The following is a 56812-nucleotide window of genomic DNA, read 5'->3' on the forward strand; positions in this document are numbered from 1 at the left end:
GGATCAACGCGAAAGAGCCTTCCGGCAGTGCTTTCAGCACATCCGCATGACGCGCGGGAGGCGTTGCCAGATCGAAGATCGCATTCTCCACCGCCGCCGCCTCGGCAAGAGATGTATAGGCTTTCACATTCCATTCCGAGGCGATTTTTCCAGCCTTGGCCTGATCGGGGTCAAACAGACCAGCAATGGGAAAGCCACCCTTCCGATAAGCAGGATAATGCGCATCACCAACAATACTGCCCGCCCCGAATGTCACGATCGGGCGAGGCTTTGCAGGTAGTTGCCAGCTTTGTTGCAAAGTAATTGGATTGAAATGTTCGGTGAGAGGGGTTGGCACCTTAGACACCCCCCTCTGTCCTGTCGGACATCTCCCCCACAAGGGGGGAGATCACATTGACATGAACGCTTTCCCACAACAGGAAACGTTGCAGATTGTGCAAAGGCAGTACTGACAGCTGATCTCCCCCCTTGTGGGGGAGATGTCCGACAGGACAGAGGGGGGTGCGAACGCTCATCATCATCCTCAATCCAAATGGAAAACTTCGTCCATCATCGCCCACCATTCGCCCGGCGCGCGGGTTGCAAGCGGCACCTGACAGGGCATACAGACAGCCCACCATTCCCCGTTTTTTGGATCGGCAGCCATCTTCGCCATATCTTCGGCAAAATCCGTGCCGTGATATTCCCATGTGCCGAACAGGATGTTCTCCGGCTCACGCAAAAAGATCGTGTAGTTGCGGATATTGCAGTTGGAGATCAGCGCGAGAATCTCGGGCCAGACAGCCGCGTGCAGACGCTTGTACTCGGCAACCTTTTCACCGTTGAGCCCGATCATCATTCCCATGCGCTGCATGATCTAGCTCCGGATTTCCGTGGTAAACTCACCAACGCTGCGAGCCTTCACCGCATCCCAGTCCCAGTCGATCCCGATGCCGGGTTCCGACGGCGCAATGGCATAGCCGTTCTCGATGCGCATCTGTGTTTGGGTGAGGTCATCCAGTTGCGGGATATATTCGACATATCTGCCATTCTGCACCGCACAGGTCAGGCTCACATGCAGCTCCATCAGGAAATGCGGGCAGACGGGCATGTCAAAAGTCTCGGCCGTATGCGCCACCTTCAGCCAAGGCGTGATGCCACCGATCCGCCCCACATCCACCTGCACGATGGAGCAGGCGCGCTTTTGCATATACTCGCGGAAATGCCGGATGGAATAGAGTGACTCGCCGACCGCGACAGGTGTCTGGGTTGCCGATGACAGCCGCACATGGCCATCAATATCATCGGCAGGCAGCGGCTCTTCCAGCCAGGCCAGATCGATATCGCGCAGCACCTGCGAGCGCCTGATAGCTTCATCCAGCGTAAAGCCCTGATTGGCATCGGTCATGATTTCAAAACCTGAGCCCACCGCATCGCGCACTGCCGACAGCCGGTCAAGATCCTCCGATCCATGCGGGCGGCCGATCTTCACTTTGGCACCCTTGAAACCTTTGGCCTTCGCCTGCAACGCATCATCCACCAGCGCCTGCTTTTCGATATGCAGCCAGCCACCTTCAGTTGTGTAGAGCGGACAGCGATCTTTCGCGCCGCCAGCCAGTTTCCACAGCGGCAGATTCTGCTTCTTCGCCCGCAAATCCCACAGGGCAATATCGATGGCAGCAAGCGCAATCGCGGTAATCGCACCAATGGTCGTGGCGTGCGTGGCAAATTCCAAGTCGCGCCAGATTGCCTCGATTTGATCTGCATCCTTGCCGAGCAGACGCGGTGCCAAATGATCCGAGAGCAGCCGCATCACCGACGAACCACCAGTGCCGATTGTATAGCTGTATCCTGTGCCGACAGCGCCATCGCTATCGGTGATCGTGACAATTGGTGTTTCCTGCGAAACAAAGCTCTGGATGGCATCGGTCCGCAGCACCTTTGGCGGCAGATCAACCATGCGCAATTCAACCCGTTCGATTTTGGCCATGGTCAGCTCCGCAAGGTTTTGCCGGTTTCAGGCGAGAAGAGATGCGCCTGCGACAGGTCAAAGCTCAGCTTGATGGTTTCGCCTGATCCGAGCGGGCGCGGATTGAGCATGCGCGACACCCATTCGCGCTCGCCCAGCGTGATGAACACCAGCGTTTCGTTGCCGAGCGGCTCGGTGATCGACACCGGCAATGACAGTTCATGCACGTCAGTCGCATCGCCGGAACTCAGGCCGTGACCGGTCGGATAGATATCATCCGGGCGCAGGCCGAAAACGACCTTCTGCCCGGCAACCACCTTGTTGCGAAATTCGATGGGCAGCGGCAGGCTCTGGCCACCCTGCAACACGAGTTTGCCGCCATCGACGGTGGCTTCATTCAGGTTCATCGGCGGCGAGCCGATAAAGCCCGCGACGAAACGCGTCGCCGGACGCTTGAACACTTCCTCCGGCGTGCCAACCTGCTCGATATACCCATCGCGCATGATGACAATGCGGTCGGAAAGCGTCATCGCCTCCACCTGATCATGGGTCACATAAATCATTGTCGCCTGCACCTTGGCATGCAGACGCTTGATTTCGGTGCGTACCTGCGTGCGCAATTTCGCATCGAGATTGGAGAGCGGCTCATCGAACAGAAACACTTCAGGCTTGCGCACAATGGCACGACCCATGGCCACGCGCTGGCGCTGTCCACCTGATAGTTGCGACGGACGCCGGTCCATCAGCTTGCTCAGATCGAGAATGGCAGCCGCTTCATTGACTCGCTGATCGATCTCGGATTGTGCGATTTTGCCGATCTTCAGCGAAAACCCCATGTTTTCTCGCACGGTCATATGCGGATAAAGCGCATAGGACTGGAACACCATCGAGATATTGCGGGCACGCGGCGGCAGATCGTTAACAGGCTTGCCGCCGATTTCGATCACGCCATCGCTGATTTCCTCAAGCCCGGCAATCATGCGCAGTGTCGTCGACTTGCCGCAGCCAGATGGTCCGACCAGTGCGATAAACTCGCGATCCTTCACTTCAAGATCAATGCCATGCACGACATCGACACTGCCATAGCGCTTGACCAGCTTTTTCAGGGTTACGGGTGCCATTACAACTTAACCTTTCACCGCGCCGAACGTCAGTCCGGACACCAGATGCTTTTGAATGATGAATGTGAGGGTCAGCGCCGGAACAATCATGACCACGGCGAGCGCGCACATGCCGCGCCAGTCAATGGTGAATTCCGACGTGTAATCGAGAAGACCGACAGGCAGCGTCTTCGAATTGACCGATCGGGTGATCTGGGCTGCCAGCGCATATTCATTCCACGACGTAAGGAAGGCGAAAATACCCGCCGACGCAATGCCGGGGCCAGCCAGCGGAAATTCCACCTGCCAGAATGCCTGCCAGCGCGTGCAACCATCGATCTGTGCCGCTTCCGCCAGATCCTTCGGCACCTGACGGAAGAACCCGTCAATCAGCCAGATCGTGAAGGGCACATTCAAGGCCACATAGACAAGGATCATGGAAAAATGCGTATCGATAATCCCGAGCCGGGCAAAAACCATGAACAACGGCAGTGACAGCGCAATGCCGGGGACAGCGCGGGTCAGCATGAAGCCGAGGAAGATCGCCGATTTGCCCTTGAACTTGTACCGGGCAAAAGCATAGCCGCCAGCCATGCCAATGATCAACGCGATGACAGTCGAGGTAATCGAGATGATCAGCGAGTTGCGGAAATATTCCCAGACCGGAATACCGCCCTGCCCGGCACCGCCAAACATGGAACGATAGGCATCAAGCGAAATATCCTGCGGAATCCACACGGGCGGCTTTGCCATGATTTCCACCGTCGGGCGGAGTGAATTGAGCACGATCCACAGACCCGGCAGGCAGATAACCAGCATGGCGAGGAACAGTCCGACGAAATGCAGGACTTTCAGGCCGCGGCGCTTGAGACGGTGTGCGTTGTTCTGGTCCATCTTACCACTCCGCTCCGATTTGCTGGCGCGCAGCGGCGAGCTTTCTGAAGAAATACACGGTGAACAGGATGGAAAGCAGGATCGAGATATAGGCCATGGCATTGGCCAGCCCCATGCGCGCATCGCTATAGGCAGTGCGGCCAACCAGCGTCCACAACAGTTCTGTCCGTTTTGCCGGACCGCCATCGGTCATGATCTTCACAATGTCATAGGCCCGCGCCACGTCGAGCGAGCGAATGGTCATGGCAATGAAGGCAAACGGCATGAGGTACGGCCATGTGACATAGCGAAATGTCTGCCACGGCGTGCAGCCATCGACCCGCGCAGCTTCAACCGGCTCCTGCGGCATGGCGAGAAGGCCAGCGAGAATGAGAATGGCGAAAACCGATGTCGACGACCAGACTTCGGCGACAATGATTGAGAACAGCGCCAGATTGCCATCGATCAGCCACGGTATGGCCGATGTGGTTATTCCGAGCGACTGCAAGACATTGTTGACGAAGCCGATATTGTCGTTGAACAGGAATTTGAACTGAAAGCCGACGAGCACAGGCGAAAACATCATCGGGAACATCATCAGCGTGCGCAAAAGCCGCTGGCCGCGCGTCGCCTTGTTGACCAGCATGGCAAGCCCGAGACCGAGGAACATTTCGGCATTCAGCGCAATGGTCAAAAGCAGGACAGTGCGCCCGAATGCTGCCCAGAATTCTACACTGGTCAGCGCGCTCACATAATTGCGAAAGCCAATGAAAATCCACAGCGTCTCCGGCTTGGTCAGCCGGAACGGTGTGAAGCTCGAATAGAGCGAAAACAGCAGCGGCAGGACAATCACCGCCGCCAGAACAATAATGGCAGGCAGCAGCAGAAGCGTCGGCGCTGAGAGTTTGGGAAATTTCATCTGGTCTATTGGCCTTCTGATCTCTGCTCTGCGGGATGAATGCTACCCACCCCCTCCGACCAAAAGGTCAAAGGGGGTAAGCAGCGTTTTCATTCCACTCAGATCCCGTTAAAGCTTGCCGGCATCCTTCAGGATGTCGGTTGCCTTCTGGGCAGCGGTGTCGAGTGCTTCCTTCGAGGTCTTGTCCCCAAGGATGGCAGCCTGCAACTCCGGATAAACAGCGTTGGAAATCTCGATCCATTCGGCCAATGGTGGAACCGGGAATGCGTTCTTGGCAGCTTCCTGGAAAGCAGCCAGAACCTCGGTCTTGTAAGCATCGCCCTTGGCCTGTTCGATATCCCAGGCCCATACCGCAGTACGTGTTGGCAACGGCCCGGCCTTGGCTTCAAGCTTCTGGCTGTCTTCATTGGTCAGCCACCAGACGAGCGAAGCCGCAGCTTCCTTGTTGGCGCAGGCATTGGTTACCGAGAAACCATGGCTTCCCGACCAGCCGGTGCGCTTGCCCGACGAACCAGCAGGTTGCACCTTGACGCCGACATTGCCCGCAACCTTCGAGGATTTCGGATCGTTGAAGAAGCTGGCCCAACCCGGCCAATCCAGATTGATGGCAATTGAACCCGAAGCAAAACCCTGACCGAGATCATCCCAAAGGTAATTGGTTGTTCCGGCAGGCACAGCCTTGGCCTTGTAAAGATTGACGAACCAGTCGAGCGCCTTGACACCGGCGGCTGAATTGAAGGCGGGCTTGCCGTCCTTGTCGATATATTCGCCGCCTTCCGCCACCAGCATTTCATAGAAGCGACCGTTGATCGCCTCTTCCTTGCCCGCAAACTGCGTGCCGTAGAAATCCGGCGCCTTGGTGAAGAAGATCGCCTGATCGGTGACCTGCTGCCAGGTATCGGGCGGGGTCAGCTCATAGCCATATTTGGCTTTGAACGCCGTCTTGTTGGCTTCGTCCGCATAGATGCTCTTCTGATAATAGAGCGCCGAAACATCGAACTGCGCACGCGGCAGCATCACCAGCTTGCCGTCAAGCGTCGAAGCTTTGATATTGGCAGGGACGAAGGCTGCAATTTCTTCGGCAGGAATAAGCTTCGTCAAATCCGTATAAATATCAGGATATTGCGGCGCAAAGGATGAGTGGTTCGAACCCACGCACCACTTCAGGCTGCCTGAAGCGATATCCGACTTGATCTCCTTGTCGAGCTCGAAGTGATTCTTCTTCGACAGGATGTTGACCTTGGCACCGGTGAGTTTTTCCCACTCGCCGATGCGCTCATAGAGCGGCTCATATTGCTGGCCGCCAATAAGCTTGGCGTCGATGGTCACGCCTGCAAACTTGCCCGGCAACTCGGCGCCGATGGCAAAGCTTGTGCTCAAAAGCGCGATGGCGCCAGCCGAAACACTGGCCAAAAGCTTCTTCATGCAATTCCTCCCAATCCCAGAGTGCCGCCTCCCGGCACTTTTCTTCACCCATATATGGGCGTGTCATTCATATACAAACATTATGCGGCTTGACCGTCAAGCGTGGAAACGCTTTCCTATGAAGATAATCTTCGTATATGCATTGAGTGAAATGAGGGGATTGCCATGATTGAAGAAGACGACAGCGACCGGTATCGCGCCCCGGCACTCGACAAGGGACTGGATATTCTCGAACTGCTTTCGGGGATCGATGGCGGCCTGACGCAGGCCGAAATTGCCAAACATCTTGGCCGCAGTCCCAATGAATTTTACCGCATGCTCGACCGGCTGGTCCGGCGCGGTTATGTCACCCGGCTTGAAGGTGATCGCTATTCATTGACATTGAAACTGTTCGGCCTCGCACAACTCCATGCGCCGGTCAGGCGGCTGGCATCCTATGCCACACCGCTGATGCGCGATCTTGCGGTCATATCAAAACAGGCCAACCAGTTGAGTGTCTTTGACCGCGGTGCAGCCGTTGTCATTGCCCAGCAGGAAGCTCCTGATTATTGGGGCATTTCAATCCGCGTCGGCTCGCATATCAGCCTGTTCAACACCGGCTCCGGCCATGTGCTTCTGGCGTTCCGCTCCGATGAGGAACGGGCAATGATGATCGCCGAATATGAAAAACATGCTGACGATATCGCCCAGCCGTCAGATTTCCGCGAACGCCTCGACCATATTCGCGAGCGCGGTTACGAAATCATGGCAAGTGAACAGACCGCAGGCGTATTCAACATATCCGCGCCGATTCTCGGGCCTGACGGGCGGTCCATCGCCGCTTTGACCTGTCCCTATATCAAGCTCCTGAACATTGCCGACGCGCCCGATGTGGATCAGGCTCGCGAAATGCTGGTAGCAACAGCGCAAAAACTGTCGGAACTGGCGGGCGCTGACGTGATCCATTCCAGTGTCATCCGTCACGCCTGAACTGGAGCCAAGCATGTTGATTGATACGCACCTTCATCTCATTGACCAGTCGGCCCTGCACTACCCTTGGCTATCGGGCGTCGAGGCGCTCAACCGTGATTTTCTTTACGAGGAATATGCGCTTCAGGCCCGCCGCGCCGGGATAACGCAGGCGCTGCACATGGAAGTGGATGTTGTACCATCGCAAATCCAGACGGAAATTGACTATGTGGCTGATCTGTCAAAGCGGAATGATAATCTGATTGCCGGGGCAATTGCCGCCTGCCGTCCGGAGGAAGACGGGTTTGCTGCCTATTTCGAACACCAGAAAGCCAACCCATTCGTCAAAGGCTTCCGCCGCATTCTGCACACCATGCCGGATGAACTGTCAGAAAATCCCCTCTTCCGCGAGAACATCAGGCGTATTGGCGGATCGGGCCTGACTTTCGACCTCTGCGTCCTGCCGCGTCAGATGGACAAGGCAATCGCCCTGGTCGACCTTGCCCCCGATGTCACTTTCATTCTCGATCATTGCGGGGTGCCAGATATCAAGGACAATGATTTCGAGACGTGGCGCGGGAAGATCACGGATGTTTCCAAACGTTCAAACGTCATCGCGAAAATCTCCGGCGTGGTCGCCTATGCGGACGGGGAATGGGTCGCCGATACGCTGAAACCCTATGTGCATCATATTATCGACAGTTTCGGCTGGGACCGTATCGTCTGGGGCAGTGACTGGCCCGTTTGCACACTGGGCGGTGGTCTGGCCACATGGATTGCAGCAACGCATGCTCTTATTGCCGGATGCAGCGAGAGCGAAAAAACCAAACTGTTTTCGGGGAATGCCCAGAGGGTGTGGGGATTGTAGTGCGTGGTTCGACAGGCTCACCATGAGGCAGAGTGGCGGCTGTAATACCAGTCACCAGCGGTGCAGAATCTGGTTCCCTTTGTTCAACCCATCTCCGTCATCCTCGGGCTTGACCCGAGGACCCATAATTTAAATGCACGAGCAGCCACGTTCGTTTGATTTTTCTTGCCGTGGGTCCTCGGGTCAAGCCCGAGGATGACGGAGACAAGTGTGTCCCTCATGGTGAGCCTGTCGAACCACGAACCACGAACCGTGCACCGGCGGTTCTCACTTGACATGAACGCTTTCCCATAATCGGAAACGTTTCAGATTGTGCAAGGCAGTCCTGACAGCTGATCTCCCCCCTTGTGGGGGAGATGTCCGACAGGACAGAGGGGGTGAGCGGCACAGCTACGCCAGAAGCACTCCCCCATGCCTCAAACCACTTGCTTGCCAATCCATCCCGCTTTACCTCTGCTAGTCAGCAACACCATCAACAGCGGGAGATAAAATGGCGGCAGAGCTTCATGGACCGGATCTTCTCAGTGCCGTCGTGCTTTTGGGTGCGGGTGTCATTGCCGTACCCGTGTTCAAGCGGCTGGGGCTTGGCTCTGTCCTTGGCTATCTTGCTGCCGGTCTGGTGATTGGTCCCTTCGGCCTCAAATTCTTCTCCGATCCGCAAACCATCCTGCATGTCGCCGAACTGGGCGTGGTCATGTTTCTGTTCATCATTGGTCTGGAAATGCAGCCCTCGCGGCTCTGGGGTCTGCGCAAGGAAATTTTTGGCCTTGGCGCCCTGCAGGTGGGCGTTTGCGCGCTTCTTTTGACGGGTGTCGGCATCGCCACCGGCTTTCCCGTGGCCATATCCTTTGTTGCTGGCGCTGGTTTTGTCCTGACCTCCACCGCCATTGTCATGCAATTGCTGGAGGAACGCGGCGAAATCTCAAGCACAAAAGGCCAGCGCATGGTCTCGATCCTCCTGCTTGAAGATCTTGCCATCGTGCCGCTGCTCGCCCTCGTCGCCTTTCTCGCGCCCATTGCCGCAACGGATGCGCCACCCACCGGCCTGCGCTGGATGGATATCGGCATCGGTGTCGGCGCGGTCATTGGCATTATCGTGGCGGGCCGTTATCTCCTCAACCCCCTGTTCGGCTTTCTCGCCCAATCCCGGGCGCGCGAGGTCATGACCGCCGCCGCCCTGCTGGTTGTACTTGGCGCCGCTTTGGTCATGCAGGTCAGCGGCCTCTCCATGGCGATGGGCGCATTTCTCGCGGGCGTGCTCCTGTCCGAATCCACTTTCCGGCATCAGCTGGAAGCCGATGTGGAACCTTTCCGCGGCATCCTGCTCGGTCTGTTTTTCCTTGCGGTCGGCATGTCGCTTGACCTCAGCGTCGTCGCGGCAAACTGGCAGACTGTTCTTTTCTATGTGGTCGCCTTCATGGTCGTAAAAGCCATCGCGATCTATATCGTCGCCCGCCTGATGCAATCCAGCCATTCGGAAGCGCTGGAGCGCGCCATTGTCATGGCGCAGGGCGGCGAATTTGCCTTCGTGCTTTATTCCACCGCCACATCTGTCGGCATTCTCGATGGCCGGGCCAATGCCATGCTGACGGCGATTATCATCATTTCCATGGTGCTCACACCCATCGCCATCATCGGACTGCGCTATATTCTGCCGCGTGAAAAACAGTCGCTTGATGGTGTGGACGTCGCTGATGGCCTTTCGGGCAGCGTGCTCATAATCGGCTTCGGCCGGTTCGGCCAGATCGCCTGCCAGCCCTTGCTGATACGCGGTGTCGATGTCTCCATCATCGACAATGATGTTGAAATGATCCAGGCCGCGTCGGAATTCGGCTTCAAAGTCTATTATGGCGACGGCACGCGGCTCGACATTCTGCATGCCGCAGGTGCAGGCCGCGCTCAGGCTGTCCTGATCTGCGTCGACAAGGCAGACACCATTCTTGCCATCGCCCAGAATATCAAGGCTGAGTATCCACTCGTGCAGGTCTATGCGCGCTCCTTTGATCGCGGCAATACATTGTCGCTCATCAAGGCCGGGGTAGAGTACCAGATCCGCGAAACCTTCGAGTCGGCGCTTTCCTTCGGCGAAAACACACTCGTTGGCCTTGGCGTTTCACCTGAGGAAGCCGCCGAGATCATCGATGACGTACGCCGCCGCGATGCGGAACGCCTTGACCTGCAGCTTGCTGGCGGCATACGCGCTGGCAACGATCTTATGCGCGGCAATGCACCTGTTCCCGGCCCCCTGGTCAAACCACGCCAATCGGGCCGCGCTCTGAATCAGGAAACCGCCCTCGTACTGCCCGCGCCGCAACCGGCCAACGGCGAAAACTGACAGACTGAATATGGGAGAAAACACAATGGCTGAAACCGATCAGGCGATTATCGATGATATCGTCGGTTTCTGGCGCAAGGCCGGTCCCGATGCGTGGTTCAAGAAGGATGCGGCCTTTGATGAAACGTTTCATCGGACCTTTCTCGACAGGCATTTTGCCGCCGCTCGCCGCGAACATGACAGCTGGGTTGAAACTGCCGAAGGCGCATTGGCGCTGATGATCCTGCTCGATCAGTTTCCGCGTAATTGCTTTCGTGGAACAGGGCATATGTATGCGACGGATTCGCTCGCCCGCCATTATGCCGGTCAGGCGCTCGAAAAAGGCCACGATCTCGCGCTCGAACCATCGATACGCGGCTTTCTCTATCTGCCCTTTATGCACTCGGAAAATATTGACGAGCAACTGCGCTGTGTAGAACTCTACACGGCGTCGGCACCAAGCCAATTGGCATGGGCCACCGAACATTACGATATTATACAGCGATTTGGCCGTTTCCCTCATCGCAATGCCTTGCTGGGACGCAAATCAACACCGGAAGAACAGGCGTTTCTCGATGCGGGCGGATTTGCCGGATAGACAGATTTTCACCGTACCGGTCTGAATTTTGCCATATCCTCTTGAACGTGACGGCACAGACTGCCATTATATCGGCATCTGGCACCCGTAAATTTCACCAATGACGCCAGTCAAACAGGGACTGACCGCGCATCGATGCCGGACGAACAATCTGAAGAGCCTCCAAGTCCGGACTTGCGAAGCAAGCTGACTCTGCACCCGCAGCGTCAGCAACAACTCCCGTTTTTCTCCCCAACTTTCGATTTGGCCTGCATCGCGGGTGGATTTGCGCTGTCCTTTTCAGCCGCATCCATACGCCGTGCCGCGCTCTGACTGTATCTCTTAGAAGGAACTGACTTCCCAATGGAATGGATTGCCGACCCCAATGCCTGGATTGGTCTCGCCACGCTAATCGTGCTCGAGATCGTACTCGGGATCGACAACCTCGTCTTTATCGCCATCCTTGCGGACAAGCTGCCGCCGAGCCAGCGCAACCGCGCGCGCCTCGTCGGCCTGTCGTTGGCGCTGGTCATGCGTCTGGCGCTGCTTGCCTCCATTTCATGGGTGGTAACACTGACCACACCGCTCTTCAGCGTGGCAGGTTTCGGCTTCTCGGGGCGCGATATCATTCTTATTGTCGGCGGCCTGTTCCTGCTGTTCAAAGGCACGATGGAATTGCATGAGCGCCTTGAAGGACATATGTCCGCCAAGGAGTCCAATGCCGCGCATGCTGTGTTCTGGCAGGTTATCGCCCAGATCGTTGTACTGGATGCAGTCTTTTCGCTCGATAGCGTTATTACCGCCGTCGGCATGGTCAAATATCTTGAAGTCATGATGATCGCCGTTGTCATTGCGGTGGGCGTTATGATGCTTGCGTCGAAACCGCTGATGAGCTTCGTCAGCCGCCACCCCACTGTGGTGATCCTTTGCCTTGGCTTCCTCATGATGATCGGTTTCAGCCTGATTGTCGAAGGCTTTGGCTTCCATATTCCAAAGGGCTACCTCTACGCGGCAATCGGCTTCTCGGTTCTCATCGAGGCAGCCAACCAGCTTGGGCGGCGTAACCGCGACAAGCGCATCACATCGATGGATTTGCGTGATCGCACAGCCGGCGCAGTCCTTCGTCTGCTGGGTGGTGGTCGTAATGGCGACAGCGTCCATTCCGATACAATCGACGTGATCGCCGAACAGTCAGCCGCAGGCGACGTTTTCCACAGGGAAGAAAAGGAAATGATCCGCGGCGTGCTCGATCTGGTCGAGCGGCCAGTGCGTTCCATCATGTCGCCGCGCAATGAGGTCGAATGGCTTGATCTTGACGAAACCAACGAGGAATTGCTGGCGGAGATCAGAACACTCACCCACAGCCGGGTAGTTCTGGCCCATGGACGGGTCGATGAATTCGTCGGCGTTGCCCTGACAAAAGATCTGCTGTTCGCCATTCTCGATGGCGGCAAGATCGATTGGGATAAAGTCACGCGCCAGCCGCTGATCCTGCATGAGAATGCCAATGTCCTGCGCGTCATGGAGCAGTTGCGCGGAACGACAGTGCAGATGGCCGTTGTGCTGGATGAGCACGGCTCGTTTGAAGGCGTTGTCACCCCGACTGACATCCTTGAGGCGATTGCCGGTGATTTCCCCGATGAGGGGGATGAAAGCCCGGTTCTCGAACGTTCGGACGATGGCAGCATGGTTGTGGATGCCTATATCGATATCCGCCGTCTCGGCGGCCTGATCGAGCGCGATCTGGTTGATGACGGCGACCGCTATACGACACTTGCCGGCTATATCCTGTGGAATCTCGGCCATATCCCCGCGCAGGGCGAAAAGCTCAAGGTGGATGATTATGAATATGAGATCGTCGAAATGGATGGCCGCAACATCGGCAAGGTGAAGATTTCACCCACCGAGACAGCCGCTTTTATCTAGGCCCCTACCTCCGGCACTCAAAAAGGTGTTCCCGCCCCGTCTGACCACGGAGCGGGAACATGAGGGCATCGAACAATAGCAGGACCCGATGGATTTGGCCGGTGTCCCATCGGCGAAGGAACGTCCTGTTTCCCGATCAATGCTCCCGTGGCTTAAACTTATTAATCCGGCCGAAATCAGGCAGCCTGCCTGATCCAGCTTGGGAAAGGATCAAACAAGTCTTCCCACATACCAGGCGTAAACTCGTCTGCATCGACAAGGCAGGCATCCAGTTGCGCCCGCAGATGCACCTCGTTCATCGGGTCAACACCGATGAAGACGATCTCCTGCCGCCGGTCACCCCAGATTTTATGCAGGTAAGGCTTCATCGATTGCAGCCATTCCGGATGCTCCGGCCAGCGGTTGCGCGGAATGGATGACCACCACAGCCCGCGCTTTTCCGCACGCACCAGCGCCCCGGCTTGGCTAAGTTCACCGACATAATCAGGCCGTGTCGCCAGCCAGAAGAAGCCCTTTGACCTGATGACACCCGGCCAGCTCTTGTCGAGAAAGGCATGCAGTTTCTGCGGATCGAACGGACGGCGCTCGCGATAAACGAAGGAGTGGACACCATATTCCTCGGTCTCCGGCACATGATCGGCAAAACCGTTCAATTCCTTGAACCACAGCGGATGTTCCTGCGCCTTGTCGAAATCGAACAGGCCTGTATTGAGCACCGTATCGAGCGGCACTTCGGCAAAATCTGTCTCGATGAGCTTCGCATCAGGGTTAAGCGCGCGGATGATCTTGCGTGCCAGATCACGGTCATAGAGGGATGAATCGGAAATCTTGTTGAGAATGATCACATCGGCAAACTCGATCTGATCCACCAGCAGATCGACCAGTGTCCGGTTATCCGCATCGCCCAGCGACTCGCCGCGATCCCTCAGAAAATCCGCCGAGGCATAGTCCTTTAAAAGATTGGCCGCATCGACGACTGTCACCATCGTGTCGAGCTTTGCCACATCGGCAAGGCTGCGACCGTTTTCATCGCGAAAGTCAAACGTGGAGGCCACCGGTAGCGGCTCGGAAATGCCCGTGGACTCGATCAGCAGATAGTCAAAGCGGCCCTGCTTGGCCAGTTTCTCCACCTCCTGCAGAAGATCATCGCGCAAGGTGCAGCAGATGCAGCCATTGGTCATTTCAACCAGTTGCTCATCCGTACGCGAAAGGTTCGCGCCGCCGTCGCGGATGAGCGCGGCATCGATATTCACCTCGCTCATATCATTGACGATAACGGCAACCCGCCGCCCCTCACGATTGTTGAGAATGTGATTGAGCAGCGTGGTTTTACCGGCGCCGAGAAATCCGGAAAGAACCGTGACTGGCAGGCGTTTGGGATTGGCTGTGTTTTGCATGGCTATTGCCCTTTAATGAATGGCCTGCTTCCCCGCAGAAAAGCAGGCCAGATGAGATCAATCGTGAACTTCGCCGGAACCACCGACGGCCACGACATTGAAAGGTTTGCCTTCGAGCGCGATTTCGCGATCTTTTTCGAATGCAGCCGCCTTGATCACATGCAGACGGCTCTTCAACGGATCGCTGACAATGATGGCATCCCCGGCGACGGCAATGCGCGGGCGTGGCAGGTTCCAATGCCCATCCATGCTGTAGGGCTCCGTCAGCTTTAGCGATTTATCGATCTTGGCTGTCACCACATTCAACCGGTGAAGCTGGCCGTCCTCGGTAAAGATATAGGCAAATTGCGGACGCGAAGAATCCACGGCAAAATGGACGCGGCGCGCCGGAAGTTCGATCCGGCGGAACGGATCGACATTGCCGGGTTCAACCAGCACCACCGCCTGCGGACCGTAATTGCCGAGGAAATATTGCAGGCCTTTACCACCCAGCAGCGTGCTGACTTTTCCATCCGGAAGCGATTTCGAATAGGGCTGATGCTCGATTTCGGGCGCGCCATCACCCGATTTGACCAGAAGCAACCCAGTCTTGCAGGCAATAGCCAGAATATTGCCCGATGATGCTTCGCCGTGCAGATCAGGGCATTCATGTAGCGACCCGATGGGAAACCCGTCACCGCCGAGAACCTTGATGCCAACGGGCAGTTCATCAACAGGTTTTTCGGGGTGCGGCTCGGTTACCAGAACCGTGTTTCCATAGGAAATGGCGACACCATGATGCGGCGAAGCGAGCTTGATGCTGCGAACCTCATTCTTACCTGCGAGAATATCCTTCTCCTTGACGACCTTGACCACGCCATCACCGTCGAAGAACTGCGCGATGTTGCCATTGTGATCGACGAAATGCGAAGGACGCTGTCCTTCCAGCTTCAGATCGAGCAGTTTCGGTGCTTCAACTTTGAGATCGCCATGGGCACCGTGATCTTCCACGGCAATCCCCGTCGACAGGATTGCGACCTCTGCCCCATCCCGCTCAACGGCAAAAATGGTTTTCCCACTATCGGAAAGCGATAGGCCAGCCGGCGCTTTCACCTTGAACGTGTCGATGATTTTGCCGGTCTGCGGGTCAAGCGCACGAATAGTCGGCTCCGCATGGTCAGAGACAAACAGTCTCCAGGCGGTCTGTTCCTCAGCCTGGGCAGGCAATGCAACACAACCAAATGCCATGGCGAGAGGCAGAACTGTTTTCAGATGTCGTGACATGCTTCTTCCTTTATGCGTCGTGGGAGTCCTGAATATATAATGTAATAACATTACATCAATGCCAACGAAAAAAGCGGAGTCATCCCCGCTTTTTTCAATTCAATTCATCAACTGCCGATAATGGCCTTTTTGAACGCACTGATATTGTGATGCATCATGTCAATATAGGTGCTGGCACCTTCGCCCGGCTCCGACAATGCATCGGAAAACAGCGTACCGCCCACTTTCAGCTTTGTCTCGCTGGCGATCTGCTCGATCAGGCGCGGATTGGTGATGTTTTCCACGAAGATCGCCGAAGCCTTGTCTTCCTTGACCTGCTTGATCAGCGCCACAACATCAGCCGCCGAAGGCTCTGCATCGGTTGAAAGACCCTCCGGAGCAAGGAACTTGAGGCCATATGCATGTTCGAAATAGCCAAAGGCATCGTGCGACGTAATGATCAGGCGCTTTGATTCCGGAATGGAAGCAATGCCGGCCTTCACATCAACCTCGGTTTGATCCAGCTTCTTTGTATAATCAGCACCATTCTTCTTAAAGGTGTCGCAGTTGGCCTTATCCGCATTGCAAAAGGCATCGACGATGTTCTTGACGTAGATCTTGGCATTGGCGATCGATTGGAAGGCGTGCGGGTCGAAAGCGCCGTGATCATGGTGATGTTCGGCACCGGCTTCCGCATGACCTTCTTCTTCCTGTGCCTTCAAAGGCTCAACACCTTTTGTCAACTCGACAATCGTCGCCTTGGTGCCACTGGCTTCCACCAGACGCGGCAGGAAACCTTCAAATCCCAGACCATTGACCAGAACCACATCGGCTCCAGCCAGTGCAGCCGCATCCGATGGCTTTGGCTCATACACATGGCTGTCGCCATTCGGGCCAACCAGATTGACCAGCGAAATCTTATCGCCGCCGACATTTTTGGCGAAATCTTCAATGATGGAAAAGCTGGAAACAACTTTCAGGTTTGCAGCAAACGCCGAAGACGAACCCGCTCCCAGTAATAGTATAACACTCAAAGACGTAGCTAATTGAAGAGCTTTGCGCATGGATAGTCTCCTTGTTGTGATTAAGCGGTTCTGTGGCGATGCGAGCGCATGCGGCTATTCACAATGCCGCGCGAGCCGATGAGGATGGAGACGATATAGATCGCCCCCGAGGAAAGAATAATCGCCGGGCCGGATGGCAGGGCAAAGTGATAGGAAATCAAAAGGCCCGCGACGCAGGACGCCATGCCGATCAGAATGGCCACGGCGCACATGGGACCAACGCGAACAGTCCAGAAACGCGCTCCTGCAGCAGGCAGCATCATCAGGCCAACCGACAGGAGCGTGCCAAGTGCCTGAAAGCCACCGACGAGATTGAGAACAACCAGCGCCAGAAAGATGAAATGGACGGGCGTGCCGATACGACTGACCGAGCGCAGGAACAGCGGGTCGAGACATTCGGCCACAAGACCACGCCAGAAAATGGCAAGCGTCACGATACTCACACCGCAGATCAGGCTGATAAGGCTTAAAGCATCATTGTTGAGCGCCAGCACGGTGCCAAACAACACATGCATCAGATCGACATTCGAGCCGCGCAGCGAAACGATCATCACACCCAGCGCAAGCGATATCAGATAGAAGGCAGCCATGGAGGCATCTTCCTTCTGGATCGTGAAGCGCGAAACCGCACCTGCTCCCAGCGCCACGATCACACCGGCGATCAGCCCGCCAATGGTCATCGGCACGATCTGCAACCCGTAGAGCAGAAACCCGGCAGCAGCACCCGGCAAAATGGCATGGGACATGGCATCGCCAGTCAGGCTCATGCGACGCAGCATCAGGAACACGCCAACCGGACATGAACTCAATGACAGGGCAAGTGAGCCCAGCAGTGCGCGCTGCATGAAACTGTATTCGACAAAGGGCGCAATCAGGAAATCATACATTGTCTGGATCATGCCCCGTTCACGCGGCCACGGTCATGATCATCATTATGCGCATGGTGCTTGTGGTCATGCCCATGCGCATGATCGTGACCATGATGTTCCACCGGCGACGATGTCTCGTCATCCTCGCACCAGGGCGCGCCCTCCGCCCATGCCTCGTGGAATTGCCGCGCATGCAACAGATTCTCAGGACGAAGCGTCTCCTTGGAAGCACCCCATGCGATAGGCTTGCGCGCCAGCAGCAGTGTCTCGGGAAAATGTTCCCGCACCAGATCAAGATCATGCACCACGACCATGATGGTGCGCTTCTCGCCATGCCAGCGCTTGATCAGGGCGATGAGATCGCCGACCGTCTTGGCATCAATGGCGTTGAATGGCTCATCCAGCAGGATCAGGTCTGCATCCTGCACCAGCACCCGGGCAAACAGAGCACGCTGCAATTGCCCGCCCGACAGACTGTCGATAGGGCGCTTTTCAAAGCCGCCCAGCCCAACCCCCATCAGAGCCTTGGAAACCTGCTCACGATCATCTGATGTAAAGCGGCCAAGCAGACCGCGCTTGGGCCAAAGCCCGAGCGAAACAAGATCAATGACACGCGCCGGAAAAGACCGGTCAAGTTCCGACTGCTGCGGCAGGTAAGCGACCCGGACGCCCTTCTCCACCACAACCGAACCGGACATCGGCTTGAGAACGCCGACAATGCCCTTCATGAGCGTCGACTTGCCCGAACCATTGGCACCAACGACAGCCGTGAGCGAACCGCGCTCAACCACCCCGTTCAGGTGGTGGACCGCCGGGTGACTGCGATACCCAAGGGTAAGGTCACGAAAGGTCAGGCATTGGTCAGTCATTCTTTATCCGCATACACAGGGGTGCTGAAATTCAACCGGTTGCAATCTTTGGCACCCTTCTTGACGTCTCGATATGTGATGTTATTACATTAGTCAACAATGGCGAATTTGAGAACACACGAAATTTACTTATCCACTGGCAGTCACAGAAAGCATTCCCTATCTCTTGGACAAGAACTTTTTACGAAAAGAGACTTGTTTGCGGCCATTTCACGCGGTAGCTGCATTGAAGTGTACTTTCAGGAGGCCTGACAGAATGACAACCGCCCATACGCATGAGCTGACAAAGAACCAGACGCTGGTTTTCAACGCGTTGTCTCGTGCGGACGGTCCATTGAGCGCCTACACAATTCTCGACCAGTTGCGCGGCGATGGTTTCCGCGCGCCGCTGCAGGTTTATCGCGCGCTGGAAAAACTGCTCGACTATGGCATGGTTCATCGTCTCGAAAGCATCAATGCCTTTGTCGCCTGCGCCCATCCCCATAGCCACAGCCATGGTCACACTCATGGCATGATTGCTTTTGCCATTTGCGAGAAATGCGGTCAGGTTTCAGAGTTTTCCGATGACGTCATCACCCAGCGCGTCCGGCAATGGACGACGGATAACGCTTTCAAGCCCAGCAAGACAACCATCGAAATTCGCGGCGTCTGCGCCAGTTGCGGCACGGCCTGATCTCCAGAGCCTTTCCGGCTTAAATAGAACCGTTCGACCGGAAAGACTCTTGAATCAAGCTTTGTAGGCGCGCAGAAACATATCCACGCCTGCGGTCACGGTCTTGCGGATTTGCTCTGGCTCGGGTTCCTGCACCATATGTCCGAACAGGCGCCGGCGCAGCAGACCCGAGTGAAAAAGATCCGAAAGCTGGTAGGCCGCGATTTCCGTATCATCAATGGCAAGAAGTCCCGCAGCAACATGTTTGTCGAGCAGCGCGCGCATAAGCGCCAGGCCTTTTTTCGGACCCTTTTCGTAAAAACTGCAGCTCATGGACGGCATGCGCTCAGCCACGCCGATAACAACGCGCTGCGCCTGAATACCAACATTTGATGTAATCAGCGTTGACAGCGATATACCAAACTGGATCAGCGCTTCGCGCAGATTGGGATTGGTTTCCAGTGCATGATAAATGCCCTCGAACAGCGCATTCTTGTACTGGTTGCACAGTTCTATGAATAGCTCTTCCTTATTGTCGAAGTAAACATAGATCGTGCCCTTGGAGACACCGGCTTCACGGGTAATGTCGTTCATGCTGGCCGCATCGAAACCCATCTGCGAAAAAACGCGATTGGCCCCATCAAGAATCTGTTGCCGCTTGACCGGGTCCTGTCCGGCCGCCATACGGCCGGGGCGCTCTAAAGTGGTCATGCCTGGGTCAACAACGGATGCCTTGGTAGACGACATATTAGTCACATTTCCTCATTTTCGATTCTTTTTCGAACCAACCGGTTCGATCCACTTGATATGCACTTAGATTTGCGCTATGTCAACGATCGAACCGATTGGTTCAATCAATTTTCCGAGTGACCATCTCTAGAAAGAGCGTCCCATGTCCGCGCCGAAATCCACCAATGAGGCTGAAATCCGTCAGTTCCCCACATCCGCTCCTGCTTCCAAGGTGGAAGTACCGGTAACGGATGAAGCCCCGCAACACGATGTTGTGACCGCGGCCCCGGCTCCGACCAAGCCAAAGCGCTCTGTAAAGAGCTTTGTGCTCCCTGTCATCATCATTGCCGCAGTTGGCGCCGGTGCATGGTATGGCCATGAATGGTGGACAACAGGCCGCTTCATGGTCTCGACCGATGATGCCTATATTCAGGGCGATATCACGGCGATTGCACCAAAAATCACCGGCTATATCGATACGATCAATGTCGTTGCCAACCAGCGCGTCAAGGCGGGTGATCCATTGGTCACACTTGATAATGGCGATTACACGATTGCCGAAAAGCAGGCCGAAGCCCAGATCGCCACGCAGCGCCTGACGCTTCAGCGTATTGAGGCGCAGACCGAAGCGGCGAAAGCCTCTGTCCAGCAGGTTCAGGCCGGTAAAGTTGCCGCACAGGCCGTTCTGACCAATGCGGAAGCCGCGTCCACCCGCGCCAGCCAGCTGCATGCCACACGTTTTGCCTCCCAGTCACAGCTTGACGATGCAACGGCTGCACTTGATCAGGCCAAGGCCAACCTCGTTTCCGCCGATGCCCAGATTGCAGCAGCGGTTGCCAATGTCGGCGTGCTTGAGGCCCAGTACAAGGAAGCAGAAGGCTCTATCGCCTCGCTGCAGCTTGCCAAGGACAAGGCCGCCCGCGATCTCGGCTTCACGGTGATCCGCGCCCCGCTTGACGGTGTCGTTGGCAACCTTTCCGCCAAGAAGGGTGATCTAGTCAGCCCCGGCCAGCGTCTGGCAGCCCTTGTTCCTGTTGATGCGCTTTATATCGACGCGAACTACAAGGAAACGCAGCTGCGCGACATCGTACCGGGCGAAAAGGTTCGCGTGCGGGTTGATGCACTATCGGGCGATACGTTTGAGGGCACGGTTGCTTCCATCGCGCCTGCATCCGGCGCCGTGTTCTCGCTGCTTCCAGCCGAAAACGCCACGGGCAATTTCACCAAGGTTGTTCAACGCGTACCGGTTCGCATCGCCCTGCCTGCCGACGTTCTGGCAAGCGGCAAACTACAGGCGGGTCTCAGCGTCATCGTTGACGTCGACACGCGCACAGCGCCGACCAAGTAAACAAACCCAGCACCGGGCCAAAGATCATGTCGAGCACCACAGCAGGCGGAAAGCCAATGGCACCCGCCGTACCGTCCGACCATATTGATCCGAAAAAAGCCATCGCCTTCGTGGCGATGGTGTTCGGCATGTTCATGGCCATTCTCGATATTCAGATCGTCTCGGCGTCGCTTGCGGAAATTCAGGCGGGTCTGAGCGCCAGTTCCGACGAGATTTCCTGGGTTCAGACTTCCTATCTCATCGCCGAAGTCATTATGATCCCGCTCTCAGGCTTTCTCGGACGGCTTCTGTCGACGCGGGTTCTGTTCACTTTTTCCGCTGCCGGGTTCACCTTGGCCAGTATTCTTTGCGCAACGGCGACAAACATCGACCAGATGATCGTCTACCGCGCCATTCAGGGCTTTATCGGCGGTGGCATGATCCCCAGCGTGTTCGCCGCGGCCTTTACCATCTTCCCGCCATCCAAGCGCTCGATTGTCTCGCCGATCATCGGCCTTGTGGCAACGCTGGCACCAACAATCGGACCGACTGTCGGCGGCTATCTCAGCCACGCCTTCTCCTGGCATTGGCTGTTCCTCGTCAACGTCATTCCCGGCATTATCGTTGCGTTTGCCGCCTGGAACCTCATCGACTTCGACAAGGGCGACAAGTCCCTTTTCAGCAAGTTCGACTGGTGGGGCCTTGCCGGTATGGCAGCCTTCCTTGGCTCGCTTGAATATGTGCTCGAAGAAGGCCCTCGCAATGACTGGTTGCAGGACAACTCGATCTTCTTCTTTGCCATTGTTCTGGTTGTCGGTGCTGTCCTTTTCTTTTATCGGGCCTTTACCGCGGAGGAGCCAATTGTCGATCTGCGCGCCTTCAAGAACCTGAATTTCGCTTTTGGATCGGTGTTTTCCTTCATCATGGGTGTCGGCCTTTACGGCCTGACCTATCTCTATCCGGTCTATCTCGGCCGGATCAGGGGATATGACGCGCTGATGATCGGCGAAGCACTGTTTGTCAGCGGCCTTGCCATGTTCATGACCGCACCGGTTGCAGGTTTCCTGTCCACCCGGATGGACCCGCGTCTGATGATGATGATCGGCTTCCTCGGCTTTGCCGCAGGTACATGGACCATGACTGGCCTCACCGCCGACTGGGACTTCTATGAGTTGCTGGTGCCGCAGATTCTGCGCGGCTGCTCGCTGATGCTGTGCATGGTGCCGATCAACAATCTGGCACTTGGCACCTTGCCGCTCTCCCGGCTCAAGAACGCATCAGGGCTGTTCAACCTCACCCGCAACCTCGGCGGTGCCGTTGGCCTTGCGGTGATCAACACGGTTCTGACCGATCGCGGCATCCTGCATTATGCGCAGCTTTCGGAAAATGTCCGCTGGGGCAATCCGGAAGCCGAAGACCTGATGGCCAGCATGACCAAGAATTTCCAGTCCCACGGGATCGATGGCCAGACTGCAGCACTTAGCCGGATTTCCGCAATGGTGCACCAGCAGGCAACGCTGATGTCGTTCATGGATGTTTTCTACATCCTGACAATGTTGTTTGCCACGCTCGCACTTTTTGCCGTGATGATGCGCAAACCTGTAGCGGCTGGCGGCGGCGGTGGTGGCGGGCATTAGGGCGCAGCCCTATGTGGCCTGTTCACCGGTAAGGCGGCTCGACCAGTCCTCTACCCTGCCACTCGCCAAGCGCCGCTCCGCATAGCGGCGCCATCCATCGGGAAGCCGCTCCAGCGCCGCCATCTGCGCCAGCTCTTCCCGGTTCATGGTATCAATGTAAAGCGTGCGCCACAGCCGGTGAATGGTCCATTCAGGTGATGTCCTGTCGACGAGCGTGAGCGTATCTTCAGGCGCAACATAGCCGGTTTCAACAACCCGGTAGTACCAGCCTGTCCTGCCTGTCTTCTGGACACGCATGGACATATCGGCAATGCCAAAACGGCTGTTGAGTTTCCAGCATGGCTGGCGTCCCTGCGAGACTTCAACCCTTGCGCCACCAAGTTGGAAAACATCGCCAAGGGCGACATTTGTCTCATCGAGACCGATGGTCGATATGTTCTCGCCGAATGCTCCGGCCCCTTCAAGAAGAGATACCGCGCCGATATCCGAGACCCATTTTTCATAATGATCGAAGGGGTAATGGTGCACGGCCTTGTCAACGCCGCCATGGCGTTTCAGATCGCCCTGTGCATCGCCTTCAAGACCGGTATTGCTCAACCAGAGATGTTTTCTGACCGGCTTTTTGGCGATACCGCTTGGCACTTTCTTCTCACCGAGTGGAGCAAGCGTGCCGACAAGGACTTCAATCGTACAATCTTTGATGGTCATGATGCCGGTTTCCGTAGCAGGGTTTGCCAGAAAATGCGACCCCGCCCGCAATGACAACGCGGTGAACAGCACGGAAGAATGGTCTTCTCCTGCTCCCGCCAATACCCGGATTCTTGAAAAATAATGTTAGTCTACTAACAGGAATTTTCGCAACTTGAACCGACCCTGTGGATGGCAATGTCGCAGGAAATCAAATGCGACATTATTTATTCGGCTAACTGACGCACCCACCAATCTTTCTGTCGTTATTGGAGCAATTCAACGGCCAACGCAACCGGCACTAGAATTCCGCCCGCTGCGAATTGCTAAGCCGCCAAAAAAATGTTTCACTTCCCGTTACTGCTCAGGGAAAGACGTTCGCGGGCCTGTCATCTAACTGACATGAGAGCCCTATATCGGGAGGCAGGAACGTCGAAAAAAGAGCCAATGACGTTTGTCGCTTAAACAGGGGTGTTAAAATGGTTGCTACAACAAAACGCTTGCTCTCTCTATCCACAGCTCTGCTGTTCGCAAGCACCACGCTTTCGTTCGCGGACGCACCGGCTGAGCTGGTTGCGGCTGCAAAGAAGGAAGGCGCGCTGACCACGATTGCTTTGCCACATGACTGGTGCGGCTATGGTGACATCATTGCCGGCTTCAAGGCAAAGTATGGTTTGACAGTCAACGAACTCAATCCGGATGCCGGCTCGAAAGACGAAGTCGAAGCCATCAAGGCAAACAAGGACAATAAGGGCCCTCAGGCTCCAGACGTCATCGACGTCGGTCTTTCCTTCGGCCCAGATGCCAAGGCAGCCGGTCTGACACAGCCCTACAAGGTTTCCACATGGGATTCGATCCCGGCTGAACTGAAGGATGCCGACGGTCATTGGTACGGCGACTATTATGGCGTTATGTCGCTCGAAGTGAACACAGACATCGTCAAGAATGTACCAAAGGATTGGGCTGACCTGCTCAAGCCTGAATATGCCAATTCCGTTGCGCTTGCCGGTGATCCGCGCGCTTCGAACCAGGCAATCCTCGCCGTTCAGGCAGCTGGTGCGTCAACAGGTGCAAAGCCCGGTGCTGCTGCTGCCGAAGCTGGCCTGAAGTATTTTGCCGATCTCAACAAGGCAGGCAATTTCGTACCGGTTATCGGCAAGTCGGGCACATTGGCCCAGGGCGCAACCCCAATCATCATCAACTGGGATTATAACGCTCTGACCGGTCGTGACACACTCAAGGGCAACCCGCCTGTTGAAGTTGTTGTTCCCACAACGGGCGTTCTTGCCGGTGTTTATGTTCAGGCAATCAGTGCCTATGCACCGCATCCGAATGCAGCCAAGCTCTGGATGGAATATCTCTATTCCGACGAAGGTCAGGTTGGTTACCTCAAGGGTTATTGCCATCCGTCGCGTTTCCAGGATCTGGTAAAGAACAACAAGGTACCAAAGGAAGTCCTCGACAAGCTTCCCCCAGCAGCAGCCTATGAAAAGGCATTCTTCCCGACGCTTGATGAACAGGCTGCCGCCAAGGAAGTCATCACCAAGGGCTGGGACAAGGTTGTTGGCGCAAACGTCAAGTAATCTCTGAACATGGAATCCCCGTGGAAACATCCGCGGGGATTCCGTTTTTCAGAACCCGGCTGTTATCGCCGGGATTGACGGTTCGTTTGTTCGCTTCGCAAAATGGGCGGCAGCGGATATATTGTAGCGAAGAAAGCGGTCTGCAAAGCATATGAGCGCGATTTCAGAAGCAAACACCCCATCTGCCCCCCCTGCCGCCGTTCAGGAGCGCAAGCGACTGTCGCTCGATTGGCTTGGCGTGATGCCGTTCATCATCTTTGCGGTGATGTTTCTGGTTCTGCCGACGATCTATCTTGTGGCTGGCGCATTTCAGGATGCGCAGGGCAATCTCACCCTTGCCAATATCGGCAACCTTTTTCAGGCGTCCATCATAGATGCCTATGTCATATCGATCAAAATCTCGCTGACCTCGGCGCTTCTGGGTGCGTTGATCGGCTTCTGCATTGCCGCGGCGATCACCCTTGGCGGTCTACCCAGCTGGATTCGCGCTCCGCTGATGACCTTTTCCGGTGTCGCATCGAATTTCGCCGGTGTTCCGCTGGCCTACGCCTTCCTGTTTACATTGGGGCGCACGGGACTGGTCACTTATCTTCTGGTCAATGTTTTTGGCTTCAACCTCTACGCCCATGGCTTCAATCTCTTGAGCTTCTGGGGTCTGACGCTGACCTATCTCTACTTCCAGATTCCCCTGATGGTTCTCATCATCACCCCGGCTCTTGATGGGTTGAAGCGGGAGTGGAAGGAAGCCGCCCTTATTCTCGGTGCCACCAGCCCGCAATATTGGCGCATGGTGGCATTTCCGATCCTTTGGCCTGCCCTGCTCGGCACTATTCTCCTGCTTTTCGCCAATTCCTTCGGCGCCATCGCAACAGCCTACGCCCTGACGGGATCATCACTCAGTATCGTTCCCATCGTTCTTTATGCGCAAATCCGCGGCGACGTCCTGCAGGACCCGCAGCTTGGTTTTGCGCTGGCTTTCGGCATGATCGTCATCACCGGTATTTCCAACGGCATTTACATCTGGATGCGCGCCCGCAGTGAACGGTGGCTGAAATGAAGAAAACCAACCGCATCTGGTCCTGGCTCGCGCTCGCCTTCGGCATTCTCTATTTTGCTTTGCCATTGATAGGATTGCTCGAATTTTCTCTGCGCATGCGGCGCGGCACCTATTCGCTCGATGCCTATTGGGTTGTGCTGGCTGACCCCGGATTTCAGGCAACCTTTGCCTATTCGGTGGTCATGGCTATCGCCACCATTATCGTTGGCGTCGTTCTGGTTGTTCCAACCGCCTATTGGGTGCGTCTGCGGTTACCCGGCTGGCGGCCGTTCATCGAGTTCATAACGCTGCTGCCGCTGGTTATCCCGGCAATCGTTATCGTCTTTGGCTATATCAGGCTCTACAATACCTCATCGATGCTGCCACTCACAGGCTCGGCGATGGGAACAAATATCCTTCTCGTTTTCGGTTATACGACGCTGGCCCTGCCCTATATGTACCGCGCCGTCGATACGGGTCTCGGTGCCATCGATATCCGTACCATGACGGAAGCCGCCGAAAGCCTTGGTGCAAGCCGGGTAACCATCATGTCGCGCATCATTCTTCCGAATGTGCTGGTGGCGGTTCTGTCGGGCGCATTCTTGACCTTTGCCATCGTCATCGGTGAATTCACCATGGCGGCACTGCTCAACCGGCCAGCTTTCGGACCGTTCCTGCAACTGATGGGTGCCAACCGGGCGTATGAGCCAGCGGCTCTATCGGTTATTTCGTTCGCCATTACCTGGGTCTGTATGGGGCTTATCCAGGTCGTCACCCGTTTCAACAAATCCCTCGCGGCAACAAAGCGATAATCGGGAAACCAGCCAATGTCATTTCTCACCATCAGCCATTTGAAAAAGAGTTTTGGAGCCACCACGGTGGTTCACGATTTCAATCTTGATATCGAAAAGGGTGAGTTCATCTCTTTCCTCGGCCCCAGTGGCTGCGGCAAGACGACGGTTCTGCGCATGGTGGCCGGCTTTGAAACGCCAAGCTCCGGCATCATCAGCATCGGCGGCAAGGACGTCGTCAACCTCAAGCCGAACCAGCGCAATATCGGCATGGTGTTTCAGGCCTATGCCCTCTTCCCCAACATGACAGTGGCGCAGAATGTCGCCTTTGGTCTGAAGGTCGCCAAGAAGCCGCAAGCCGAAATCAACGCGACGGTGCATGAGATGTTGTCGCTGATCAAACTCGATCATCTTGCCGAACGTTTCCCCTATCAACTGTCAGGCGGTCAGCAGCAGCGCGTTGCGCTTGCCCGCGCGCTTGCCACCAAGCCGCAGGTTCTGTTGCTTGACGAGCCGCTGTCGGCGCTCGATGCAAAAATCCGTGTTTCCCTGCGCGAAGAAATCCGCGCGATCCAGCGCAAGCTCGGCATCACCACGATTTTCGTCACCCACGATCAGGAAGAAGCCCTGTCGATCTCCGACCGCATCGTCGTTATGTATGAAGGCCGCGCCGAACAGGTCGGTACACCATTCGAGATTTATAACCAGCCGGCGACACGCTTCGTCGCTTCCTTCGTTGGCACGTTAAACACGCTGGATGCTGTCGTGCGCGATGCGGCAACAGGCGTTATTACCGTCGACGGCAAGGACGTCTCGATTGGCTTGAAGCGCCTCAATGGCCACAAAACGGGCGATAAGATTTCCCTCGCCGTGCGCCCGGAAGCCGTCAGTCTTGGCGAAGCAACCGACAAGCGTGAAACAACACTGGACGGCCGCATCAACAGCGTGCACTTCCTCGGCTCGGTCATCCGTATCCGCGCATCGCTTGGCGAAAACATCGTCTCGTTCGACACGTTCAACAACCCAAGCGCCCCCCCACCCACACCGGGCGAAGACGTCAAGGTCAGCCTCGCCGCCAAGGATTTGCTGGTTCTGGAGCATTAGGAATTTCCAGCGATTAGCACACGGTTCCAGCTGTGAATCTCGCGATGTACATAACCGATTTGGTGCTCGGCTAAACGGATTTCATCATGGTTGCAATCGACGTCGTTGAAGCTGTGGCCCAATTATCAACTCTGGTGGAAAGCTTGGAGCTTGGCCGCGAGAGCGAAATCATTCTGACGCGTAATGGGATGCCCGTTGCCAAACTGATGCCATTTCCGGCTCCCAAGCGTGTTGGAGCAGCACGGCACATTCTTGCTGGTCTCAACCTGCCAAAAACTGTCGACGAATTTAATGCCGGTGATGAAGATCTTGCGGATTTATTCCGCTGAATGCTTGCGTGGCGGAATTGCCATGAGCAGCATGACACCGAGGTTAATTGCGAAGAAAATGCCAAAGGTCTCGAGGGTTTCATCAATCGGTAAACCGGGTTTCCAAGCATAGACGGTAAACCACGCTGGAAACGCCAGCGCCTCGAAAAAGCGGTATATGAACAGTCTTGGCCAGGATTCGGTATCGGACTTCGAAAAGCTCTTACCGGTTCGCCCCCAACCCATCGTAACAACCACGTAGAGACCAGAAGCAAGGGTTTTTATCAGAGCAAGACCGGCTGAATCACCCTGCAAATAGGTTGCGCCTCCCATGACGGCCATGAATGTTATGCACAGCAGCAGCTTTCCCCATATAGGCGGAATTTTGCGTATCCCGATCATCAGTCTCGATAGACCCTCTGTCACTTCTTTTCATCAAAAATAATATCAGATGCGTCGACAAAAACTATACGACTCTAGTCGCATATGGCGGCTTCATCCTTGTACAAAAAAGGGCGCCTCCCGGCGCCCTTTCGCTTGTTCTTCCGCGTGGCTTCAATCAGCCTTCAATCGCTTCATCCAGCAGTTTCAGCGCTGCTTTCTTTGTCAGTTTGACCGGGTTACCGCCCGCAGTCGGATCGACTATGGCCATGTCGGCAATCAGCTCTTTCTGCTTCTTGCTCATGCTCAGATCCTTGATCAGGCCGGGCAATGTGTGCGGCACTTTCAGCTCCTTGCGCAGCTTGATAATCGACTTGGCAAAGCCATCGAACCCACCCTTGATGCCGATATAGTTGGCGAGCCGTCCAACGCGCTCCTCCACCGCATCGCGGTTGAACGCCAGTACATAGGGCATGAACACCGCATTGGTCATGCCGTGATGGGTATCATAAAGCGCGCCGATCGGATGCGACAGGGAATGGATCGCGCCGAGACCTTTCTGGAAGGCCGTAGCACCCATCGCAGCGGCACTCATCATATGCGCCCGCGCCGTCAAATCTTTGCCATTGGCATAGGCTTTCGGCAGATTTTCAAAGACAAGCCGAATGCCTTCAACGGCGATACCATCGGCCATCGGATGATAGCCCGGTGCGCAATAAGACTCCAGGCAATGCGCCAGCGCATCCATGCCAGTGCCTGCCGTAATGAAGGCTGGCATACCGACAGAGAGTTCCGGATCGGCGATAACAATCGCTGGTAGAAGTTTTGGATGGAAGATGACCTTCTTGGTGTGGGTCTCTTCATTGGTGATGACACCGGCGCGGCCAACCTCGGAGCCAGTTCCCGCCGTTGTCGGCACCGCGATGATCGGCGCAATCACGTTGCTATTGGCGCGCGTCCACCAGTCATCGACATCCTCGAAATCCCAGACCGGCCGGGTCTGGCCCGCCTGAAAGGCAATGAGCTTGCCAAGGTCAAGCGCCGAGCCGCCGCCAAAGGCGATAACGCCGTCATGCTTGCCCTTTTTGAACACGGCAATACCGGCGGTCAGGTTGGATTCAACCGGGTTTGGCTTCACCTCGGAGAAAACACCATAGGGGATTTTCGCATCATCGAGGATTTTCAGCGTGCTTGCCACAACGGGAAGTTTGGCAAGTCCGGGATCGGTGACGAAAAGCGGCTTCTTGATGCCGGTTGCTTCGAGAACTTCAGGCAGTTCCTTGATGCGGCCCGCACCGAAGCGAACGGTGGTTGGATAGTTCCATTTGGAAATCAGTTTGCTCATTGTGTGTCTCTTTCAGAAAGTCAGATCGCTTCGCGCAGGTGGAAGGATTTTGGTCGGGTCAGATTGCCATAACCGATTGCAGACATGGCACCGCCCTTGCCGGTTTCCTTGACGCCGGTCCACACCAGCGCGGGATCGATATAATCGCAGCGGTTCATGAAGACTGTGCCGGTTTCGATCTTGTCGCCGATATCAGCAGCCCGGTCCGTGTCGGTGGTCCAGAGCGAAGCCGTCAGGCCGTATTGGCTGTCATTCATCAGCGCCAAGGCTTCCTCGTCATTGCGCACCTTCATAATGCCGACAATGGGGCCAAAGCTTTCCTCACGCATCACACTCATCTGGTGATCAACACCGGTGAGCACTTCGGGCGCAAGATAGGGCGATCCCGCCTTGTCATTGGCAACGCTCATATTGACATGCGCCTTTGCACCCTTGCGCAAGGCTTCCGCCTTCTGCTCGCGGATCAGTTCGGCAAAGCGTGTCTGCGCCATCGGTCCCATAGTCGTTGCCGCATCCAGCGGATTGCCGACCACATACTGCTTGGTGAGGTCAATAAACCCGTCAACAAAACGGTCATAGACATCCGCATGCACATAGATGCGCTCGATGCCGCAGCAGCATTGGCCGGAGTTGAAGAAAGCGCCATCGACCAGATTGGCAACGGCGTGATCCAGATTGACATCCGGCAACACATAAGCCGGGTCCTTGCCGCCAAGCTCAAGCCCGAGCGTCATGAATGTCCCCGCAGCCGCCTTCTCGATGGCGCGCCCACCACCGACGGAGCCGGTGAAATTGACATGATCAATGCGGCCCGAACCCAAAAGCTTTTCGGTCTGCGCATGGCCAAGCACGATGTTCTGGAAAACACCCTTCGGCAATCCGGCCTTTTCGAAAGCCTGCGCAAAGCGCTCACCCACAAGCAACGTCTGCGCCGCGTGTTTGAGGATGACGGTGTTGCCAGCCATCAGCGCCGGGATGATCGTGTTGACGGCTGTGAGGTATGGATAATTCCATGGCGCAATGACCATGACCACGCCAAGCGGCACATGCTTGATGTAGCGCCGAAAGCCCGGTCTGTCGTTTTCAATGATAGGCGCAAGCGCCTGTTCAGCAATCTTGACCATATAACGCGTGCGCTCTTCAACGCCGCCCTTTTCCCCGCCGTAACGCACAGGACGGCCCATCTGCCATGCGATTTCAGGCACGATCTCGTCGTTCATAGCAAGCAGTGCATCCAGTGCCGCAAGGCAGAGCTGGCCGCGCTCGGCAATGCTCGTTTGCAACCAACTTACCTGCGCCAGCTTCGCCGCTTCCACAGCGGCATCAATCGCCTTATCAGTTGCAATGGGGCGTTCCGCATAAATGGAACCGTCAATGGGGGTGATCAGTTTGACCGTCTCGGTCATGGGGAAACCTCTAGTCTGTGTTTTTTTAAAACTGGACCTGTCCCGCAACTTGAAATCGCGGGACAGGCTTTTGGTGTGATCTTCAATACCGTTCGAAACCGCGATGCAACTCCCAATCGGTGACGCGGCGGTCATATTCGAACTGTTCCCACTTGGCCGTATGCACATAGTGCTCGACCACATCTTCGCCGAGTGCCGTTTTGAGCATTTTGGATTTCGCCAATGTGTCGGTGGCTTCGCGCAAAGTTTTTGGAATTTCGCGCAGCTTTGCGCCACCATAGGCGTCGCCCTGGAACGGCTTGTCCAATTCCAGCTTCTCGTCGATACCGGCAAGACCCGAGGCGATCAAACCGGCAAAGGCGAGATAGGGATTAAGGTCTGCACCGCCGATACGGCATTCAATGCGGATGCCCTTGGTGCCCTCACCGCACAGGCGGAAACCCGCTGTCCGGTTATCAAGACTCCACACATTCTTCGTCGGCGCGAAGGTGCCCGCCTGAAAGCGCTTGTAGGAGTTGATGTAGGGCGCGAGGAAGAAGGTGAAATCATCGGCATATTTCAGCTGACCCGCCACCCATTGCCGCATTAGCGGCGACATGGTGTGTTCGGCATTCTTGTCGAAGAACAACGGCGTCTTGCCATCGGCACTCCACAGGGAATTGTGGACATGGCTGGAGCTACCGGCCAGCGAATAATCATATTTTGCCATGAAGGTGATCGCCTTGCCCATCTGGGTGGCAATTTCCTTGCAGCCGTTTTTCATGACGACATGACGATCCGCCATTTCAAGCGCTTCGGCATAGCGCACATTGATTTCTTCCTGACCCGGACCCCACTCGCCCTTGGAATTTTCGACAGGAATACCCGCATCAAACAGACCATTGCGGATGGCGCGCATAACGGCGTCTTCCTTGGTGGTCATCTGGATCACATAATCCTGAATGTAGGGGGAAGCAGTGCTCATGCCCTTCCAGTGTTTGGCCCGGGCGCTCTCATAGGTTTCGTCAAAGAGATAGAATTCCAGCTCCGACGCAAAATAGGCGAGATAGCCACGCTCTTTCAGTCGTGCGAGCTGACGCTTCAGGATTGCGCGCGGCGAATGGGCGAGGTCCTCATGATGGTGATGATCGAGAATATCGCACAGGACCAGCGCACATTTTTCCAGCCATGGAATATGGCGGATGGTGGAAAGGTCAGGCTTGATGACAAAGTCGCCATAGCCCTGTTTCCAGCTGGCAGCCTTGTAGCCGGGCACCGGCTCCATATCGATATCATTGGCCAAAAGATAGTTGCAGCCATGGGTCTCGTCATGGGCAGATTCGACAAAAAAGCTCGCATGAAAGCGCTTGCCGATCAGGCGGCCCTGCATATCGACGAAGCAGGCCAGCACCGTGTCTATTTCGCCATTGGTAACGTGGCGCTTTAATTCGTCGAAACTCCAATGTCCGGGCATTATCATCTATCCTCAAGCAGAAATGTGATCAGGGTCAAAAGTCAGGGCAACCGGCGCAAGCCGGTCGCCCCATCTTGCAATCAGCTTCTTTCACCCACAGCCTTTTCGGCAGCAGCGATTTCCGCGGCGCGCTTGGCCACGGCATCGCCAATGGGCGGCCCCTGAAAGCGGCGGCGTTCAAAGCCGAACCAGACAATGGCCGTCACGATAAGGAAGCCCACGGTGATATAGAGCGCCCATTCATTCGGTGGCTGGATGCCAAGAACGAAGATCAGTGCCATGGCAAGGATCGATAGGACAGCGAACAGCTTGAACAGGCCTTCACCCAGATTCCATGGTCCCATCTTGTTCCATTTCGGTGTGCCCCAGGCAAAAAGTCCCAAGGCAATCGGAATAGCGAAGGAGAAGAACAGGAAGATGACCGTGCAGGAAACGACGATCGTATACACAGGCGTATCGCCAATCGTCACAAGCGAAGAACCCCAGACAAACAGCACGGAGAGCGTTGCGCCCGTCCATGTGGCGGCGACCGGCGTGCGGTATTTCGGGCTGACCTTGGAGAGGACGCTCGAAGCCGGAAGCCCCTTGTCACGGGCAAAGGCGAAGATCATGCGCGAGACGGACGTCACCGTCGCAAGACCGCACAGGAACTGGCAGATGAAGATCAGGAAGTAGAGAATATCCTTCACCAGCGGATTGACCTGTTCATTCATCGCCCAGAAGAAAACGTTCCAGCCCTGAGATGCAGCAGCGTCCATGCTTGGCAGCATCAGCACGAACGAGCACAGCATGATGTAGCCGAAAACAGCAGACCAGAGCACCGAGGAGATCATGCCGCGCGGCACTGAATGGGCGGCCTTGACGGTTTCTTCCGACGTATGAGCCGAAGCATCATAACCGGTGATCGTATAGATCGGCAGCAACAGGCCAAGCAGGAATACCCAGCTTTGCGAAAGGGTTGGCCAGACGGATGCGCCGGTCAATGTCCCATCCGCTGCCATTGTTGGTTGGCCCGAATAATTTCCGAATGTGAAGAGCCGCGCAAAATCATAGGTATCAGCGACGGAGAGGCACACCACGGAAAGCGCAATTGCGGTTACAAAGATCAGGTAACCGGAAAAGTCCGTGAGCTTGGCAGTGAGACCGATGCCCATATGGTTGATCAGGGCTTGAATACCGGTCAGGACGACAAGGAAAAGGATACGAACCGTTGTCGTATCTTCCATGCCGAGATAACCGCCGAATGCACCGACAAAGAAGTAGTAGGTGCCGACATTGATGGCACCCAAAACCGTGATGAGACCGAGGAGGTTGAACCATGCGGTCAGCCAGCCCGTGCCGCGATTGCCGAGGATTGAGCCCCAGTGGTAAAGCCCGCCCGCTGTCGGATAGGCCGAGCTGATCTGCGCCATGGCAATGGCGAAAACCGCCGAGACAAGACAGCCGAGCGGCCAGCCGATGCCGATAGCAGCACCACCGGCACCGGAGGTTGCCTGCGCCAGCGAATTGATGCCGCCGGACAGAATGCAGATAATCGAAAATGAAATGGCAAAGTTCGAGAAACGGCTCATGCGCCGTTCCAGTTCCTGGGCATATCCCATGCCGTGGAGGACTTTGGTGTCCTCCGACTTATCAACATCAGTATAATCTTGGTGTGTCATCGTACTCACGTTCCCCGTTATTTTTGAGAGATTTCTAACGTCAGATACCAGTCATTCAGCGTATGTTTGCCGCCTTCCCCATTATGGAAAGCGGCCCTTGGGCAATTTCCTTCAAAAGGACCGAGAGTATCCCGGCCCATGTTTTTTCTTCTTTTGTATTGGTGATGAGATCGTTGCGGATCTCGATCATGACCGCCGCAAGGCCATGCGCCGAGGCATGGCGTTCCAGCGTGTAATAGACCCGGTCAGCGGGCGAATAGGGCTCGTTGATACCGACACAGAATTGATCCAGTGCCTGCAAGCCCGCAATCAGCGGCGCGGCGACCTGATCATATTCGTCATGGATGATGCCGATGTGCCAGGGGCGTTCGACGCCGCGATAGACAGGCGTGAACGAATGCACCGCGACATAAACAGGCGCTGGAAAACCCTTCGTCGCGCGCGCCTTTGCCAATTGTTCAATCGCCTGATGATAGGGCTGATGCGATAGCGCTATGCGCCGCCGCTTTTCTGCCTCGTCCAAATCCACATTATCAGGAACGCTGGTGAGTTCGCTGGTAGCTGGGATCAGGTCATGCGCCTCAAGCGGCCGGTTGCAATCAATGATCAGCCGCGACACACAGGATTCGACCAGCGGCGCATCGAGCAGCGCGCTCATCACCTGACTGACACCCAGCGCACCGGGGTCCCAGGCTATATGCTTTTGTAAATCACCGGCCTCAAGTCCAAGACGACCGTATGGCGCGGGGATATGATTGGATGCATGATCGCAGAGTATGATAAACGGCGAGCTGCCATCGGGGTTGGATACCCGAACCGGCTCCCAGACACTTTGCGTGGCCTGCGATAATCCCATTTTGCCCTCTTCGGCAATTTGTACTTTACATTACATTTTGTATTTTTATTTCCACTCTCGTATGATTTGATACATAAGTCACAAAATTGTCAAATGCGAAAATCGCGATTCTGAACTCTGTTCGAAAGAAGTTTGATGGGGACCAGTATTTCCGAACTGATCAGCGAGAAAATCGATGCCATGTCGGCCTCGGAACGCAAGGCCGCGCAGACGCTCATCGCCAACTACCCGCTGATCGGCCTGCGCACAGTGGCCGAATTTTCGGCTCAGGCGGGGGTGAGTTCACCGACGATCCTGCGTTTCGTCTCACGCCTCGGCTTCCAGAGTTACCCCGAGTTTCAGCAGGCGTTGCAACAGGAACTGGCGGCGCAGATTCAGTCGCCACTCAATCGCACGACAATCGTTCAATCATCAAGGGAAGGCGCCGCCTACCCACTGATGGAAGCAGCCATCGAGAACATCCGAGAAACGTTTCATCACCTCTCCACCCAGCAATTGGATGATGTCACAGACGCACTCAGCCGAACCCGCACCCATGTCTATCTGCTTGGCGGACGCTTCACCGATCCAATCGCCATCTATATGGCGGCGCACCTGAAAATCATCCGCTCCGGCGTCACCCATCTCACGGGACAGGAAAGCAACTGGCGCGATCAGCTGATCGATATGGGCAAGAAGGATGTCCTCGTTATCTTCGACATCAGACGCTATCAGGACAGCCTTATCCGCTTTGCCGAGAAGGCACAGGCACGCGGCGTGGAAATTGTTTTGATCACCGATCAGTGGCTCTCACCCATCGCCCGTTTTGCCCGCCATGTGATTGCGGGACGCACGGCAGTGCCCTCGCCATGGGACTCCTCCACCACGCTTTTTCTCATGGCTGAAACACTGATTGCCGGGGTGACGCAGAAGCTGCAAAACAGCAGCGCCGAGCGCATCAGCGACATGGAACAGTTGCGTGATGGCTGAGATTGTCATTGCTCGAATAGCACATTGATATACAAATGTTCACCCGGGCCGGGGTTCCCCCAAGCGCCCGCGTTCGAATCGAATAAAGCAAGGACATAATCATGCAGCAAGCTGACATTGGATTGATCGGCCTTGGCGTCATGGGTGCCAATCTGGCGCTCAACATCGCCGAAAACGGCTATCGCGTCGCGGTTTTCAACAGAACGGTCGAAAAGACCCACGCCTTCCATCAGGAAGCAGGCGCGCTCAAAGACAAGATCATTCCTTGCGAAACGCTGGAGGAACTCGCCAAGAACATCCGCGCACCACGCCCGATCATCCTGATGGTGAAAGCTGGCGACGCCGTTGATGAGCAGATCGCCGCGCTAAAACCGTTCCTTGCCAAGGAAGATATCATCATCGACGCGGGCAATGCCAACTTCCACGATACTGTCCGCCGCCTGAAGGAACTCGGCGCCAACGATCCGACATTCGTCGGCATGGGTGTATCCGGCGGTGAAGAAGGCGCACGCCATGGCCCGTCCATCATGGTTGGCGGCACGCCCGAATCCTATGCGCGCATCGAGCCTGTACTAACCGCGATTTCGGCAAAATATGAAGGCGAATCCTGTTCGGCATTGCTCGGCCCCGATGGCGCAGGTCATTTCGTCAAGACGATCCACAATGGCATTGAATATGCCGACATGCAGATGATCGCCGAAATCTACGGCATTTTGCGCGATGGCCTCGGCCTTGCACCTGCCGAGATCGGCAAGATTTTCGACAAGTGGAACAAAGGCCCGCTCAATTCGTACCTCATCGAGATCACCGCAAAAGTTCTTGCCGCGACCGACAAGGATACCGGCAAACCAGCCGTCGAAATCATCGTCGACAGCGCGGGCCAGAAGGGCACCGGCCGCTGGGCGGCCATTGAGGCGCAAATGCTCGGCATTCCCGCCACCGGCATTGAAGCCGCCGTTGCCGCCCGCTCCATTTCCGCCCTTGGCGGCGAACGTGCCAAGGCGGCAAAAGCCTATGCGTCGCTCGGCACACCAAAGCTCGCTGGCACCGACCAGTCATTCATCGATGCACTGGAACAGGGCCTGCTCGCGGGTAAAATCGCCGCCTACGCTCAAGGCTTTGCCGTGATGTCCGGTGCTTCGGCAGAGCATGGCTGGAATATCCCGCTCGACACCACAGCCAAAATCTGGCGCGCGGGTTGCATTATCCGCTCACAATTCCTCGATGAAATCGCCTCGGCTTTCGCCGGCGGCGGACAGGACAATCTGCTGCTCGCCCCTTCCTTCGTCGAACGCATGAAAACCGCTTCGAACGCCCTGCGCGATGTGGTGGCAAAAGCGGCCCTTGCCGGTCTGCCCACCCCTGCACTCGCCGCCGCCCTCAGCTATTTCGATGGCTACCGTCAGGCACGTGGCACGGCCAATCTCATTCAGGCCCAGCGGGACTTTTTTGGCGCGCATGGCTTCAAACGTGTGGACAAGGGCGGTGATTTCCACGGTCCATGGTCTGATATTGGGTGAGAGGTGGGTTGCAGTGCCAATCGGAAGCGGTGCAGAACTTGACCCCCCTACCGCACCCCTCTCCGTCATCCTCGGGCTTGACCCGAGGACCCATCAATTGAAAGCGCAGACATCCGGGCTCGTTTGAGCCTCTTAGCCGTGGGTCCTCGGGTCAAGCCCGAGGATGACGGAGAGAGATCTCCAAAGGAGAAGGTTGGCTTGTAGCTCATCCCTTTCCCTCACGGTTGTCATATCGAACCACGAATCACAGTTCTACAGCGGTCCACGCACTGAACTTGGTGGCATGGCATGAACGCGGCCCCAGGCGCGGCGCAATTGCCGTGCCGAGGCAAAGCCGGTGCGCTCAGCCACACTCTCCATATCAAGTCTGGAATGACCGAGAATTTCCCGTGCCAGCGCTATGCGCAGACCATTGAGATAATCAGGGATGCTCATCCCCGCATGTTCATTAAACAATCGCGACAGATGCCTCGGGCTGGTTGCGGCGATATCAGCCAAACTCTCCAGCGACCAGCGCTGCGCGGGGTCAGCGGCCAGTCTGTCCTGCACCCTGTGGATGGCCGGATGGATATGATTGCGCCCATCAAGCCACGGCGACCATTGCGGGTCGCTGCCGCTGCGCCGCAAATACACCACAAGAAAGCGTGCAACGGCCACGGCACAGGCAGGCCCTACAATCTGGCTGACAAGGTGCAGCATCAGGTCGATTCCCGCGGTGATACCGGCGCTTGAATAGCGATTGCCATCCTCGACATAAAGCCGGTTATCAAACACCCGGGCCGTTGGCACCAGTTCGCGTAATTCATCGACGGAGCCAAAATGGCTGGTGCAGGCCCGACCATCAAACAGACCGGCGCGTCCCGCCAGGAGTGCGCCTGAACAGATCGATACCAGCTTCTGGCTTTCACCCACATGCGCCTTCAGCCAATCGATAATTTCCGTATCGCCCTGCCCCTGCGCCTCAGCTTCCAGACTGGCCGGAGTGTCGAGCAATATAGTCGCATCACCTGCCAGAATAATCATGGCATCATCGGACACCTTGTCCGGTAGGGGTGCTATGCCGCTGATCGTCAATCCGATGGATGAGGTCACATTTGCCAGCGGGCCGACATAGCGCACATCGAAATGCACATTACTCTGCTCAAGATTGGCTTTGCGCAGAACTTCAATCGGCCCGGCAATATCCAGCAGCAGCGCCCTTGCGGGCACCACCACCAGAACCTCGATATGCTTCGGCTCGTCAGCACTCATGCGGCTATCGCGCGCTCCACTCCATCAAGGGCTTCATCAACCGTCACAATGCGTGCAAAGCGCCCGGCCAATACCAGTTCCGTGCGCGCCCGGATTTCATCGGCACTAAAAGTACGCCCCGCCGCATTGGTCATGGCAAAGGTCAGCGTTGCCTCGGAGACGAAATCAACCTCGTAGCCACTGTCAGATGCATGACGCGTCGTCGTCTCACAACACTGTTCCGTGCGGATACCTGATACCAGCAGCTTACGGATACGATTTTCCGTCAACCAGACGTCAAGCCCGCTGCCAACAAGCGCGCTGTGGCGGGCCTTGTTGAACACGACATCCGCTTCAAGCGAAACCGGTGCCAACGGCTTGATAAAGCCTGAATCAAGCGCAAATGGACCATCGCCGTCGACGTGAAAAATCTGGATAACAGGCAGGCCCCTCGCCTTCGCACCATCAATCAACCGCTGGATATTGGCAATGAAAGGCTGTGCCTCAACTTCGTTCCAGTAACCGCGCTGGCGAAAGGATTCCTGCACGTCAATAACGATAAGAGCAGTATCTGCGGACATTTTTGTCATCTCCTGTGTGTTGATACACTGACAATAAGGCTCGATTCAAGCGGATGATACGCATGAACAGGACGAGAAGCGGACAAAAAAAGACATCTACTATGCCACTAACTCCTAAGTAGCAGCACCTTAGTGCGTGGTTCGACAAGCTCACCATGAGGGAGAGAGGTGGGTTGCAACGACAAGCGTAAATGTTGGAGGGCTCGATTCCCGACATCCACCCATCTCCGTCATCCTCGGGCTTGACCCGAGGACCCAAAATTCAAAAGCGCCAAGCTCTAGATTCGTTGAAAGCCCTTTGCGTGGGTCCTCGGGTCAAGCCCGAGGATGACGGGAGTGGTATGTTTCCATAGTGAACTCCTGAGCTTGTCGAAAGGCGAACCATGCGATTGTGCAGCGGGTTATCCTGGGTAAGATGTCAATAATTCGACGCCAATATTCCCCCACTGTCTCCACCACATAGACAATCCATCAAACAGCAGACAACTTCCCTCGAACTCTTTCCCGCTCCATATCTCAATCAACAAACACACCCATGAAGCATGGCCCTAAAACATGGCCGGAAAGGCACGACATGTCTGCCAATTCCTATCAGCATCGTATCCATTCAGCCGCAGAGCCGAACAGCCCGCTCTTCTTCGTCTTTCACGGCACCGGCGGCGATGAAAACCAGTTCTTTGATTTCGCTCAGCGGTTAATCCCGTCAGCCGGGATTGTTTCGCCGCGCGGCGATGTTTCGGAACACGGCGCTTCGCGCTTCTTCCGGCGCACGGCAGAGGGCGTTTATGACATGGCTGATCTTGCCACCCGGACCCGCGCAATGGCGGATTTCGTCAGGGCGCATAAGGATACAGCCACTCCATCAAACACAATCGGCCTTGGCTATTCGAACGGTGCCAATATTCTGGCTTCGGTGATGCTGGAAGAACCTGAACTGTTCGATTCAGCCATCCTGATGCATCCGCTGATTCCGTGGACGCCAGCGCCGCAGCCAAAACTTGCCGGAAAGCGCGTGCTTATCACAGCGGGACAACGCGACCCGATCTGCCCGCCAGCCCAGACACAGGCTCTATCGAATTATCTCACCGCACAGGGAACCGATGTCCATATTGCCTGGCATCCGGGCGGCCATGAAATCCAGCAAAGCGAGATCGGCGCGATACAGGCGTTTCTGGCGCGCTAACAAGAACCGACTTTTGCGGGGCTCCATCGGAAGATGGAGCCTCTGTCTCACGTCACGGATCAGCGCAGATAGGAACAGATCAGGTGAACAAGTTCCTGTCTCAATTCCTGTGATTTCAGCATTCCCCTTCGCACGGCATTGTGAATCACTCCTTCCACTGCCGAGGATAATACCTGTGCCGCGACATCAATGGTTGCGCCGCTCTGGCGCGTGCCGAAGGCCGTGATAATCGCCTTGTAGCGATCCATATACTCAGCCTCAAAGAGGCCATGTATTGATCTTGCGCCCTCATATCGCGGCGCCTCATCAAGCAGCACCCGATGAAGCGCGGGCTGGATGCTGTGTACAGCGATCATGCCGTCAACGAGTTCTCCCGCAAGTTCTTTGAGGGATCGGTTGTCCTGCCCCGTTCCGCGCAGCACAGTAAGGACATCATCAAGGTGGCGACGACGGATGGCATCAATCAGCGAAAGCTTATCCGGAAAATACTGATACAGCGAACCGATGCTGACGCCTGCGATCTCTGCTGCCTCATTGGTCGTAAACCCATCAAAGCCCCGATCGCCCAGAACGCGAGCGCCTGCCCGTATGATAACCTCGACGGTCGCACGCGAACGCGCCTGTCGTGGCTCCTTTCGCATCGCCGGAGGTTCTTTTTCCGCCTGATGTGGCGAAGGGGGAATGCGAGTAGACATGCGCACCTCGTTCTATGAAGATACGAGCATATTACTCACATTTTTCATGGGAACGGAAGGACATCACCATGAGCGCTTCAACATTGCTCCACACCCTTTTCCGCTATCAGGCTTGGGCCAATAACGATCTGCTGGATAAAATCGAGAGCATCGACCCTTTATTGCATCAGGAAGAGTTGCATACGGTTATACGGCTGATCAATCACTGCCATGTGGTGAACCGGATATTTGCAGCGCATCTCGTCGGCACCAAGCATAACTATACTTCAGACAACACGGCTGATACGCCCCTGTTACCGGACTTGCGTGCTGCTGTTGCGGCATCGGATCGCTGGTATCTCCAATATCTGGAGACCGTGACGCCGGAACAGCTGAGTGAATCTGTGCCCTTTACATTTACCGATGGAGATCGCGGCTGCATGTCGCGTGAAGAAATGCTCGCACATGTCGTGACCCACGGCGGCTATCATCGTGGTGAAGGGGGACGCCTTCTCGCTCAGATTTCCATCAGTCCGCCATGGGATACTCTTGCCGTGCATCTGCACCAAACCGAGCCTTCGCGGCGGTTGAAAACACCGAGGCTGGAGAATGCCCTCTCAGCCTCCTGAATGGTGTAAGTTTGAATGAAAACGGGTCCGCGTTTTTCAACGGGGACCCGATCAGTTTCACAAAGCCTTAATTCCGTTCAGGCGGAGAACCGCAGCGAGACCGGAATGATCCGCATGGCACGCGACGAGCGGCGGCCCTTGGATGTCAAAAGGCCCTTGGCACCGTCGAGATATCCCGGCTTCAGCTCAAGCGCCAGAAAACGGCGACGCTCGACAGGACCGGGCATGGCAAGACCTGCGGTCTTTGCGCCGGTAAAGCCAAAGCGCTCGTAATATTCAGGATCGCCAACCAGAATGATGGCGCCGTGTCCGAGACGCGCGGCTTCCTTGATCGCATGGCGCATCAGCGCCGAACCAATGCCCAGATCCTTTGTCCCGGGATCAACGGCGAGCGGTCCGAGCAGCAGCGCGCGCACGCCCTTGCCCGAGGCATCATGGCCGGCCTGAATGTCCCAGAGCCGTACTGTTCCAAGCAAGGCACCACCGGCACCGCGCGCGGAAAAGGCAAGGCCTTCCGACGGCAGACGGCCGCGACGCAGCTTTTCCGACGACTTGCGGCGACGGCCCTCGCCCATGGCGCGATCAAGCAGGTCTTCGCGGGCTTTTTCGTCCTGCGGCACTTCGTTGACGATGGCATAGGCTCCGGCACCGGCGAAATAGAGTCCGTCGGGAACCAGGTTCTGTTCGATATTTTCTGCTGCACTCATTGTCTTAAACCAATCTGGTCATGTCGTGGGTCATCGCTGCCCGGAGTGATCCCGGGCAGACCTTCTCAACCGGGTTCAAAACCGGTTTAGATGACGTATGATCGGAGTGGTTCGAAGCCGTTGAAGGCAACAGCGGAATAGGTCGTGGTGTAGGCCCCTGTTCCCTCGATCAGCACCTCGTCGCCGATGGTCAGCGAAACGGGGAGCGGATAGGGGTTCTTTTCGTACATCACATCAGCGGAGTCGCAGGTCGGGCCAGCCAGAACGCAAGGTTCGCTGCGATCGCCATCCCGAGGGGTGGTGATCTGGTAGCGAATGGCTTCGTCCATGGTTTCGGCGAGGCCACCGAACTTGCCGATGTCGAGATAGACCCAGCGAACATTGTCGTTGGCAGCCTTCTTCGAAACCAGCACAACCTCAGCCTTGATGACACCGGCATTGCCGACCATACCGCGGCCGGGTTCAATGATGGTCTCTGGCAGACGGTTGCCGAAATGCTTGCTCAGCGCCTGAAAAATAGCCTGTCCATAGGCCTGTGCGGTTGGCACATCCTTGAGGTAACGGGTCGGGAAACCACCGCCCATATTGACCATCTTCAGTGTGATGCCTTCCTTGGAAAGCGCATCGAAAACCTGCTTGGCATCGCCCAATGCGCGGTCCCATGCAGCCAGATCTGTCTGCTGCGAACCCACATGGAACGAAACGCCGTAGGAATCGAGGCCGAGCTTCTGGGCAACGCGCAGAACATCGACAGCCATGGCAGGCACACAACCAAACTTGCGCGACAGCGGCCATTCGGCACCGGCACCATCGGTCAGGACACGGCAGAATACGCGGGCGCCGGGGGCTGCACGGGCAACCTTTTCGACTTCCTCAACGCAATCGACAGCGAACAGGCGAATGCCGAGTTCGAAAGCGCGCGCAATATCGCGTTCCTTCTTGATCGTGTTGCCGAAGGAAATACGGTCAGCCGATGCACCGGCATCAAGCGCCATTTCGACTTCTGCAACCGAAGCTGTGTCGAAGTTTGAACCGAGCGAAGCCAGCAGGCGCAGAATCTCCGGCGCAGGATTGGCTTTCACCGCGTAGAAAATCTTCGAGTCCGGCAGGGCCATCTCGAAATTGTGGAAATTTTCGCGCACGACTTCAAGGTCGAGCACCATGCAAGGGCCGTTCGGGCGTCGGGTATTGATAAAATCGAGAATGCGCTGTGTAGCCATCTTGAGTCTCCAATCGTGACGGCACTTCCGGCCGTCTTAACAAGTTGCGATCGCAGGGGTTTCTCCCCCGTATGATCGCCAGGACAAAGTGCATGAATCCATCTCACGCGAAGCCAGCCTTTGGAGATGCTGGAAACACGGACGAGTTCATGCGGCGATGGATCTACGCTAAGCCAGCGTTGATCCGCTTTGTCTGCCTTGGTTTGGATGATCCCATCCGCACTACCGGCAATGAAGGTGTGCCTCTTCAGTAATTCCGGCTTATGGACAGCCGAAAGACACCAGAAAGGCCCGCACCGTCGTTGCTTCAAGATGTCCTCAGTCTGGCAGTAGGCCGTCAAACTGACTGGAGGGGTTAGTTCCAGGTACCATACCGTTTCCTCACCATAATGAGGATCGGCGGACACCCATGGGGCACGTGCGACTTTGGGCAAGGGCGATATAAGTCCAAACTTGTGTCCAATCAATGACAAATCTCGCATTTGCGAATTTTTTTTATTCATTGAACAAACGGACTCAAATCACATAGAATTATTGAACGATGAAGACGATTTCACCCCTGAATGCCCTGCTGGACCTGCCTTTTCAGGCCTTTCCCGCCGTGGAAGGCCCGCTGAGCGGATACACGCTCGCCGTCAAGGATATCTTCGATATTGCGGGCCTGCCGACGCAATGTGGCAATCCTGGGAAAAATCACGAATCAGCCGCAAGTATTACCGCGCCTTCCGTGCAGAAATTGCTGGATTCCGGTGCCCAATTCATCGGCAAGACACAGACGGATGAGCTGGCTTTTTCGCTGATGGGGCAGAACAGTCATTATCCCTTCCCTATCAATCCAAAGGCACCCGGCCGGGTGACCGGCGGATCATCCTCGGGATCAGCTTCTGCCGTGGCGGGCGGCCTAGCCGACATCGCCATCGGATCGGATACAGGCGGCTCCATCCGCGCACCGGCAAGCTTCTGCGGGCTGATTGGCCTGCGCACCACCCATGGCCGCTTGTCGCTTGGCGGTGCCATGCCGCTCGCGCCGTCTCTCGACACTTTCGGCTGGTTCACACGGGATATGGCGCTCTATGAAAAAGTGGGCGCAGTCCTGCTCGGGCCAGATGAAACCGACTTCAAGCTCAACCGCCCATTGTTCATCCCGCTTTTGGAGCACTACCTGCTTGGCGAGGCTGAGGATGCGGCGTTCCGCGCCATGTACGGGCATGTCGCCGCGCATCTCGGCCATGCCAAGTCCTCCCGCCAGTCGACAGCCTCGATGGATGATCTTTATCTCTGCTTCCGGCAGATACAGGGCTTTGAAGCTTGGGCCGCCCATGGCGCATGGATATCGGCAGCAGATCGCCATCTTGGCCCCGGCGTCAAAGAGCGGTTCGAATATGGCTCGACCATCGATGCGCAAACCTATGAAGCCCAGACAAAGCGCCGCGATCTTTTCCGCAGCGAGCTTGCCGATGTGCTCAGAGAGGATGGCGTGATGGTTCTGCCAACGGTTCCCGGTGCCGCTCCGTTAGTCAACTCGACATTTGACGACCTGCAAGCCTATCGCGAACGAGCGCTGCGATTGCTTTGCCTCTCCGGCCTTTCCGGTTTTCCGCAAATCACCTTGCCGCTCGGCGAAGTGCACGGCGCACCGTTCGGCATTTCCCTCATTGGACCCAAGGGCAGCGACAGCGCCCTGATCCGTCTTGGCAGCGCCATTCTGTCATCAGCAGAAGCAAGGACCTGACATGGACACACTCACCCGCATGCGCGCCTATATCGATGTGGTGGAAGCGGAAGGGTTTTCCGCCGCCGCGCGCAAGATCGGCCGGTCAAAGGCGCTGCTCTCCAAATATGTCCGTGAACTGGAAGATGAACTTGGCGCGCTGCTGCTTAACCGCACCACGCGACAGTTTTCACTGACCGAGGCAGGGCACACCTATTACCAACGCGCCAGCGAAATCCTGCGCGAAGTGGAAAACCTGCAGGAAACGGTGCGCGAATCGAGCAGCGACGTCAAAGGCCGGATCAAGGTTTCTGCACCCCGCACCTTTGCGGATGCGGATATCGGCCAGTGCCTGATCGATTTCTGCATCGAGCAGCCGGATATCGTGCTTGACGTGCGCCTCGATGACCGCTTTGTCGATCTGGTGGAAGAAGGCTTTGACCTTGCCATCCGCATTACGCGTTTGCAGGATTCATCGCTGATCGCCAAACGCATTGCCCCCTTCGGCACCGTGCTCTGCGCCTCGCCCGATCTGATCGAGCGCGTCGGGCGACCGACACGGCCTGAACAACTGGCATCCCTGCCCTGCATCATCGACACCAACAACCGCTCACGCAACAGCTGGCAGTTTTACAATGAGAACGGCCCGACAATTTCGGTGCAGGTTTCCGGACGCATGGAAATCAACAGCCCGCTTTCCACCCGCCGCGCTGTGCTTGCCGGTCTTGGCTTTGCCTCCATGCCGGATTTCATTGCCAAACCGGATATTGAAAGCGGCAGGCTGATCAGCGTCCTCGATGAATTCTCGCTGCGCGATGGCGGCATCTACGCGGTTTACCCGCACCGCCGCTATCTTCCGGCAAAAGTACGCGTGCTGGTTGACTATCTTGCAAAATGGTTCAAGGACAATCGTAGGGTATGAATATGTTATATCGTCCCAATTTCGACACGTTCGGAATGTCCTTTGCGCACATGATACGGGCGGAATAATGCACCAAAGATTCGCGATTTTCGTCGCAATACTCAGCTTGGGAATGATGATCGCCACACCGGCGTATGTACATCCGCACGTCTTTGCCGAAGCGCGCCTCGACGTGACGATCAACCCCGATGGGACCGTGCAGAAACTCGGCCATGTCTGGCGTTTTGACGATCTCTTTTCCAGCACGGTCCTTGTCGAATTCGACAAGAATGGCGATCTGCAACTGGACCAGAAAGAACTCGCTGAACTGGCCAATACCATCAATTCATCGATTTCAGAATTCGACTATTTCCAGTCGGTGATGCTGGATAACAAGAAGGTGGTGATGGCCGCGCCGGAGCATCTGATTGCGGATTTCCAGAACAACCAGCTGCTGATCATCTTCGAGAGCAAACCGAAACAGCCGTTGAAACTCGGCAAGGTAACCAGTTTCGGCGTCTATGATCCGACATTCTACACGGCCATCGACTACGTTAACGATACGGATATTCACGTCACCGGCATGCCTGCAAACTGCAAGTCAAAGGTTGTACGACCCAATCCGGATGAAGCAATTGCCGCCAATCAGTCAACATTGACGGACTCCTTCTTTAATGACCCGACTGGGACTAATATGTCGAAAATCTTCGCCACCCGGCTGGAAATAGACTGCCCGGCAAAAGGATAAGATGATGCGGAAAACAACCCTTGTTTGTGCGCTGGTTCTTGCGGCTCTGTTTGGCGGTCACGCGCTGGCGCAGACCTCGTCGCTGGGTATTGGCTCGAACGAAGTGGCCATGCAGCCAACCGGGCCTTTCGCTGAAATCATCCTCTGGATCAACCTGCAGCAGCGCAATTTCTATCTGGCCATGACCCATGCGCTGAAAGCCATGCGCGAAGACCCGTGGCAGGCTTCCGTTCTCGTCGGCCTCTCTTTCCTTTATGGTATCCTGCATGCCGTCGGGCCCGGCCACGGCAAGGCGGTCATTTCGTCCTACATGCTGGCCAATGAAACCACGCTGAAGCGCGGCATTCTCCTGTCCTTTGCCTCGTCCATGCTTCAGGCGCTTACCGCACTGTTCATCGTGGGTCTGGCTTGGCTCGTTCTGCGCGGCACCACCGTGTCAATGAACGATGCGGCCCGTTATATGGAAATCGCCAGTTTCGTGCTGATTATCGCCTTCGGCCTGTCGCTGCTGTGGCGCAAGCTGCCGCTGATGTTTGGCCCGCGCGTCGCGCATCTGGTGCCTGAGAAACACGATCATGGCTCTGTCCTGACCGATCACCATCATGACCATCATCACAGCCATGACGATGATTGCGGTTGCGGGCATGATCACCACGATCACGATCATGGGCATAGCCATGCAGCGCATGCACCGGTTGCCCATGTCCACAGCCACGCCAATCACGCACATGATTATCACGATCATAAACATGATCACGCTCACAACCATGCAGCGGGCGAAGTCTGCGCCACCTGCGGCCATTCCCATGCGCCTGATCCGGCAATGCTGGCGGGTGAGTTCAACTGGAAAACCGCATGGGCCGCCATTGTCGCCGTCGGCCTGCGCCCCTGCTCCGGCGCACTGATCGTTCTGACATTCTCATTGCTGAACGGCCTGATGCTCGGCGGCGTGCTTTCTGTCTTCGCCATGGCACTTGGCACGTTCATTACAGTTGCCACGCTGGCAACGCTCGCGGTTATGGCGAAGAATGTTGCGTTGAAGATTTCCGGCGGTGGAGCGCTTTCGAGCCGGGTGCAGAACACGATCGAAGTTGGTGGTGCACTGTTTATCGTACTGGTCGGTGTGTTGCTGCTGACGGCCGCAATTCGGTTTTAGAGAGAGTAGTGAGTGTTTGGTGGTGAGTAGTCAGTAGTAGTGCGTGGTTCGTGGTTCGTGGTTCGACAAGCTCACCATGAGGGGCTTGGGTGGATGCAACGCTAATCACCAATGTTGCAGAACTTGACTGTCGACAACCCACCCACCTCTCCGTCATCCTCGGGCTTGACCCGAGGACCCTTGGCTAAGGAGATTAGATGAATCCGGATATTCAGCACTTTTGAATTGTGGGTCCTCGGGTCAAGCCCGAGGATGACGGAGAGAGGTAGGTTGAAGGGGTGCTATATTCTGCAACATTGGCGATTAGCGTTGCATCCACCCAAGCCCCTCATGGTGAGCTTGTCGAACCACGAACCACACACTATTGACTATTGACTATTGACTACCCACCAACCAGCTAATCCTTACGCCGTTGCCTTCTCGCTCTCAGCCAGAAAACAACGAAAAAACCAAACACAAACAGCGCACCGAAAACACCGGCCAACGCAGGAGAATGGGCGCCCAGCGCCAGCATCATGGTGGGCATGTAGAACGCGGCAAAACCGAAACCAAGCATGATACAGGCTGCGGCGATGGCAGCGTTGCGGGTTTTGGGATCACTCACGGGCATGGGTCTTTCTTCTGGCAGCATTCGCAGCCTTTGTAGCTCCGTTGCATCCGAACGCAAGCACTACCTTGCGCGGAAATCCTCCAGCCGCTTGATCTGCTGTCCATCCGCGTCGAAATTATCCGGCGACAGCCACGCCTGATAGGCGGCTTTCAGCGCCGGCCATTCGCTGTCGATAATCGAGAACCACGCCGTATCGCGGTTTTGATCCTTCTGCACCATATGCTGGCGGAAAATACCTTCGAACGTAAAGCCAAAACGTTCCGCCGCCCGCTTGGACGGCTCATTGGCGTTGTTGCATTTCCACTCGTAGCGGCGATATCCCAACGTATCGAATATATAGGACGCGAAGAGATATTGGGCTTCGGTGGCAGCCGGTTTGCGCGAGATCAGCGGTCCCCAATAAATATTGCCGATTTCGATCACGCCGAATGTCGGATCGATCCGCATCAAAGTCTGGCGGCCTGCAACCTTGCCTGATTTCTTGTCGATGACCGCAAAAAACAGTGGGTCCTTGCTGGCGGATACTTTTTCCAGCCAGGCATCAAAAGCCGGGCGGTCGCCTGCTGCGGTTTCAAACAGATAGCGAAACCGGTCTCCGGCATCCTCGACACTCGATGCCTCGTAGAGCCCGTCGCCATGTTTGGCCACATCCAGCGGCTCAAGGGTGACATAGTGCCCCTCGATGGTTTCACGGGCAGGAGATGGGCGCGGCGTCCAGTCTTTGAGATCGATCATGATAGCGGCCTGTTTTGCATATGAGTATTTGACTCCATACAGTCAGAGCAGCACAAAGCTGAAGTCATAAATTGTATGTAGGACAAGATAATGCTGCGTACCATCTCCGGTTTCGACCGTATTGGTGAAGAAAATGCCTTTGCTGTTCTCGCCCGCGCAACGGCCCTCGCCTCCCAAGGCAAAGACATCATCAATCTTGGGATCGGCCAACCGGATTTCAGAACACCCGAACATATCGTCGAAGCGGCGATCAAGGCGTTGAGAGACGGCCACCATGGTTATACGCCAGCAACCGGACTGCTCGCTGCGCGTGAGGCTGTGGCCCGGCGCACGCTGACCACGACAGGCGTCGAAGTCTCCCCTGACAATGTGATTATCGTTCCGGGCGGCAAGGTCACGATGTTTGCCGCCATCATGATTTTTGGCGAACCCGGTGCAGAAATTCTCTACCCCGACCCCGGCTTTCCCATCTATCGCTCGATGATTGAATTCACAGGCGCAACGCCGGTTCCCGTGCCTATCCGCGAAGAGAACAGCTTTGCCTTCTCCGCTGAAGAAACGCTGGCGCTTATCACGCCCAAAACACGATTGTTGATCCTCAATTCTCCGGCTAATCCGACCGGCGGCGTTACGCCGAAATCCGAGATTGAAAAGCTGGTAAAGGGCCTCGAAGCCCACCCACACGTCGCCATCATGTCCGATGAGATTTATGACGTCATGACCTATGATGGCGAGGAACATTGTTCGCTGCTGACCTTCCCCTCCATTCGCGACCGGCTGATTGTTCTCAATGGCTGGTCGAAAACATGGGCCATGACCGGCTGGCGCATGGGCTGGTCGATCTGGCCCGATAGCCTTTATGACAAGGTGCGCAAGCTTGCGGTCAATTGCTGGTCCTGTGTCAATGCACCGAGCCAATATGCCGGTATTGCCGCCATTGATGGCCCGCAGGATGATGTGGAAAAAATGTGCCGCGCTTTTGATAGCCGTCGCAGGATTGTTGTTGATGGTCTGAACAGCCTGCCGGGCATCAGCTGCGCCACACCGAAGGGCGCATTCTATGCCTTCCCCAACATCAAGGACACCGGTTGGCCCGCCAAGCAGCTCGCAGCCGCATTGCTTGATGAAGCGGGTGTGGCGCTGATCGGCGGCCCGGATTTCGGCATTCTCGGCGAGGGCTATATCCGGCTTTCCTATGCCAATTCCGAGGAAAACATTGTGCGCGCCATTGAGCGGATCGAGCGGTTCCTCGTGAAATAATTTTAGCCGCGCAACACGCCGCGATCGACGGAAGCGGCTTTCACCAGGGCGAAAACAGTGTCGCCCTGCTTGAGAGCAAGCTCGCTGGCGGATTTGCGCGTCAGCCGCGCGCTGATCGTTTGGCCGCCAATATCGAGCGTGAGATCACAGTCCGGGCCATCATTGGTAGTAATGAAAACAATACGCGCAGGCAAAATGTTACGAATGCTGATCGCTTCCGGTAGCGCGCGGGCAATCGAAACATCGCGCGCTCTTATGCGCAGCCGCAGTTTGGTCCCGTCGGCAAAGCCGAGCTTGGCAATCTGAAACGGATGACCGCCAATATCAATCGAGGTCAGCCCGAAGGCGTCATCGCTTGCTGTGACGGTGCCCGAAACAAGCGCTCCCGCATCGTCATGACTTCCAAGCCGCGAGAAGATGGTTTCGGCAGGCCCGCTTGCGGTTACGCGGCCAGCCTGTAGCAGCACGATCTCGTCTGCCAGCCGCGCCACCTCATCAATCTCATGGCTGACATAGAGGATCGGCAAGCCGGTCTCGTCGCGCAGGGTTTCAAGGAAGGGTAGAATTTCCTGCCGCCTGTTATGGTCAAGCGATGAGAGCGGCTCATCCATGAGAAGCAGTGACGGATTGGAGAGCAGTGCCCGCCCGATGGCAACGCGCTGGCGTTCACCGCCCGAAAGCGTTGTCGGCGAGCGCTGCTGCAAATGCTCAAGCCCAAGCAGCGCCACCACCCTGTCATAGGGCAAGCCCTCGCTGCGCCGTCCGGCCCAGCGCGCATAGGTCAAATTGGTCTTGACTGAAAGATGCGGAAACAACCGCGCATCCTGAAAGACATAGCCGATACGCCGCTGTTCCGGCGGCAGGTTGATCCCGTTGGCGCTGTCGAACAGCACGTGATCCCGGATGGTGATGCGGCCCTGTTTGGGACGTGTCACACCAGCGATCATTTTCAGAAGTGTTGTCTTGCCCGCGCCGGATTCTCCAAACAGCGCGGTGACACCGCCGCCTGCGGTAAACTCGGCAGCGACCGGAAACGATCCGACCTGCCCACTGACCGAAACGAACAGCGTATCGCTCATGACCGCCCTCCGCTTAAGCGCCGCTGCAACCATTCTGAGGCAACAACAGCAACAATGGAGATCACCACCGAAACGAGGATCAGCCGCAGGGCGGCGATATCACCATTCGGGCTTTGCAGCAGGGAATAGATCGCAAGCGACATGGTCTGCGTTTCACCGGGAATATTCGACACAAAGGTAATCGTTGCGCCAAACTCACCCAGCGCTTTGGCAAAGCCGAGTACGGCACCGGCCAATATACCCGGCAACAGCAGAGGCAGCGTCACCGTGAAGAAGACGACAACGCGCCCTGCCCCAAGCGAGCGCGCCGCCTCTTCAAGACCGCGATCAAGGCTCTCAATGGAAAGACGCATTGGCCGGACCAGCAAGGGAAAGGCCATGACACCCGCAGCCAGCGCAGCGCCGGTCCAGCGAAACGCGAAGGTCAGCCCGAAAATATCATTGAGAAAACCGCCAATGGTGCCGCGTGCGCCAAACCACACCAAAAGCAGATAGCCCGTCACCACAGGCGGGATAACCAGCGGCATGGTGATGACAGCCTGCAAGAGGCTCTTACCCCAAAAGGAATAACGCGCCAGAATCCACGCAATGATGAAAGCAAATGGCAGGGCAACGAGGATCGCGACCAGCGCGACCCTCAGCGACAGAAGAACAATGGCCCATTCTGCCTCACCCAGCACTATCAGCCCGCCTTGCCTGCGCCAACAAAGCCCTTCGACTTGATGATTTCCTGGCCCTCATCGCTGGCGAGGAAATCAAGGAAGGCCTTGCCTTCAGCCGATGGCTCCTTGCCAACAAGTGCAGCCGGATAGAGGATCGGCTTGTGAGTTGAATCGGCGAAACGATAGGCCTCAACCAGATCCGGCGCAGCGGTGTGATCCGAGGCATAGACAATGGATGCATTGGCTTCGCCGCGGCTGACAAATTCCAGCGCAGCACGCACATTCTCGGTGAACACAGCATTCTTGCTGACTTCATCCCAGATTTTCAGCGTTTCCAGCGCTGCCTTGCCGTACTTTCCAGCGGGAACGTTTGTGGGATCACCCATGGCAAAACGCCCGGCTTTCAGGATTTCAGCCGCGTCGCCCTTGTCCTTCTTGGTCAGGATAACAAGCGCGTTGCCCGCAATGACCTTGCGCGATGGCTTGTCGATCAGGTTGCGCTGTTCGAGATAATCCATCCAGTCAAGATCAGCCGAGATGAAGAGATTGGCGGGCGCGCCCTGCTCGATCTGCTTGGCCAGCGCCGACGATGCAGCGAATGAAGAAGTGACTTTCGTGCCCGTCTTGGCCTCGAACTTGGCAGCGGCAGTGTCGATCACTTCCTTCATGCTTGCCGCCGCAAAAACCGTTACTTTTTCGGCAGCAATGGCGCCATTGACACCCGCCATCGCCGCCAGAACCATAAAGCCCAAAATGAGAAATTTTTTCATGAGGTCCACCCCTGTCAGGAATCCATGGCGGTCTCACACCGGCCATGAATCCAGTTGCATTATACAGACATGATGGTGGGTCCGAACAAAGCGCGCGCGACCCGGACGCTCCCAAAACCCTTGACGCAGCGGCAGCCATCGACACTGCCAGAATGTCCTGAATGAACCCTCGGCCCCGAGTCAGAACGCGCCAAACTAGACTGGACTTGTTTGTCTTGTCGAGAGACAAAACACCCGCCAGTGACAGCGGGTGTTTTTGGTTTCGATTTGTGATTACGCCTGCGGTGTTGGCGTTTTCACATTGGCGATTGTCGCCTCGATATGATCGATGAGACTATCGGGCAATTTGAGACGCCCAGCCAGAAGATCAAGATAGCCGCGCTCGGCGCGGGTCTTTGCCTCAATGGCAAGGCGCGAAGCCGTATAAAGCTCAACCTTTTGCGCGTCGGTGACCGCCGCGGCAACCAGCGCATCAATATCGACAGGCGCATTGAGTTCCTGGGTCAAGAATTCCTGCGTGTCGCTGTTCAGACCCGACAGCGACAGCTTTTCGGCGATCCGCGCACGTTCCGCATCATCCACCTGCCCGTCAGCACGGGCGGCGGCAATCATGGCCCGCACCAGCACGAGAGCAAACTCATGCTCGCCCTGCGGCGCTGTTGCCGGATGGAAGCTTGAATCATCCGGCGGCGGCAACAGTTCCGGCTCGCCCGCCTTTGCCGTTTCAGCGGGGGTAGCTGGTGCATTGCCTGACTGGTAATTCTGATAGGCCTTGTAGGCGAGCCCAGCGACAGCGGCGAGACCACCAAGTTTCAGCGCACCGCCTGCGATGTCACGCCCTGTGCCTGTGCCCAAAAGCACGGCTGCCAGAGCGCCTGCGGCCAGCGGATTATCCTTGGCCATTTGTGTAGCCTTGCCGGCCGTATCTCGAACGGAGCTTCCAGTTCCGGGAATACTGCTTCCCAGAAAATCATCAAGAATCTTCTTCGGGTCGAACATGCAAATCTCCTCATGGCTGCACGAATGCGTTCCGACCTAGTTAGGGTCGGCACCGTGGCATTGCAATGACAGATGGATTTTTTGTGATCAGGAACCGATATGGTGCTTTTCGCCGCGCATTTTGGCGAGTTTCACCTGTTTTTGCCGTTCCGCAAAGCGAGCGCGGTCTTCAGCCGTCCGCTCATGATAGCATTTCGGGCAGGAGACGCCTTCCTCGAACAGGGTGGACATTTTGTCCTCGGGGGCAATCGGATTGCGGCAGGCGTGGCAAAGCTCCGCCTCGCCTTCAATGAGACCATGGCCGACCGATACGCGCTCGTCAAAGACGAAACATTCGCCTTCCCAGCGGCTTTCCTCGGCGGGAACCTCTTCGAGATATTTCAAAATACCGCCCTTCAGATGAAACACATCATCAAAGCCAAGGCCCTTGACGTAAGCTGTCGCCTTTTCGCAGCGGATACCGCCGGTGCAGAACATGGCGATCTTTTTGCCTTCCAGCTCTTCCCGGTGGTTTTCCACCCATTGCGGAAACTCGCGAAACGTTTTTGTCTGCGGATCAACCGCATTGGCAAAGGTACCAATGGCCGTTTCGTAATCATTGCGGGTATCGATGACGATGGTGTCAGGATCGGCAATCAGCGCGTTCCAGTCCTGCGCCGGAACATAGGTCCCAACGCTTTTCAGCGGATCGATATCCTCGACACCCATGGTGACGATTTCCTTTTTCAGCCGCACCTTCATGCGCTTGAAAGGCATTTCGCTCGCATAGGAATATTTCAGTTCCATGCCCGCAATGGCAGGCTCAGCCTCCAGAAACGCCACAAGCTTGTCGATGGCATCATGCGATCCCGCCACCGTACCGTTGATACCTTCGGCGGCCAGCAGCAGCGTGCCCTTGATCCCCGCGCCACAGCACAGCTGCGCCAACGGTTCCTGCAGCGACTGATAGTGCTCCAGACGGGCAAAACGATAAAGTGCTGCCACTTTGAAGGGCAAGTTTGCGGAATGATCGATCATGATCCCCTGCAACTACTGCTCCCAAGCGATGATTTCAAGAGATTTGCATGGGATACGGGTATTAATGGGCGCTATATGCCTGATGGGTGGTGGCGCGATGGTGTGGTATTACAAAAGGTGCAGAACTTAGCTCACCCGCAACCCACTCCTCCCCGTCATCCTCGGGCTTGACCCGAGGACCCACGGTTAGGGAAATCAAACAGATCCAGATGTTTGGCTCTTTTATATTATGGGTCCTCGGGTCAAGCCCGAGGATGACGGGGGAAGGGTGAGTTACGGGGGGAGCCAAGTTCTGCACCTTTTGTGATTTGCAACCTTTTTGATCAGCAATCTTTGCGATTAGCGTTGCATCCACACTCTCCCTCATGGTGAGCTTGTCGAACCACGAACCACGCTCACACACCACCCACACACCATCGCGATACCCAATACTTATCCAACAGACCCGAAAGCCCCCGATAATTCCCTTGCAACTAAACACAAGGGATCGCCATGTTTTCAGAACAGAACATCAGGGATATCAGCAGCGAAGCCAAACGGGCGGGCATGGAACCGGCAGCACTTCTTGCCGTCGCACAGGTTGAGAGCGGCGGTGTCTGCTTCTACAAGGTTGATGGCCGCGATGAACCGCCCATTCGCTTTGAGGGGCATTATTTCGACCAACGCCTGTCGGGCAATCAGCGGCGGAACGCTCGCGACAAGGGCCTTGCAAACCCCGTGGCGGGTGCGGTTCGCAATCCGGTATCGCAGGCGGCGCGCTGGCAGTTGCTGGGTGCAGCCGTCGCAATCAACCGGCAGGCCGCCTATGAATCCGTGTCATGGGGGATCGGGCAGGTGATGGGCGCCCATTGGAAATGGCTTGGTTATGACAGCATCGACGCCCTTGTGGATGAGGCACGCGGATCGCTGAAAGGGCAACTTCGCCTGATGATCCGCTTCATCGACAAGAGTGGCCTCACCCCTGTTTTGGCGCGGCACGACTGGAAGGCTTTTGCACGCGCCTATAATGGTCCAAACTTCACACAGAACCGCTATGATACCAAATTGTCGCTCGCCTGGCGCCGATATGCTGCGGTTGAATCTCTCGATAGGGCAGCAAGCGGTAGACAAAGCGGCTTCGTATGACTAAATCGATTGAACCCATAAACAGCGGAGA

General features: G+C 56.2%; 56 protein-coding genes (1 of these 56 cut by a window edge). 24 read left to right on the forward strand and 32 right to left on the reverse strand.

Annotation, left to right across the window (positions count from 1 at the left end; genetic code table 11):
• The 7 genes from BLU05_RS05345 to BLU05_RS05380 all read right to left on the reverse strand — a co-directional run.
• Positions 1 to 337, reverse strand: the 5' end (the start) of a protein-coding gene (locus BLU05_RS05345) for a Gfo/Idh/MocA family protein (protein ID WP_091878136.1). It extends 755 nt beyond the left edge of the window; only the first 337 of its 1092 coding nucleotides appear in the window; the start codon lies at positions 335 to 337; its stop codon lies off the left edge, out of view.
• Positions 338 to 523: 186 nt separating this feature from the next.
• Positions 524 to 853, reverse strand: a complete 330-nt coding sequence (locus BLU05_RS05355; RefSeq protein WP_091878140.1) for an L-rhamnose mutarotase — start codon at positions 851 to 853, stop codon at positions 524 to 526.
• A gap of 3 nt (positions 854 to 856) precedes the next feature.
• Positions 857 to 1969 carry a mandelate racemase/muconate lactonizing enzyme family protein gene (locus tag BLU05_RS05360; RefSeq protein WP_091878142.1) on the reverse strand — a complete coding sequence of 371 codons (1113 nt, stop codon included), beginning with the start codon at positions 1967 to 1969 and terminating at the stop codon, positions 857 to 859.
• A gap of 2 nt (positions 1970 to 1971) precedes the next feature.
• Complete coding sequence (gene ugpC / locus BLU05_RS05365; RefSeq protein WP_091878144.1) at positions 1972 to 3069, reverse strand: ABC transporter ATP-binding protein; 1098 nt, start codon at positions 3067 to 3069, stop codon at positions 1972 to 1974.
• 6 nt (positions 3070 to 3075) lie between these two features.
• Positions 3076 to 3942, reverse strand: a complete 867-nt coding sequence (locus BLU05_RS05370) for a carbohydrate ABC transporter permease (RefSeq protein ID WP_091878146.1) — start codon at positions 3940 to 3942, stop codon at positions 3076 to 3078.
• Position 3943: 1 nt separating this feature from the next.
• On the reverse strand, positions 3944 to 4840 hold the full coding sequence (locus BLU05_RS05375) for a carbohydrate ABC transporter permease (protein WP_091878148.1): 897 nt from the start codon (positions 4838 to 4840) through the stop codon (positions 3944 to 3946).
• 108 nt (positions 4841 to 4948) lie between these two features.
• A complete protein-coding gene (locus BLU05_RS05380; RefSeq protein ID WP_091878149.1) occupies positions 4949 to 6265 on the reverse strand; it encodes an ABC transporter substrate-binding protein in 1317 nt (438 codons plus the stop codon).
• Positions 6266 to 6433: 168 nt separating this feature from the next.
• On the opposite strand from BLU05_RS05380, the gene BLU05_RS05385 reads away from it, so the two are divergent.
• The 5 genes from BLU05_RS05385 to BLU05_RS05410 all read left to right on the forward strand — a co-directional run bounded on the left by BLU05_RS05385 (position 6434) and on the right by BLU05_RS05410 (position 12898).
• On the forward strand, positions 6434 to 7234 hold the full coding sequence (locus tag BLU05_RS05385) for an IclR family transcriptional regulator (RefSeq protein ID WP_091878541.1): 801 nt from the start codon (positions 6434 to 6436) through the stop codon (positions 7232 to 7234).
• A 13-nt stretch (positions 7235 to 7247) separates the two neighbouring features.
• Positions 7248 to 8081 carry an amidohydrolase family protein gene (locus BLU05_RS05390; RefSeq protein ID WP_091878151.1) on the forward strand — a complete coding sequence of 278 codons (834 nt, stop codon included), beginning with the start codon at positions 7248 to 7250 and terminating at the stop codon, positions 8079 to 8081.
• Positions 8082 to 8571: 490 nt separating this feature from the next.
• A complete protein-coding gene (locus BLU05_RS05400) occupies positions 8572 to 10416 on the forward strand; it encodes a monovalent cation:proton antiporter-2 (CPA2) family protein (RefSeq protein WP_091878155.1) in 1845 nt (614 codons plus the stop codon).
• A gap of 25 nt (positions 10417 to 10441) precedes the next feature.
• Entirely contained in the window at positions 10442 to 10993 is a 552-nt protein-coding gene (locus tag BLU05_RS05405; protein ID WP_091878157.1) for a DUF924 family protein, read from the forward strand.
• A 342-nt stretch (positions 10994 to 11335) separates the two neighbouring features.
• Entirely contained in the window at positions 11336 to 12898 is a 1563-nt protein-coding gene (locus BLU05_RS05410; RefSeq protein ID WP_091878158.1) for a TerC family protein, read from the forward strand.
• A 176-nt stretch (positions 12899 to 13074) separates the two neighbouring features.
• Here BLU05_RS05410 and zigA read toward each other — a convergent pair whose 3' ends face one another.
• The 5 genes from zigA to aztA form a co-directional block, all read right to left on the reverse strand.
• Positions 13075 to 14295, reverse strand: coding sequence for a zinc metallochaperone GTPase ZigA (gene zigA, locus BLU05_RS05415; RefSeq protein ID WP_091878160.1), 1221 nt, complete (start codon positions 14293 to 14295; stop codon positions 13075 to 13077).
• A 57-nt stretch (positions 14296 to 14352) separates the two neighbouring features.
• A complete protein-coding gene (gene aztD, locus BLU05_RS05420; RefSeq protein WP_091878161.1) occupies positions 14353 to 15558 on the reverse strand; it encodes a zinc metallochaperone AztD in 1206 nt (401 codons plus the stop codon).
• A gap of 107 nt (positions 15559 to 15665) precedes the next feature.
• On the reverse strand, positions 15666 to 16601 hold the full coding sequence (aztC, locus tag BLU05_RS05425; RefSeq protein WP_091878163.1) for a zinc ABC transporter substrate-binding protein AztC: 936 nt from the start codon (positions 16599 to 16601) through the stop codon (positions 15666 to 15668).
• Positions 16602 to 16621: 20 nt separating this feature from the next.
• Complete coding sequence (aztB, locus tag BLU05_RS05430; protein WP_091878543.1) at positions 16622 to 17488, reverse strand: zinc ABC transporter permease AztB; 867 nt, start codon at positions 17486 to 17488, stop codon at positions 16622 to 16624.
• Positions 17489 to 17496: 8 nt separating this feature from the next.
• On the reverse strand, positions 17497 to 18339 hold the full coding sequence (gene aztA, locus BLU05_RS05435) for a zinc ABC transporter ATP-binding protein AztA (protein ID WP_091878165.1): 843 nt from the start codon (positions 18337 to 18339) through the stop codon (positions 17497 to 17499).
• A gap of 256 nt (positions 18340 to 18595) precedes the next feature.
• On the opposite strand from aztA, the gene BLU05_RS05440 reads away from it, so the two are divergent.
• Entirely contained in the window at positions 18596 to 19012 is a 417-nt protein-coding gene (locus BLU05_RS05440) for a Fur family transcriptional regulator (protein WP_091878167.1), read from the forward strand.
• A gap of 54 nt (positions 19013 to 19066) precedes the next feature.
• Here the strand turns inward: BLU05_RS05440 and BLU05_RS05445 are convergent, their stop codons facing one another.
• The gene (locus tag BLU05_RS05445) at positions 19067 to 19738 is read right to left on the reverse strand and encodes a TetR/AcrR family transcriptional regulator (RefSeq protein WP_091878169.1); all 672 of its coding nucleotides are present in this window, start codon (positions 19736 to 19738) and stop codon (positions 19067 to 19069) included.
• A gap of 145 nt (positions 19739 to 19883) precedes the next feature.
• Between BLU05_RS05445 and BLU05_RS05450 the strand changes: the two genes are divergently transcribed.
• Together BLU05_RS05450 and BLU05_RS05455 are read left to right on the forward strand one after the other, a co-directional pair.
• The gene (locus BLU05_RS05450; RefSeq protein WP_091878171.1) at positions 19884 to 21068 is read left to right on the forward strand and encodes an HlyD family secretion protein; all 1185 of its coding nucleotides are present in this window, start codon (positions 19884 to 19886) and stop codon (positions 21066 to 21068) included.
• Positions 21069 to 21094: 26 nt separating this feature from the next.
• Positions 21095 to 22684 (forward strand): DHA2 family efflux MFS transporter permease subunit, encoded by a 1590-nt coding sequence (locus BLU05_RS05455; protein ID WP_091878173.1) that lies wholly within the window; start codon positions 21095 to 21097, stop codon positions 22682 to 22684.
• A gap of 9 nt (positions 22685 to 22693) precedes the next feature.
• Here BLU05_RS05455 and BLU05_RS05460 read toward each other — a convergent pair whose 3' ends face one another.
• Positions 22694 to 23392 (reverse strand): MOSC domain-containing protein, encoded by a 699-nt coding sequence (locus BLU05_RS05460; RefSeq protein ID WP_091878544.1) that lies wholly within the window; start codon positions 23390 to 23392, stop codon positions 22694 to 22696.
• A 458-nt stretch (positions 23393 to 23850) separates the two neighbouring features.
• Here BLU05_RS05460 and BLU05_RS05465 point away from each other — a divergent pair, with 458 nt between their 5' ends.
• From BLU05_RS05465 to BLU05_RS05485, 5 genes are all read left to right on the forward strand, one after another.
• Entirely contained in the window at positions 23851 to 24954 is a 1104-nt protein-coding gene (locus BLU05_RS05465; protein WP_091878175.1) for an ABC transporter substrate-binding protein, read from the forward strand.
• Between the two features lie 151 nt (positions 24955 to 25105).
• On the forward strand, positions 25106 to 26011 hold the full coding sequence (locus BLU05_RS05470; RefSeq protein ID WP_091878176.1) for an ABC transporter permease: 906 nt from the start codon (positions 25106 to 25108) through the stop codon (positions 26009 to 26011).
• A complete protein-coding gene (locus BLU05_RS05475; RefSeq protein ID WP_091878178.1) occupies positions 26008 to 26802 on the forward strand; it encodes an ABC transporter permease in 795 nt (264 codons plus the stop codon). The genes BLU05_RS05470 and BLU05_RS05475 overlap by 4 nt, the downstream gene beginning before the upstream one ends.
• Positions 26803 to 26817: 15 nt before the next feature.
• Positions 26818 to 27885, forward strand: coding sequence for an ABC transporter ATP-binding protein (locus BLU05_RS05480; protein WP_091878180.1), 1068 nt, complete (start codon positions 26818 to 26820; stop codon positions 27883 to 27885).
• 86 nt (positions 27886 to 27971) lie between these two features.
• On the forward strand, positions 27972 to 28214 hold the full coding sequence (locus tag BLU05_RS05485) for a type II toxin-antitoxin system Phd/YefM family antitoxin (RefSeq protein WP_091878182.1): 243 nt from the start codon (positions 27972 to 27974) through the stop codon (positions 28212 to 28214).
• Here BLU05_RS05485 and BLU05_RS05490 read toward each other — a convergent pair.
• The 6 genes from BLU05_RS05490 to BLU05_RS05515 all read right to left on the reverse strand — a co-directional run bounded on the left by BLU05_RS05490 (position 28203) and on the right by BLU05_RS05515 (position 35295).
• Positions 28203 to 28535, reverse strand: a complete 333-nt coding sequence (locus BLU05_RS05490) for a hypothetical protein (RefSeq protein ID WP_139210404.1) — start codon at positions 28533 to 28535, stop codon at positions 28203 to 28205. The two genes, BLU05_RS05485 and BLU05_RS05490, sit on opposite strands and share 12 nt — an antisense overlap.
• 217 nt (positions 28536 to 28752) lie before the next feature.
• The gene (locus tag BLU05_RS05495) at positions 28753 to 29919 is read right to left on the reverse strand and encodes an iron-containing alcohol dehydrogenase (protein ID WP_091878186.1); all 1167 of its coding nucleotides are present in this window, start codon (positions 29917 to 29919) and stop codon (positions 28753 to 28755) included.
• Positions 29920 to 29939: 20 nt separating this feature from the next.
• Positions 29940 to 31325 (reverse strand): aldehyde dehydrogenase family protein, encoded by a 1386-nt coding sequence (locus tag BLU05_RS05500; protein WP_091878189.1) that lies wholly within the window; start codon positions 31323 to 31325, stop codon positions 29940 to 29942.
• A gap of 82 nt (positions 31326 to 31407) precedes the next feature.
• Entirely contained in the window at positions 31408 to 32778 is a 1371-nt protein-coding gene (locus tag BLU05_RS05505) for a glutamine synthetase family protein (protein ID WP_091878191.1), read from the reverse strand.
• A gap of 80 nt (positions 32779 to 32858) precedes the next feature.
• Positions 32859 to 34439, reverse strand: coding sequence for an amino acid permease (locus BLU05_RS05510; protein ID WP_091878193.1), 1581 nt, complete (start codon positions 34437 to 34439; stop codon positions 32859 to 32861).
• A gap of 55 nt (positions 34440 to 34494) precedes the next feature.
• The gene (locus tag BLU05_RS05515; protein ID WP_091878194.1) at positions 34495 to 35295 is read right to left on the reverse strand and encodes an N-formylglutamate amidohydrolase; all 801 of its coding nucleotides are present in this window, start codon (positions 35293 to 35295) and stop codon (positions 34495 to 34497) included.
• A 135-nt stretch (positions 35296 to 35430) separates the two neighbouring features.
• Between BLU05_RS05515 and BLU05_RS05520 the strand changes: the two genes are divergently transcribed.
• Together BLU05_RS05520 and gndA are read left to right on the forward strand one after the other, a co-directional pair.
• Positions 35431 to 36264 carry a MurR/RpiR family transcriptional regulator gene (locus BLU05_RS05520; protein ID WP_091878196.1) on the forward strand — a complete coding sequence of 278 codons (834 nt, stop codon included), beginning with the start codon at positions 35431 to 35433 and terminating at the stop codon, positions 36262 to 36264.
• Between the two features lie 101 nt (positions 36265 to 36365).
• The gene (gndA, locus tag BLU05_RS05525; protein ID WP_091878198.1) at positions 36366 to 37784 is read left to right on the forward strand and encodes an NADP-dependent phosphogluconate dehydrogenase; all 1419 of its coding nucleotides are present in this window, start codon (positions 36366 to 36368) and stop codon (positions 37782 to 37784) included.
• A 252-nt stretch (positions 37785 to 38036) separates the two neighbouring features.
• On the opposite strand, the gene BLU05_RS05530 is transcribed toward gndA, so the two are convergent.
• Positions 38037 to 39035: a GlxA family transcriptional regulator gene (locus BLU05_RS05530; RefSeq protein WP_091878200.1), complete on the reverse strand. Its 999-nt coding sequence runs from the start codon at positions 39033 to 39035 to the stop codon at positions 38037 to 38039.
• Complete coding sequence (locus BLU05_RS05535) at positions 39032 to 39595, reverse strand: isochorismatase family protein (RefSeq protein WP_091878201.1); 564 nt, start codon at positions 39593 to 39595, stop codon at positions 39032 to 39034. The genes BLU05_RS05530 and BLU05_RS05535 overlap by 4 nt, the downstream gene beginning before the upstream one ends.
• 574 nt (positions 39596 to 40169) lie before the next feature.
• Here BLU05_RS05535 and BLU05_RS05540 point away from each other — a divergent pair.
• Positions 40170 to 40778 (forward strand): alpha/beta hydrolase, encoded by a 609-nt coding sequence (locus BLU05_RS05540; RefSeq protein ID WP_091878203.1) that lies wholly within the window; start codon positions 40170 to 40172, stop codon positions 40776 to 40778.
• A 59-nt stretch (positions 40779 to 40837) separates the two neighbouring features.
• Here the strand turns inward: BLU05_RS05540 and BLU05_RS05545 are convergent, their stop codons facing one another.
• Complete coding sequence (locus BLU05_RS05545) at positions 40838 to 41473, reverse strand: TetR/AcrR family transcriptional regulator (RefSeq protein WP_244518161.1); 636 nt, start codon at positions 41471 to 41473, stop codon at positions 40838 to 40840.
• Between the two features lie 68 nt (positions 41474 to 41541).
• Between BLU05_RS05545 and BLU05_RS05550 the strand changes: the two genes are divergently transcribed.
• Positions 41542 to 42081, forward strand: a complete 540-nt coding sequence (locus BLU05_RS05550; RefSeq protein ID WP_091878207.1) for a DinB family protein — start codon at positions 41542 to 41544, stop codon at positions 42079 to 42081.
• 77 nt (positions 42082 to 42158) lie between these two features.
• On the opposite strand, the gene BLU05_RS05555 is transcribed toward BLU05_RS05550, so the two are convergent.
• Together BLU05_RS05555 and odc2 are read right to left on the reverse strand one after the other, a co-directional pair.
• Entirely contained in the window at positions 42159 to 42788 is a 630-nt protein-coding gene (locus BLU05_RS05555) for a GNAT family N-acetyltransferase (protein WP_091878209.1), read from the reverse strand.
• Between the two features lie 86 nt (positions 42789 to 42874).
• On the reverse strand, positions 42875 to 44008 hold the full coding sequence (odc2, locus tag BLU05_RS05560) for an ornithine/lysine decarboxylase (protein WP_091878211.1): 1134 nt from the start codon (positions 44006 to 44008) through the stop codon (positions 42875 to 42877).
• 92 nt (positions 44009 to 44100) lie between these two features.
• Here odc2 and BLU05_RS26115 point away from each other — a divergent pair, with 92 nt between their 5' ends.
• From BLU05_RS26115 to BLU05_RS05585, 5 genes are all read left to right on the forward strand, one after another.
• Positions 44101 to 44262: a hypothetical protein gene (locus BLU05_RS26115; RefSeq protein ID WP_175540519.1), complete on the forward strand. Its 162-nt coding sequence runs from the start codon at positions 44101 to 44103 to the stop codon at positions 44260 to 44262.
• Between the two features lie 287 nt (positions 44263 to 44549).
• Positions 44550 to 45740, forward strand: a complete 1191-nt coding sequence (locus BLU05_RS05570) for an amidase (RefSeq protein ID WP_091878215.1) — start codon at positions 44550 to 44552, stop codon at positions 45738 to 45740.
• Position 45741: 1 nt separating this feature from the next.
• The gene (locus tag BLU05_RS05575; protein ID WP_091878217.1) at positions 45742 to 46641 is read left to right on the forward strand and encodes a LysR family transcriptional regulator; all 900 of its coding nucleotides are present in this window, start codon (positions 45742 to 45744) and stop codon (positions 46639 to 46641) included.
• 112 nt (positions 46642 to 46753) lie between these two features.
• A complete protein-coding gene (locus BLU05_RS05580) occupies positions 46754 to 47368 on the forward strand; it encodes a DUF1007 family protein (protein WP_280139030.1) in 615 nt (204 codons plus the stop codon).
• Between the two features lie 4 nt (positions 47369 to 47372).
• Entirely contained in the window at positions 47373 to 48524 is a 1152-nt protein-coding gene (locus BLU05_RS05585; protein ID WP_091878546.1) for a nickel/cobalt transporter, read from the forward strand.
• A 397-nt stretch (positions 48525 to 48921) separates the two neighbouring features.
• Here the strand turns inward: BLU05_RS05585 and BLU05_RS05590 are convergent, their stop codons facing one another.
• Positions 48922 to 49128: a hypothetical protein gene (locus BLU05_RS05590; protein WP_091878547.1), complete on the reverse strand. Its 207-nt coding sequence runs from the start codon at positions 49126 to 49128 to the stop codon at positions 48922 to 48924.
• A 66-nt stretch (positions 49129 to 49194) separates the two neighbouring features.
• Positions 49195 to 49869: a GNAT family N-acetyltransferase gene (locus BLU05_RS05595; RefSeq protein ID WP_091878221.1), complete on the reverse strand. Its 675-nt coding sequence runs from the start codon at positions 49867 to 49869 to the stop codon at positions 49195 to 49197.
• A gap of 90 nt (positions 49870 to 49959) precedes the next feature.
• Between BLU05_RS05595 and BLU05_RS05600 the strand changes: the two genes are divergently transcribed.
• Positions 49960 to 51129 (forward strand): pyridoxal phosphate-dependent aminotransferase, encoded by a 1170-nt coding sequence (locus BLU05_RS05600; protein WP_091878223.1) that lies wholly within the window; start codon positions 49960 to 49962, stop codon positions 51127 to 51129.
• Between the two features lie 2 nt (positions 51130 to 51131).
• On the opposite strand, the gene modC is transcribed toward BLU05_RS05600, so the two are convergent.
• The 5 genes from modC to BLU05_RS05625 form a co-directional block, all read right to left on the reverse strand.
• Positions 51132 to 52208 carry a molybdenum ABC transporter ATP-binding protein gene (modC, locus tag BLU05_RS05605; RefSeq protein ID WP_091878225.1) on the reverse strand — a complete coding sequence of 359 codons (1077 nt, stop codon included), beginning with the start codon at positions 52206 to 52208 and terminating at the stop codon, positions 51132 to 51134.
• The gene (gene modB / locus BLU05_RS05610) at positions 52205 to 52894 is read right to left on the reverse strand and encodes a molybdate ABC transporter permease subunit (protein ID WP_175540533.1); all 690 of its coding nucleotides are present in this window, start codon (positions 52892 to 52894) and stop codon (positions 52205 to 52207) included. The genes modC and modB overlap by 4 nt, the downstream gene beginning before the upstream one ends.
• Entirely contained in the window at positions 52891 to 53640 is a 750-nt protein-coding gene (gene modA / locus BLU05_RS05615; protein ID WP_091878227.1) for a molybdate ABC transporter substrate-binding protein, read from the reverse strand. Before modA ends, modB begins: the two co-directional genes overlap by 4 nt.
• A 273-nt stretch (positions 53641 to 53913) precedes the next feature.
• On the reverse strand, positions 53914 to 54639 hold the full coding sequence (locus BLU05_RS05620) for a tellurite resistance TerB family protein (protein ID WP_091878229.1): 726 nt from the start codon (positions 54637 to 54639) through the stop codon (positions 53914 to 53916).
• An 87-nt stretch (positions 54640 to 54726) separates the two neighbouring features.
• On the reverse strand, positions 54727 to 55656 hold the full coding sequence (locus BLU05_RS05625; protein WP_091878231.1) for an oxygen-dependent tRNA uridine(34) hydroxylase TrhO: 930 nt from the start codon (positions 55654 to 55656) through the stop codon (positions 54727 to 54729).
• A gap of 492 nt (positions 55657 to 56148) precedes the next feature.
• Here BLU05_RS05625 and BLU05_RS05635 point away from each other — a divergent pair, with 492 nt between their 5' ends.
• Positions 56149 to 56781: an N-acetylmuramidase family protein gene (locus BLU05_RS05635; protein WP_091878235.1), complete on the forward strand. Its 633-nt coding sequence runs from the start codon at positions 56149 to 56151 to the stop codon at positions 56779 to 56781.
• The last annotated feature ends 31 nt before the right edge of the window (positions 56782 to 56812 follow it).

Origin of the sequence: Phyllobacterium sp. OV277 (genome assembly GCF_900104355.1) — a bacterium.
In the GTDB taxonomy this organism is placed as follows: domain Bacteria; phylum Pseudomonadota; class Alphaproteobacteria; order Rhizobiales; family Rhizobiaceae; genus Phyllobacterium.

Bases quoted from the DNA above. Each gene is read 5' to 3' on its own strand.
- BLU05_RS05595 (WP_091878221.1), bottom strand. From the start codon at position 49,869: ATGATCGATCTCAAAGACTGGACGCCGCGCCCATCTCCTGCCCGTGAA.
- BLU05_RS05530 (WP_091878200.1), bottom strand. From the start codon at position 39,035: ATGAGTGCTGACGAGCCGAAGCATATCGAGGTTCTGGTGGTGGTGCCC.
- BLU05_RS05625 (WP_091878231.1), bottom strand. From the start codon at position 55,656: ATGATCGATCATTCCGCAAACTTGCCCTTCAAAGTGGCAGCACTTTAT.
- gndA (WP_091878198.1), top strand. From the start codon at position 36,366: ATGCAGCAAGCTGACATTGGATTGATCGGCCTTGGCGTCATGGGTGCC.
- BLU05_RS05460 (WP_091878544.1), bottom strand. From the start codon at position 23,392: ATGACCATCAAAGATTGTACGATTGAAGTCCTTGTCGGCACGCTTGCT.
- aztB (WP_091878543.1), bottom strand. From the start codon at position 17,488: ATGTATGATTTCCTGATTGCGCCCTTTGTCGAATACAGTTTCATGCAG.
- BLU05_RS05580 (WP_280139030.1), top strand. From the start codon at position 46,754: ATGATGATCGCCACACCGGCGTATGTACATCCGCACGTCTTTGCCGAA.
- BLU05_RS05585 (WP_091878546.1), top strand. From the start codon at position 47,373: ATGCGGAAAACAACCCTTGTTTGTGCGCTGGTTCTTGCGGCTCTGTTT.
- BLU05_RS05400 (WP_091878155.1), top strand. From the start codon at position 8,572: ATGGCGGCAGAGCTTCATGGACCGGATCTTCTCAGTGCCGTCGTGCTT.
- BLU05_RS05575 (WP_091878217.1), top strand. From the start codon at position 45,742: ATGGACACACTCACCCGCATGCGCGCCTATATCGATGTGGTGGAAGCG.
- BLU05_RS05375 (WP_091878148.1), bottom strand. From the start codon at position 4,840: ATGAAATTTCCCAAACTCTCAGCGCCGACGCTTCTGCTGCTGCCTGCC.
- BLU05_RS05390 (WP_091878151.1), top strand. From the start codon at position 7,248: ATGTTGATTGATACGCACCTTCATCTCATTGACCAGTCGGCCCTGCAC.
- BLU05_RS05480 (WP_091878180.1), top strand. From the start codon at position 26,818: ATGTCATTTCTCACCATCAGCCATTTGAAAAAGAGTTTTGGAGCCACC.
- BLU05_RS05500 (WP_091878189.1), bottom strand. From the start codon at position 31,325: ATGACCGAGACGGTCAAACTGATCACCCCCATTGACGGTTCCATTTAT.
- odc2 (WP_091878211.1), bottom strand. From the start codon at position 44,008: ATGGCTACACAGCGCATTCTCGATTTTATCAATACCCGACGCCCGAAC.
- BLU05_RS05450 (WP_091878171.1), top strand. From the start codon at position 19,884: ATGTCCGCGCCGAAATCCACCAATGAGGCTGAAATCCGTCAGTTCCCC.
- BLU05_RS05520 (WP_091878196.1), top strand. From the start codon at position 35,431: ATGGGGACCAGTATTTCCGAACTGATCAGCGAGAAAATCGATGCCATG.
- aztC (WP_091878163.1), bottom strand. From the start codon at position 16,601: ATGCGCAAAGCTCTTCAATTAGCTACGTCTTTGAGTGTTATACTATTA.
- BLU05_RS05485 (WP_091878182.1), top strand. From the start codon at position 27,972: ATGGTTGCAATCGACGTCGTTGAAGCTGTGGCCCAATTATCAACTCTG.
- BLU05_RS05490 (WP_139210404.1), bottom strand. From the start codon at position 28,535: ATGGCCGTCATGGGAGGCGCAACCTATTTGCAGGGTGATTCAGCCGGT.
- aztD (WP_091878161.1), bottom strand. From the start codon at position 15,558: ATGTCACGACATCTGAAAACAGTTCTGCCTCTCGCCATGGCATTTGGT.
- BLU05_RS05535 (WP_091878201.1), bottom strand. From the start codon at position 39,595: ATGTCCGCAGATACTGCTCTTATCGTTATTGACGTGCAGGAATCCTTT.
- BLU05_RS05600 (WP_091878223.1), top strand. From the start codon at position 49,960: ATGCTGCGTACCATCTCCGGTTTCGACCGTATTGGTGAAGAAAATGCC.
- zigA (WP_091878160.1), bottom strand. From the start codon at position 14,295: ATGCAAAACACAGCCAATCCCAAACGCCTGCCAGTCACGGTTCTTTCC.
- BLU05_RS05360 (WP_091878142.1), bottom strand. From the start codon at position 1,969: ATGGCCAAAATCGAACGGGTTGAATTGCGCATGGTTGATCTGCCGCCA.
- BLU05_RS05495 (WP_091878186.1), bottom strand. From the start codon at position 29,919: ATGAGCAAACTGATTTCCAAATGGAACTATCCAACCACCGTTCGCTTC.
- BLU05_RS05380 (WP_091878149.1), bottom strand. From the start codon at position 6,265: ATGAAGAAGCTTTTGGCCAGTGTTTCGGCTGGCGCCATCGCGCTTTTG.
- aztA (WP_091878165.1), bottom strand. From the start codon at position 18,339: ATGACTGACCAATGCCTGACCTTTCGTGACCTTACCCTTGGGTATCGC.
- BLU05_RS05355 (WP_091878140.1), bottom strand. From the start codon at position 853: ATGCAGCGCATGGGAATGATGATCGGGCTCAACGGTGAAAAGGTTGCC.
- BLU05_RS05620 (WP_091878229.1), bottom strand. From the start codon at position 54,639: ATGTTCGACCCGAAGAAGATTCTTGATGATTTTCTGGGAAGCAGTATT.
- BLU05_RS05515 (WP_091878194.1), bottom strand. From the start codon at position 35,295: ATGGGATTATCGCAGGCCACGCAAAGTGTCTGGGAGCCGGTTCGGGTA.
- BLU05_RS05405 (WP_091878157.1), top strand. From the start codon at position 10,442: ATGGCTGAAACCGATCAGGCGATTATCGATGATATCGTCGGTTTCTGG.
- BLU05_RS26115 (WP_175540519.1), top strand. From the start codon at position 44,101: ATGAATCCATCTCACGCGAAGCCAGCCTTTGGAGATGCTGGAAACACG.
- BLU05_RS05510 (WP_091878193.1), bottom strand. From the start codon at position 34,439: ATGACACACCAAGATTATACTGATGTTGATAAGTCGGAGGACACCAAA.
- BLU05_RS05475 (WP_091878178.1), top strand. From the start codon at position 26,008: ATGAAGAAAACCAACCGCATCTGGTCCTGGCTCGCGCTCGCCTTCGGC.
- BLU05_RS05545 (WP_244518161.1), bottom strand. From the start codon at position 41,473: ATGTCTACTCGCATTCCCCCTTCGCCACATCAGGCGGAAAAAGAACCT.
- BLU05_RS05455 (WP_091878173.1), top strand. From the start codon at position 21,095: ATGTCGAGCACCACAGCAGGCGGAAAGCCAATGGCACCCGCCGTACCG.
- ugpC (WP_091878144.1), bottom strand. From the start codon at position 3,069: ATGGCACCCGTAACCCTGAAAAAGCTGGTCAAGCGCTATGGCAGTGTC.
- BLU05_RS05445 (WP_091878169.1), bottom strand. From the start codon at position 19,738: ATGTCGTCTACCAAGGCATCCGTTGTTGACCCAGGCATGACCACTTTA.
- BLU05_RS05540 (WP_091878203.1), top strand. From the start codon at position 40,170: ATGTCTGCCAATTCCTATCAGCATCGTATCCATTCAGCCGCAGAGCCG.
- BLU05_RS05550 (WP_091878207.1), top strand. From the start codon at position 41,542: ATGAGCGCTTCAACATTGCTCCACACCCTTTTCCGCTATCAGGCTTGG.
- BLU05_RS05555 (WP_091878209.1), bottom strand. From the start codon at position 42,788: ATGAGTGCAGCAGAAAATATCGAACAGAACCTGGTTCCCGACGGACTC.
- modA (WP_091878227.1), bottom strand. From the start codon at position 53,640: ATGAAAAAATTTCTCATTTTGGGCTTTATGGTTCTGGCGGCGATGGCG.
- BLU05_RS05505 (WP_091878191.1), bottom strand. From the start codon at position 32,778: ATGCCCGGACATTGGAGTTTCGACGAATTAAAGCGCCACGTTACCAAT.
- BLU05_RS05635 (WP_091878235.1), top strand. From the start codon at position 56,149: ATGTTTTCAGAACAGAACATCAGGGATATCAGCAGCGAAGCCAAACGG.
- BLU05_RS05570 (WP_091878215.1), top strand. From the start codon at position 44,550: ATGAAGACGATTTCACCCCTGAATGCCCTGCTGGACCTGCCTTTTCAG.
- BLU05_RS05465 (WP_091878175.1), top strand. From the start codon at position 23,851: ATGGTTGCTACAACAAAACGCTTGCTCTCTCTATCCACAGCTCTGCTG.
- BLU05_RS05410 (WP_091878158.1), top strand. From the start codon at position 11,336: ATGGAATGGATTGCCGACCCCAATGCCTGGATTGGTCTCGCCACGCTA.
- BLU05_RS05470 (WP_091878176.1), top strand. From the start codon at position 25,106: ATGAGCGCGATTTCAGAAGCAAACACCCCATCTGCCCCCCCTGCCGCC.
- BLU05_RS05370 (WP_091878146.1), bottom strand. From the start codon at position 3,942: ATGGACCAGAACAACGCACACCGTCTCAAGCGCCGCGGCCTGAAAGTC.
- BLU05_RS05440 (WP_091878167.1), top strand. From the start codon at position 18,596: ATGACAACCGCCCATACGCATGAGCTGACAAAGAACCAGACGCTGGTT.
- modC (WP_091878225.1), bottom strand. From the start codon at position 52,208: ATGAGCGATACGCTGTTCGTTTCGGTCAGTGGGCAGGTCGGATCGTTT.